The following is a 55,664-nucleotide window of genomic DNA, read 5'->3' as shown; positions in this document are numbered from 1 at the left end:
GATCAACCGGGCGATCATGGCCGGCGATGCCGAGACCGGCGTCGAGGTGATGCGCATGGAGGCCGGGCTCGACACCGGTCCGGTCTATATGGCCGAGAAGCTGGCGATCGGGCCGGAGATGACGGCCGGCGAGCTGCACGACCGCCTGTCGGTGCTCGGCGCCGACCTGATGGTGCGCGCGCTCGCCGCCCTGCCGCGCGGCGCCCTGGTGCCGACCCGCCAAGCGGAGGAGGGCGTCACCTATGCCCGCAAGATCGACAAGGCGGAGACCCGCATCGACTGGACCCGGTCGGCGCGCGAGGTGCACGACCATGTGCGCGGGCTCTCGCCCTTTCCCGGCGCCTGGTGCGAGATGGAGATCGCCGGTCGCAGCGAGCGGGTGAAGGTGCTGCGCAGTTCGCTGGAGGAAGGCGCCACCGGCGAACCGGGCACGCTGCTGGCAGCCGGCGACGAGCTGCTGGTCGCCTGCGGCAGCGGCGCGCTGCGGCTGGTGCAACTGCAGCGGGCCGGCAAGAAGCCGATGCCGGCGGCCGAGTTCCAGCGCGGCGCGCAGCTCGGCGCAGGTCTCCGGCTCGCCTGAAGCCGCCCCACGTCGCCAAGCGGCTTGCCGGCAGGCTATGATGCCGGCCAGCCACCCGGTACGCCGCTGTAGCCACACGCCGAACGGACGATCCAGACGATGACCCATCCCGCGCTTGAACCCGAGATCCGCCCTGCGACGCCCGCCGACGAGGCGGATATCGCCATGGTCATCGCCACCGCCTTCGGCCAGGAGGGCGAGGCGCGGCTGGTCGACGCGCTGCGCTCCTGCGGCGCGCTGGTGCTGGAGCGGGTGGCAGTCGACCGGGACGGGCGGATCGTCGGCCATGTCGCCTTCTCGCGGGTAACGGGCGCGGGCGCCGGCCACCGCCTTGCCATCACCTGCCTGGCGCCGGTGTCCGTCAGTCCCGACCGCCAGCGCGGCGGCATCGGCGCGGCGCTGATCCGCGCCGGGATCGACGCCTTGCGCGAGGCGGGCGAGGATCTGGTGCTGGTGCTGGGACCGCCGGCCTATTATCCGCGCTTCGGCTTCGACGCGGAGCTTGCGAAACAGGTCGCCGGCCCCTATGCGGGGGCGGCCTTCCAGGCGCTGGCGCTGAGCGAGGCGGCGGTTGCCGCCCTGCCCATCGAGGTCACTTTCGCCACGCCCTTCGAGGCCTTCGAATAACCGCGAGAACCGGCGAGCCGATCCCGTTCATGCCCCGCTACAAGCTGACAGTCGACTATGACGGCCGCCCCTTCGTGGGCTGGCAGCGGCAGGCCAACGGCCCCTCCGTGCAGGCGGTGATCGAGCGGGCGGTGACGGCGTTTTCCGGCGAGACGGTGACGATCGGCGGGGCGGGGCGCACCGATGCCGGCGTGCATGCGACCGGGCAGGTCGCCCATCTCGATCTGGAAAAGGACTGGCCGGCGGCGACCGTGCTCGGCGCGCTCAACTTCCATTGCCAGCCGGACCCGGTGGCGATCCTCGATTGCGAGAAGATGCATGAGGGATTCGACGCCCGCTTTTCGGCGATCCGCCGGCACTATCGCTACCGCATCGTCAACCGGCTGGCGCCGCTGACCCACGATCTGGGCCTTGCCTGGCACGTCAAGAAGCCGCTCGATGCCGAGGCGATGCACGGGGCGGCGCAGGTCTTTGTCGGCCATCACGACTTCACCACCTTCCGCCATTCGCGCTGCCAGGCGAAGAGCCCGTGGAAGACGCTGGAAGCCTTCAGCGTGCGCCGCGAGGGCGAGAGCCTGATCGCCGAGTGCTCCTCGCGCTCCTTCCTGCACAACCAGGTGCGCTCGATGGTCGGCACCTTGCGGCTGGTCGGCGAGGGGCGCTGGGGAGCGGAGGACGTCGCCAGGGCGCTGGCGGCGCGCGACCGCGAGGCCTGCGGCCCGGTGGCGCCGCCCGACGGGCTGTATCTGACGCGGGTCGACTACCGCCCGGCGGAGGAGGACGCGGCCTTGCTCGCCGCCTACAGGGCCGGGCTTTCGGGCGCCGATCCCGCGACGGCGGCCGGGGAGGCGGAGGGCGAAGAGGCCTCGGGCGACTGAGCGCCCGCCGGTTCCTCCAGCGGGGCGGGCGGCACCAGCTTGCGATAGAGATGCCAGGTGGTGTGGCCGAGCACCGGCAGGACGAAGATCAGCCCGGCGAACAGCGGCAGCATCGCCAGCAGCAGCGTCGCGGTGACCACCAGCGCCCAGCCGATCATCGGCTTCGGGCTGGTAACGACCGAGCGCACGCTGGTGATCATCGCGGTGATGAAGTCGACGTCCCGGTCGAGCAGCATCGGGAAGGAGACGACGGTGAGCGAGAACAGCACCACCGACAGCACCGCGCCGATGACATTGCCGATCAGCAGGAACATCAGCCCTTCCGGCGTCGTCACCACCACCTCGACAAAGGCGCCGAAGGAGGCGAAGGACTTGAAGCCGAGGAACAGGGCGAGCAGCAGCCGCACCTGATACATCCACATGATCTGGACGAACAGCACGACGAAGGCCATCCAGGCGAGCTCGCGCCGGCGCTGCGCCCAGATGACGCCGAGCACGCCCGGCCAGTCGAGCGGCGCGCCGGTCTCCAGCCGGCGGCTGACCTCATAGAGGCCGACGGCAATGAACGGGCCGATCAGGCCGAAGCCGATCGCCAGCGGATAGCTGAGATAGCTCATATGCAGGGCGGAGGCGGTGAGCAGCACCAATATGCCGCCGGCGGCATAGACGAAGCCGAAGAACAGGCCGAAGCGCGGCGCCGCCCGGAAGTCGCGCATGCCGGCACCGAGCGCATCGACGATGGCATCGAAGCCGATGGCGTTGACCCGGGTGGGATCGGGCCGCCGGGCCGGCATTCCCGAAGGCGCATTCCCCGAAGGCGCGTCCCCCGAAAGCGCGCTCTTGTCCTGCTCGACCGTCATTGCCTGCCTCCCTCGCAGCCGTGGACCCTTGTTTCCAGACACTGCAACAAGCAGGACCACTGAAACAGACCTGCGTCAATCCGTCACCTTCGCAAAGATACGTGCGGGGCGCGGGGAGAGACGAACCGATGCGGGTTGCAAGGCGGGGGGAGACGCCTGTCGGTCAGCCGGCGAAATAGCTGTCGAGGAAGCGGCGATAGATGGCGGCAAGCCCGTCGAGCTCGGCGAGCGGCACCCGCTCGTCGACCTGGTGCATGGTCTGGCCGACCAGGCCGAACTCGACCACCGGGCAGTAATTCTTGATGAAGCGGGCATCCGACGTGCCCCCGCCGGTCGACAGCTCCGGCCGGCGGCCGGTCTCCGCCTCGACCGCGTCGGCCAGCGCCTCGATCAGCTCGGCGTCATGGGTGAGGAAGCTGTCGCTGGAATCATTGGTGAATTCGAGCTGCCAGTCGCAGGAGAGGCCGTCGATGCCGGCAAGCGCATGGCGCAGATGCGCCTTCAGGCTCTCCACCGACCAGGTGTCGTTGAAGCGGACGTTGAACTGGGCGACCGCCTTGCGCGGGATGACGTTGAAGGCGGCATTGCCGACATCGACGGAGGTGATCTCCAAGTTCGATGGCTGGAAGCGCTCGTTGCCGGTGTCGAGCTCCAGGGCGTCGAGACGGGCGAGCAGCGCCAGCATGTCGGAGACCGGGTTCTTCGCCAGATGCGGATAGGCGACATGGCCCTGCACGCCGGTGACGGTGATAATGCCCGACAGCGAGCCGCGCCGGCCGACCTTGATCGCATCGCCGAGATGTTCGGGATTGGTCGGCTCGCCGACGATGCAGGCGTCGAACGTGTGGCCGCGCGCCGCCGCCCATTCGAGCAGCTTGACCGTGCCGTTGATCGCCGGGCCTTCCTCGTCGCCGGTGATCAGGAAGGAGATGCGCCCCGGCAGCGCCTCGCCCTTGTCCGCCACATAGGCGATGGCGGCGGCCGCGAAGGCGGCGATGCCGCCCTTCATGTCGACCGCGCCGCGCCCGTGCAGGATGCCGTCCTCGACCGTGCCGTCGAACGGGCCGTGCCGCCAGGCCCCCGCATCGCCCGCCGGCACCACATCGGTATGGCCGGCAAAGGCAAGGTTCGGACCCTTCGTGCCGATGGTGGCGAAGAGGTTCTCCACGTCCGGCGTGCCGCGGTCTGAGAACACCATGCGCTCGACGGTGAAGCCGGCCGCCGTCAGCCGCTCCTCCAGGAGGGCGAGCGCGCCGCCCTCGGCCGGCGTCACGGAGGGGCAGCGCAAGAGGTCGCGGGCAAGGGTTGCGGCAAGGGAAAGGCGGGTGTCGGCCATGGCGGTCTGCGGGGTGTCCTGAAATTGCGCTAGGTCGGTCTCGCCCAGCGGCTGTTGGGGCGCGGGCCGTAAGGATTCGGCCCCGGCTCGCCGGGCATCAGGCCGAGGCCGAGCACGAACAGCAGGTTGAGCGCCGGCACGAAGACCAGCACGGCGAGGAAGCCGGTGAGGTTGCGGTCCTGCAGCCGCTTGATGGCCAGCGCCAGCACCACCCAGTGGCTGGCGAACAGCATGTAGGGCAGCAGAGGATGCGAGTTGACGAAGTCCTCCATCGTCACCACCGTCGTCTGGTCGCCGGTGACGTCGAGGCCCTGCACCCACAGGCTGACCGGAATGGCGAACAGCGCCCACAGGAAGCCGAGCGCGAGCATATAGGGCTCGCGCGACACACGCCCGATCGGGCTGAAGAACAGCCAGAGCGGCCCCAGCGGGCCCGGATGCGCTTGCGGTTGCGACATGGAATGTCCTGGACAGGAGACGGTCTGTTGTCCCCGAAGTAGGCCGGGAGGCGCCGACAATCAAGGCGCTTTGCCCGATTGTCGTGCGCCTGCGCGGTTTTGCCCGGCGGCGCGGCGATGCGCGCAAGGCGGCCGGGCGCCCGGACTCAGTCGCGCAGCAGCTCGTTGATCGAGGTCTTGGAGCGGGTTCTCTCGTCGACGCGCTTGACGATCACCGCGCAGTAAAGGCTCGGCCCCGGCTCGCCGCCGGGCAGCGGCTTGCCCGGCAGGGTGCCGGCAACGACCACCGAATAGGCCGGCACCTCGCCGTAGAACACCTCGCCGGTGGCGCGGTCGACGATCTTGGTCGACTGGCCGATGAACACGCCCATGCCGAGCACCGCGCCCTCGCGGACGATGCAGCCCTCGACGACTTCCGAGCGGGCGCCGATGAAGCAATTGTCCTCGATGATCACCGGCCCGGCCTGCAGCGGCTCGAGCACGCCGCCGATGCCGACGCCGCCCGACAGATGCACGTTGCGGCCGATCTGGGCGCAGGAGCCGACGGTCGCCCAGGTGTCGACCATGGTGCCCTCGCCGACATGGGCGCCGAGATTGACGAAGGACGGCATCAGCACGACGTTGCGGCCGATATGCGCCGAGCGGCGGACGATGGCGCCCGGCACGGCGCGAAAGCCCGCGCCCTCGAAGTCGACGCCGCGCCAGCCATCGAACTTCGACGGCACCTTGTCCCACCACGCGGCATCGCCCGGCCCGCCCTTGATGATCGCCATCGGGTTGAGGCGGAAGGACAGCAGCACGGCCTTCTTGAGCCACTGGTTGACCACCCAGTCGCCGCTCTCGGCTTTCTCCGCCACCCGCGCGTGCCCGCGATCCATCAGGTCGAGCGCAGCATCGACCGCATCGCGCACCGCGCCGGTGGTCTGGGCGGTGATCGTGTCGCGGTCCTCGAAGGCGGCGTCGATGATGGCGGCGAGCTTCGCCTTGTCGGTAGGGGCCGTGGTCATGCGCGGGGGTCTCCGGAAGGTCCGTGGAAAGCGTCGGAAAGTCTCCGCGCGGACCTAACCGCCGCGCCCGCGCGAAGTCAAGGCCGGGCGGGCCGGCGCCGCGCCGACCTGCTCAGGCCTTCTTGACGAACTGGCAGAGGATGACGATCCGCTGGCCCTCGACGCGGCCTTCCAGATGGTTCGGATTGTCGGCGACGAGGGAGATCTTGCGCACCGCCGTGCCGCGCTTGGCGGTGAAGCCGGCGCCCTTGACCGGCAGGTCCTTGATCAATGTGACGGTGTCGCCGGAGGCCAGCACCGCGCCGTTGCAGTCGACATGGACGACGGCGTCCTCGCCGCTGCCGCCGCCGCCCGCGCCCTGTTCGGCCCAGGCCAGAACCTCAGGCTCCAGCCAGGCGGTGTCCAGCAGGTCCCGCGCCCAGGCCGCCTCCGGCAGGCCTTTCAGCAGCCGCCAGGCCAGCACCTGCACCGCCGGCTCGGGGCTCCAGATCGCCTCGTTGAGACAGCGCCAGTGGGGCTCGTCCCGCGGCCCCTCCTCGATGCCGGCCCGGCAGACGGCGCAGAGCGGCACGCTGTCCTCGCGCGGGGGCACAGTAAAGGCGGTGGCGCCTTCGGAATTGCAAAGGGCACAAGCGGTCATGGGATGTCCTGTCGGCAGGCGAAGCGGAAGGGATGCGGTGGCATACGCCACCGGTGCCGCCGCGTCCAGCCGCAAGACAGCGACATGTGATCGCCGGCGAGCCGCATCACACCTCGATGGCGCCGAGCACGGCGTTGAGGAAGCCGGCGAGATCGTCGGTGACGAAGTCGACATGCGGGGCATTCTGCCCTTCCAGCTCCCATTCCTCGCGGAAGACGGCGCGGGTGCCTTCCGGCACCAGGAGCACCGAGCGCATGCCGAGCTTGTGCGGCACCTGCAGATTGCGGGAGAGATCCTCGAACATCGCCGCGCGCGCCGGCGAGACGCCGGTCTTTTCCAGGAACCGGTTGTAGGTCTCCAGGTTCGGCTTGGGCAGCAGCCCGGCGGCGACGATGTCGAAGATGTCGTCGAACTGCTCGGAAATGCCGAGCCGGGCGGCGGTGCGCTCCGCATGCGGCCGGTCGCCATTGGTGAAGATGTACTTCTTGCCCGGCAGCCGGGCGATCGCCTGGCCGAGCCGCGGATTGGGCATGACCGGCGAATAGTCGATGTCGTGGACATATTCGAGGAAGGCGTCCGGCTCGATGCCATGCTCGACCATCAGCCCGCGCAAGGTGGTGCCGTAATCGCGGTAGAACGCCTTCTGCTTGAGCCGCGCCTCCTCCGGCGGCATGCCCAGATGGCGGGCGATATAGCCGGAAATCCGCGCGTCGATCTGCGAGAACAGGTCCGAACTCGGCGGGTAGAGCGTGTTGTCGAGGTCGAAGACCCAGGCCTCCACGCCGGTGAAGACCCGCAGGTCCTGCTCGTGGGCGTGGCGGCCTTCGCGTTCGCTGATGCTCATGGGCGCAGCAAGGTCCCGGCGCCCTGGTCGGTGAACAGTTCGAGAAGCACCGCGTGCGGCACCTTGCCGTTGAGGATGACGACGCCCTCGACGCCGCGCTCCAGCGCGTCGATGCAGGTCTCGACCTTCGGGATCATGCCGCCGGAAATGGTGCCGTCCTCGATCAGCGCCCGCGCCTGGGAGATGGTGAGCTCCTTGATCAGCTTGCCGCTCGCGTCGAGCACGCCGGGCACATCGGTGAGGAACAGCAGCCGCTTGGCGTCGAGCGCGCCGGCGATGGCGCCGGCGAAGGTGTCGGCATTGATGTTGTAGGTCTCGCCGTCGGCGCCGGGGGCGACGGGGGCGACCACCGGGATCAGCTCTTCCTTCATGACGAGGCGCAGCACCGTCGGATTGACCTCCGCCGGCTCGCCGACGAAGCCGAGGTCGAGGATCTGCTCGATCGCCGAATTGGGATCGCGCACCCGCCGCTGCAGCTTCTCGGCCGTCACCATGTTGCCGTCCTTGCCGCACAGGCCGATCGCCTTGCCGCCCTCGGCATTGATCAGGTGGACGATTTCCTTGTTGATCGAGCCGGCGAGCACCATTTCGACGATCTCGACGGTGGCCTTGTCGGTGACGCGAAGGCCGTTGCGGAACTCGCTCTTGATGCCGAGCCGGTCGAGCATCGTGCCGATCTGCGGCCCGCCGCCATGCACCACCACCGGCAGCACGCCGGCCAGCCGCAGCAGGGTGATGTCGCGGGCGAAGGCATTGCCGAGCGCCGGATCGCCCATGGCATGGCCGCCATATTTCACCACCACGACCTGGTCGTCATAGCGCAGCATGTGCGGCAGGGCGGTGGAGATGATCTTGGCGGGATTGATCGGGGCGGTTTCGCTCATGGACGGACGGACACCTCGGCTGGGACGGCAGGAAGGGCGGAGCGCGATCCGCGCGCCACCCGGTCTATAGCTGCTTTCGGAAAGGGGCTCAATTGCGGCCCGGCGGGGACCTGTGCGCGGAAACGGGAAAAGCCGGCGCTCAGGCGAAGCCCGCGTTGCGCTGGGCGGCGGTCTCCGCCTCCGCCGCGCGCGGCTGGGGCAGCCCCGACCATCCGGCCGCGCCGAGCAGCGCACCGATCCGCTCGGCGGCGATCGGCCGGGAAAAATGGAAGCCCTGCAGGTCGGTGCAGCCGAGATGCGCGAGAAACGCCTTCTGCTCCTCGGTCTCGATGCCCTCGGCCGTCACCTTCAGCCCCAGATCGGCGGCAAGGTTCACCACCGCGCGGGTCACCGTATCGTAGTCGACCTTCTCGCCGAGGCCGCGCACGAACTGGCGGTCGATCTTGATCCGGTCGATCGGGAACTGCAGCAGGTGGTTGAGCGAGCCGTAGCCGGTGCCGAAGTCGTCGAGCGCGATCGAGATGCCGAGCAGCTTGAGGTTCTGCAGCACCGCCTCCAGGTCGCTGCCCGGCGTCAGCAGGATGTTCTCGGTGATCTCCAGGTCGAGATTGCGCCCGTCGAAGCCGGTGCGCTCCAGGATCGAGCGGACCCGGTGGACGAGGCGCGGGTCGCGCAACTGGCCGGAGAACAGGTTGACCGACAGACGGAAGCCGTGGCTTGCGGCCTGCACCCAGGGCAGGGCGGTGCGGCAGGCCTCCTCCAGCACCCAGTAGCCGATATCGGCCGCATGCCGGCTGCCGTCGAGGACGGCGATGAAGGCAGCGGGCGGCAGAATGCCGCGCACCGGATGGTTCCAGCGCATCAAGGCCTCGGCCCCAATCACCGCTTCGTCGCCGATGCGCACCACCGGCTGGTAGAGGAGCTGGAACTGCTGCCGGTCGACCGCGTCGGCCAGCTCGCGCGCCAGCGTGTTGCGCCGGTCCGCCTCGCGCCGCATCGCCGCGTCGAACACCATGAAGCGGCCGCGTCCCCGCGTCTTGGCGGCATAGAGGGCAAGGTCGGCATTGCCCATCAACTGGCTGTAGGAACCGCCGTGATCGGGCAACACGGCGATGCCCATGCTGCAGCCGCAGGCGGCGCTCTCGCCGCTGTCGTCCGGCCCCGGCACGGCGATCGTCTGGGCAAGGCCGGCGGCATATTCGGCGATCGCCCCGTCGCGGGCGAGCGAGGGCTCGAGAATGGCGAACTCGTCGCCGCCGAGCCGGGCGACGGTCGCCTGCGGCCCCGCATGCGCGCGCATCCGCTGCGCCGTCTCGACCAGCAGCCGGTCGCCGCTGGAATGGCCGAACGTGTCGTTGACCAGCTTGAAATGGTCGAGGTCGAGCAGGAACAGCGTCGCCTCCTCGCCGGTCTCCTGCCAGCGGCGGAAAGCGTCGGCGACCCGCGTCTCGAACGTCGCCCGGTTGGCGAGCCCGGTCAGCGGATCGTGGCGGGCAAGATGGGCAAGCTCGCGGTTGACCAGCTCCATCTCGGTGATGTCGCGCGCCGTGCCGCGATAGCCGAGGAAGGTCCCGCCCGGGGCGAACACCGGATAGCCGCTGACCAGGTTGAAGCGCTCTCTGCCGTTGCAGAGCCAGCGGAACCGCAGGTCGCGAAACGGCTGGCGCGCCTCCAGCAGCGCGCGGTGCCGCTGCCAGAACTCGGAGCTCTCGCCCGAGCCGGTGGGGGCCTCCCAGCGGGTCTTGCCGACGAAGGCGGCGGGGTCGACCCCGTTGTCCTCGGCGCTGCAGGACAGATAGGTGAAGCGCAGCTCCGCGTCCTGCTCCCAGATCCAGTCGGAGGTGATGTCGAGATAGCTGGAGAAGCGGGCATCGCGCCGGCGCCCCTCGAGAATGCGCACGGTAAGCGCGGTGAGGTCGCGCAGGCTGGCGAACTCGTCTTCGCTAAGCCCGTGCGGGCGGACCTTGTCGTCGATGACGCAGAGCGTGCCGATGGGAAGGCCGGTGTCGAGGTGGATCGGAAAGCCGGCATAGAACCGGCTGCCGCCCTCGATCTCCACATAGGGAAAGTGGCGGAAACGCGGATCGGCGGTGAGGTCCGGAACGATCAGCGGCGCGCCGGCGCGATAGGCGACGCCGCAGACGGTCTGGGAGGCCGGCAGGCGGACCGTGTCGCTGCCGACACGGGCGAGCACGAACAGGTCGGCGTCGTGGATGAAGGTGACGAAGGATTTGCCGCAGTTGGCGATGCGGGCGGCGAGGCGGACGATCTCGTCCAGCGCGGGATCAAGCGAATGACCCACCAGATGCAGGCTGGCGATCTCCCTGTGCAGGTGATCGACCTGCTGCCGTCCTGCTTCTGTGCCGGACGCTTCGCCCGTGGCATTCCCGCGTTCGACGTGCATGCGGTTGTCCCCTCGATTCCGCAGGCATAGCCTATGTGACTTTACGCAGCGTTAAAAGCCGAGGGCGCGCCGTCCCGCCGAAAGATGCCCCCGCATCGGCGGTCAAGCATCCCCATTTTTGACGGGTCGGCAAGTGCGGGCTGCGGCATCCGGCCTCAGATGGTGGAAAGCTTATGGATTTCCGCGCGAATGTCGGCAAGGCCGGCCGATTTTTCCGAGGAGGTGACGATGATCCGCGGATGCGCGGCCGGACGCTTGCGGATCTTCTCCGCCGTCTCCTCCTCGACCCGCCGGGCCTGGCCGGGCTTGATCTTGTCGATCTTGGTCAGCACCACCTGGTAGCTGACCGCCGCCCGGTCGAGCAGGGTCATCACCTCCAGGTCGTTCGCCTTCAGCCCGTGGCGGCTGTCGATCAGCACGAAGACGCGGCGCAGCCTTGCCCGCCCCTGCAGATAGGTGAAGACCAGGCTGGTCCAGGCGTCGACCAGCGATTTCGGCGCCTCGGCATAGCCGTAGCCGGGCATGTCGACCAGCGTCACCGCGCTTTCGGGCGCGGTGAAGAAGTTGAGCATCTGGGTGCGGCCGGGGGTGTTGGAGGTGCGCGCCAGCCCGTTGACGCCGGTGATGGCGTTGATCAGGCTGGACTTGCCGACATTGGAGCGGCCGGCGAAGGCGATCTCGATGTCGCCTTCCGGCGGCAGTTGCTCGAGCTGCGCGACGCTGGTGACGAAGGCCCAGGGACGGCGGAACAGCAGGCGGCCGGCCTCGATGTCCTCCGGCGTGTGGGGACTGTCTGCGTCGGCGCGGTCGTCCGGCTGGCTCATGGCGGCGTTCGTCTCGGCTCTCTGGGGTCTGTCGTCGTGCGGATGCTCTAGACGGCCTGCTCCAGCTTGTCGAGGTCCGCGCCGCGGATCGCAGCGAGATTTCGGGCGATCTTCTCCGCCGGCCAGTCCCACCAGGCAAGCGCGAGCAGCCGCTCGATCACCTCCTCGGCAAAGCGCAGGCGGACGATGCGCCCCGGATTGCCGACGACGACCGCATAGGGCGGCACGTCGGAGGCGACGACGGCGCCGGCGCCGATCACCGCTCCGTCGCAGATCGTCACGCCGGGCAGGATCACCGCCTCGCGGCCGAGCCACACGTCGTTGCCGACCAGCGTGTCGCCGCGATGGCCGCGGCCGAGCTCGGCCATGTCGAAGCCCTCGTCCCAGCCTTCGCCGAAGATCGCGAAAGGATAGGTGGAGAAGCCGTGCATCGGATGGCTGGCGCCGTTCATGATGAAGCGGACGCCGGTGGCCAGCGCGCAGAAGCGGCCGATCACCAGCCGGTCGCCGATGAAGTCGAAATGATAGAGCACGTTGCGGGTCTCGAACTCCGCCGCGTGATCCTCGTCGTGGTAATAGGTGTAGTCGCCGACCTGGATGGTCGGGCGGGTGATCACCGTGTTGAGGAACACGGTATGCGGTTCCCCGCGAAGGGGATGGCGCGTGCGCGGGTCGGGACCCTGCATGGGATGTCTCCGGGATGAACTCAGGAAGCGCTTGAACCGGAACGCGCGGCCGGCCCGCCTGGGGGCCCGTGCCGCGTCCCGTCACTGTCCGGGCGCGGGGCAGCCGCCTTGCAGCCACCGCTCGCGCCATCTTCAGGCGATCCTGTTCATCGGCCCTCTCCCCGAATGGTTCTCTTTGCGAACTGATGCCGCTTTAATGGGGAGCCCCCGCCGCCCTTGCAACCCCCGGCCGGGCGGGAACAACGAAAATGGCCCCGGAGGGTTGCTCCGGGGCCACACTGTGAGTTTCGCAAGGTCTGCCGACGTCGGGCGCTTATTTCGCCTTCGGCTTGTCGGCCGGCTCGTCCTTCTTGCGGGCGAAGGTGCCGCGCAGATTGTCCCAGAGCTCCACCTTGACGCCCTGCCGGCTCATGATGACCCATTGCTGGGCGATCGACAGGGAGTTGTTCCAGGCCCAGTAGATCACCAGACCGGCCGGGAACGAGGCCAGCATGAAGGTGAACAGCACCGGCATCCAGGTGAAGATCATCTGCTGGGTCGGGTCCGGCGGGGCCGGGTTCATCTTCATCTGGACGAACATGGTGATGCCCATGATCAGCGGCCAGATGCCGAGCATCAGCAGTTGCGGCGGGTCCCAGGGGATCAGGCCGAACAGGTTGAACAGCGAGGTCGGATCGGGCGCCGACAGGTCCTGGATCCAGCCGAAGAACGGTGCGTGCCGCATCTCGATGGTGACGAACAGCACCTTGTAGAGCGCGAAGAAGACCGGGATCTGCACCAGCACCGGCAGACAGCCGGCGAGCGGGTTGATCTTCTCCTTCTTGTACAGCTCCATCAAGGCCTGCTGCTGCTTCTGCTTGTCGTCCTTGTAGCGGTCGCGGATCTCGACCATCTGCGGCTGCACGAGCTTCATCTTGCTCATGGAGACGTAGGACTTGTTGGCAAGCGGGAAGAAGATCAGCTTGATGATGACGGTCACCAGGAGGATCGCCACGCCGAAATTGCCGACCAGGTTGAACAGGTAGTCGATGACGTAGAACAGCGGCTTGGTGAGGAAGTAGAACCAGCCCCAGTCGATCAGCAGCTCGAACTGCTTGATCCCGAGGTTCTCCTCGTAGGCATCGAGCTTGGCAGTCTCCTTGGCGCCGGCGAACAGCCGGGTTGTGGCGCTCGCCGTCGCGCCCGGCTCGACGCGCAGCGCCTCGCCGAGGAAGTCGGCCTGGAAGTTGTCCGTCGCCCGCGTGTAGGAGAACTGCGGCTGGAAGGTGCCCTCGCCGGTGGGGACGAGCGCCGCCGCCCAATACTTGTCGGTGATGCCGAGCCAGCCCTGGTTGACCGCGGCCGGACGGATGCGGCCGCTGTCCTGCAGGTCGTCATAGTCGATCTCGGACAGGCCGGCATCGCCGAACACGCCGATCAGACCCTCATGCAGGATGTAGAAGCCTTCCGTATGCGGCGTGCCGTTGCGCACGATCATGCCGTAGGGATAGACCTGCACGGCCGCGCCGCTCTCGTTGCGCACCCGCTGCTCGACCGTGAACATGTAGTCCGGGTCGATCGAGACGACGCGCTCGAAGACGAGCCCCTCGCCATTGTCGAAGGTGAGGGTGACCGGGGTCTGCGGCGTCAGCCTTGCCCCCTCCGGCGCCTGCCACACCGTGGTGGCGTCGGGCAGGCGGATCGAGGCGCCCGGATCGGCGGTGACGCCGAAATCGGCGTAATAGGGTGCGGGTGCGCCCTTGGGCGAGAACAGCACGATCGTCGGGCTGTTCGGCTTCACCGTCTCGCGGTAGTCCTTCAGGCGGATGTCGTCGATGCGCGCGCCGACGAGATTGATCGAGCCGGCGACGCGCGGCGTGTCGATGACGACGCGCGAGGTGGCGGCCACCGCCTGTTCGCGGGTCATCGCCGCGGTCGCAGGGGCGGTGCTGCCCGGAACGCTGGCACCAACGCTGGCTCCAACGCCGGCACCGTCCTGTCCCGGCGTCGGGACGATGCCGGGCGCCTGCGGGGCCGGGGTTCCGTCGGCCGATACCTGTTCGCTCTGGGTGGCCTGCTGCTGCTGCGCCAGCTCCCGCTGGCGCTCGAGCTGCGGCTGGGCAATGAAATACTGCCAGCCGAGCAGGACGATCAGCGACAGGACGATAGCCAGGATCGTGTTACGGTTGTCGGCCATTGTCGGCGTTCACCCTTCGTTATTCGCTGGACGTTGTCTGTTACGGTCGCCGCCGCCCTTGCGGTGGCGCGGCCGCGATACGTCGCCGCCCGACAGCGGCGTGCGGGCAAGGCACTGCCCGATCTCCCGGACCAGCTCGTCGAACGGGGCGCACAAGGCTCCGCGCCGGCCGACCAGAACATAGTCGACCTGCTGGCGGGCCTGACCTGCGGCGGCACGCAAGGCGGCACGGAAACGCCGGCGGATGCGATTGCGCTCCACCGCGTTGCCGGTCTTCTTGGTGACCGTGTAGCCGATGCGCGGGCCGGCCTCGCTGGCGGCGGCCTGCATGACAAAAGCACGCCGAGAGGTCCGGCCGCCCTTTGCGACGGCCAGGAACTCGGCGCGCTTCTTCAGCGTCGGCACTGTTGAGCTCGGCGGGGGCTGGATCACCGAAACGACTCCTTCGCCCGCCCGTCCGGCCCGCGTTAAGCGCTCAGCCGCTTGCGGCCCTTGGCGCGGCGGCGGGCGAGAACCTGGCGGCCGTTCTTCGTGGCCATCCGGCTGCGGAAGCCGTGGCGGCGCTTGCGGACGAGGCGGCTCGGCTGATAGGTGCGCTTCATTGTCTTCTTTTCCGCGCGCTGAGGGGCGCGCGGCCCTGGTTGTCGAATTTTCTGGTGGTCGATCCCCGCCGGCCCGGGTCGTCAAGACCGGTCAGACAGGGATGTCGTGGGCGCCCGCATAAGTCAGCCGACCCGATTGCCGGGCTTATACGGGCCGGGGCGCGCGAAGTCAACGACAAGCGCGGTGTCGCGGCGGGGTGCGATCCACCACTTTCGCCGCGCTTTCGCCGGGCGGTGCGGCGGGGGGCGAGACCGGCCGGAAGGCGCGCTCACGCCGGGCTCACGCGGGCCGGCCGGCGTTTCACTTCCCGGTGAGAGGGACGATTCCCGCTTTCGTGCCCGCCGCTTGGCGCTAGGGTCGGAACGACCAGTGTGGTCAAATGCGGTCAACCCGGCAGGCCCGCCCCAGGGTCGGGGCGGGGACCCGCGCCGCCGAAGGGAGAGGCCCCATGCAGGGCGACGACAGTACGGCGAGGGCAGGGCAGGCGGCGCGCCGTCCGGGCCTGCGCCGCTTCCTGCCGCTGGCGGCGATCCTGGCGGCGATGGCGCTCGGTTATGCCTTCGGCCTGCACCAGCACCTGAACCTGTCCGAGCTGATCCGCCGCCGCGCGGAGCTTGCCGGCCTTGTCGAGCAGAACCTGTGGCTGGCGGTTGCCGGCTTCGCCGCCGTCTATGTGGCGGCGGTGGCGCTGTCCTTTCCCGGCGCCGCGCTGCTGACCGTGCTCGGCGGCTTCCTGTTCGGCTGGGCGCTCGCCGGCACCCTTGTCGCCTTCGCCGCGACGCTCGGCGCCGGGCTGATCTTCCTGGCCGCCCGCATGTCGCTGGGCGAGGCGCTGGCGGCGCGGGCCGGGCCGTTCCTGTCGCGGCTGGCGGAGGGCTTTCGCGAGGACGCCTTCCACTATCTGCTGTTCCTGCGCCTTGCCCCGGTGTTTCCGTTCTGGCTGGTCAATGTCGCGCCGGCGGTCTTCGGCATGCGGCTGCGGCCCTATCTGCTCGCGACCTTCGTCGGCATCCTGCCGGGCACCTATGCCTATGCCTTTATCGGCGCCGGTCTCGACAGCATGATCGCGGCGCAGGAAGCGGCCTCGCCCGGCTGCGCGGCTGCCGGCACCTGCCGCATCGAGCTTTCCGCGCTGGCGACGCCGAAGCTGATGCTGGCCTTCGCCGCGCTGGGTCTTGTCGCGCTCATTCCCGTCGTCCTGAAGAAATGGCGTGGCCGCAGGCCGCCCGCCGCCTGATGATCCTCCCGCCGACGTCCCGCCGGCGCCCGCGTTTCACAAGAGGTTTCGCATGTCCCGCATCCTCACTCCCGACATCTGCGTCATCGGCGCCGGCAGCGGCGGCCTCTCCGTCGCGGCGGCAGCGGCCGCCTTCGGCGTCGATACGGTGCTGATCGAACAGGGCGAGATGGGCGGCGACTGCCTGAACTACGGCTGCGTGCCGTCCAAGGCGCTGATCGCCGCCGGCAAGGCCGCCTACCACGCCGGGCACGGCGCGGGGTTCGGCGTCAGCGTGCCGCGCGTCGATGTCGACTTCGCCGCCGTCAACGACCATATCCGCGAGGTGATCGCCGGCATTGCCCCGCATGATTCGCAGGAGCGCTTCGAGGGGCTGGGCGTCACGGTGATCCGCGCGCCGGCGCGCTTCCAGGACCCCCGCACGGTGCTGGCCGGCGACGCGCAGGTCCGCGCCCGCCGCTTCGTCGTCGCCACCGGCTCCTCGCCCCTGGTGCCGCCGATCCCGGGCCTTGCCAGCGTGCCCTATCACACCAACGAGACGATCTTCACCCTGCGGACCTGCCCGGAGCATCTGCTGGTGATCGGCGGCGGGCCGATCGGCCTGGAACTGGCGCAGGCGCATCGCCGGCTCGGCGCGCGGGTCACCGTCATCGAGGCGGCGCGCGCCATGCCGCGCGAGGATCCCGAACTCGCCGCCATCGTGCTGGAGCGGCTGCGCGGCGAGGGGGTGGAGATCGTGGAAGGCGCCACCGTCACCGCGGTTTCCGGCGCGGCCGGCGCGATCCGCCTGACCATCGCAGAAGGCGGGGGAGACGGCGAGGCGGTGCGCGAGAGCGAGGGCACGCATCTGCTGCTGGCGGCCGGCCGCAAGGCCAATGTCGAGGGGCTGGGGCTGGAGGAGGCGGGCATCGCCTTCGACCGGCGCGGCATCACCGTGGGGGCGGATCTGCGCAGCTCCAACCGGCGGGTCTATGCCATCGGCGATGTCGCCGGCGGACCGCAATTCACCCATGTCGCCGGCTATCATGCCGGCATCGTCATCCGGGCGCTGCTGTTCCGCCTGCCGGCGAAGGAGGATCGCGACATCCTCCCGCGCGTCACCTTCACCGACCCGGAGATCGGCCATGTCGGCCTCAGCGCCGACGAGGCGCGCAGCCGCTTCGGCGCCAACCGGGTGCGGGTGCTGGAGGCGGCCTTTGCCGGCAACGACCGGGCGCGGGCGGAGCGGCGCGCCGACGGGCTGGTGCGGCTCGTCGCCGGGCGCGGCGGGCGCATCCTCGGGGCCAGCGTCGTCGGGGCGGGCGCGGGCGAGATGACCAACCTGCTGTCGCTCATCGTCGCCCGCAAGCTCACCGCGCGCGATCTTGCCGGTTTCGTCTCTCCTTATCCCTCCCTTGCGGAAGCGGTTCGCCGCGCGGCGATTTCCTATTATGCTGACAGCGCGCGCAACCCGTGGATTCGCCGCGCCGTCCGCGTCCTCGCCCGTTTCGGCTGAGGCGGGAGGCGGAACGGGCTCTGCGCCGGCAAACGGGGCAGAGCGTTCCGGACCGTTCGGCGGGCAGGCCGCGCGGCACAGCAGCGACAGGGTGGCCATTGAGCGCGCCGCATCATGACGAGACGTCCCGCAGGGACGCTGCGACAGAGGCTGCCGCCGCGCGGCCGGGGCGCCGCCGCAGCGGCCTGTCCGGCAAGCTGCTGATCCTCACCGTGATCTTCGTGATGATCAGCGAAGTGCTGATCTTCGTGCCGTCGATCGCCAATTTCCGCAATACCTGGCTCACCGACAAGCTGACCATCGCCGGCGTCGCCGCCAGCGTGCTGGTGGAGACCGACACGGTGTCGCCGGCGGTGCAGGCGGAGCTGCTGCGCGCCACCGGGGCGCTGGCCGTCGCGCTCGACGAGGGCGAGCGCCGCCGCCTGATCGCCATGGTCGAGACGCCCGGCGAGATCGGCCGCACGGTCGACATGGGCAAGGCCGATGCGATGACCTCGGTGATGGAGAGCTTCGCCATCCTGCTGTCCTCGGGCGAGGGGCGGATGCGCGTCATCGGGCCGACCCAGATGGGCATCGGCGGGCGGGTCGACATCGTCATGCCGGAGGCGCGGCTGCGCAACGCGATGCTGGCCTTCTCGGTGCGCATCCTGGCGCTGTCGCTGGTGATCTCGGCGATCACCGCGACGCTGGTCTACCTGTCGCTGCGCTGGCTCCTGGTGCGCCCGATCCGCCGGCTGACCAGCTCGATGCTGGAGTTTCAGGCCGCGCCCGACGATCCCGGCCGGATCATCGTTCCCTCGGGCCGGCAGGACGAGCTGGGCGATGCCGAGCGCTGCTTCGCGCAGATGCAGACGACCCTGCGCGCGACGCTGGAGCAGCGCCGGCAACTGGCGACCCTCGGCCTTGCCGTGTCGAAGATCAACCACGACCTGCGCAACCTGCTGGCCTCGGCGCAGCTCTTTTCCGAGCGCCTGGAGCAGGTCGCCGACCCGACGGTGCAGCGGCTGGCGCCGAAGATCATCGCCACGCTCGACCGCGCCGTCGACTACACCAGCTCGGTGCTGGCCTATGGCAGCGCCCGCGAGGCGCCGCTGCGCCGCCGCCTGGTGCGGCTCGACCTGGTGGTGCGCGATGTCGGCGAGGTGCTCGGCCTCACGGCCGACGGGCCGATCGCCTTCGAGAACCGGGTGGCGGAGGGAACCGAGATCGAGGCCGATCCCGAGCAGGTGTTCCGCGTGCTGATGAACCTGTGCCGCAACGCGGTGCAGGCGCTGCGGCAGGGCGGTTCGGACACGCTGGTGTGCCGGATCGTCGTCGAGGCGGAGCAGCGGGGGGCAGACCTCATGGTGCGGGTGCGCGACACCGGGCCGGGCGTGCCGCCGGCCCTGCGCGACAAGCTGTTCCGCCCGTTCCAGTCGGCGGCCGGGCGCGGCGGCTCCGGCCTTGGGCTGGCGATCGCCGCCGAGCTGGTCGGCGCCCATGGCGGCGAGATCCGCCTGCTGGAGCGGATGGGGCCCGGCGCGGTGTTCGAGATCCGCCTGCCGCGCGCCGCGCCGGCGGCCGGCGCTGGAATGGAAGAGGGGACAGGAGAAGGCGCGGGCGAGAGGGCCGGAGACGGGACAGGCGAGGGGGCGCAACAGGGGGCGCAACAGGGGGCGGGCGGGGCCGATCCGCGGACCCGTGCCGCCCCGGCCGAGCGGCGCGGCTGAGCCGGTTTCTGTTCCGGTTTCGGCAGCTTATCAACAGGTTGCGGGCCTTGGTGAAAAAGTGCGAGAAAATCGCGCGCCCTCGCTTGCAATCCAAGAAGGACCAGAGTAGAGGTAGCGCCCTGTCCGGAGGCGATGTCCCGGACGGACCGCCTCGCCTCGTGCCCGTTGGCCCTGCGCCTTGAGCATGACGGCATGATGGCCAAAGCACCGGTAGCTCAGCTGGATAGAGCACCAGACTACGAATCTGGGGGTCGGGAGTTCGAATCTTCCCCGGTGCGCCATTTTCCAAATACTCAGATCTCCCGTTTGTCCGGCGTCGGCGCTACCGCTGCGGGGTCGTGCGTGACGTGCCGCGTGTTGTTCGCCGCCCGGCAGCTCTCCTCTTGCCAACGGCATGCGACGATGCTCAGCCGGCGAAGGCGACCCAGCCGCGAAACGAGAAGGCGGCATAGAACAGCGCCGGTGTGCAGAAGCCGGCCTCCCGCAAAAGCGCTTCCTCTTCGGCCGGGGTGAGCAGCGGCAGGCGTTGGGCCATGGCGCGCGCCGAGGCAAGGCCCTGCGCCGGATCGCGGCCGCCCCGCCCGGCGAACGCGGCCGAGCGGGCCAGCCAGCGCTCCGCCTCGCCGTCCGGCGAGGCGTGATGCGCCGTGACGAGCGCGGCGCCCGGCGCCAGGCGGCGGCGGATTTCCCGCAAGCTGTGCAGCCGCTCGGCCCTGTCCAGGAAGTGCAGCACCAGCAGGCATGTCGCGCCGCCGAACGGACCGATAGGCGCGTCGTCGACGGTGCCCTCCAGAAGCGCGATCCGGCCGGCATGGGCGGCGGTCGTGCGCCGCGCGATGTCGAGCATCGCCGGGGAGGGATCGACGCCGGTGAACCGCCAGCCGGGCCGCGCCTCAGCCATCGCCTGCAGCTCCAGCCCGCCGCCGGCACCGACCACGAGGATGTCGGCGGCGCTTTGGGCGCGCTCGCCGAGAAGAACCGTCGTCATCCGGTGCAGGTCGGCCAGTCCCGGCACCTTGGCCGGGGTGTCCTGCGTGTAGGATGCCACGGCCGCCGGATCCTTGAACGGTGCGGGTGCGGTGCTCACGACGCGGCCCCGAAGACCAGAGAACGGTGCATCGCCAAGGCCGCCATGACGCCATCGGCGCAGGCGAAGGTGACATTGTGCGCCATGCGGGTGATGTCGCCGGCCGCGAACACGTTGGCCGCGCTGGTCATCCGCATCTCGTCCACCTTGATCGCCGGCCCGAGCGGTCCGGCCTCGATCGCGCAGCCGAGCTGTTCGGCCACGGCGCTGTTGAGGCGGTTGCGCGGGGCGATGAACAGCGCTTCGAGCGGACAGGCCCGCCCGTCGGCCAGATGGATATGCGACAGGTTCCGGCCTTCGCCGGTCAGGCGGACGACGGCGGCAGGCTCGATCCGGACGCCGCGCCGGGCAAGCGCGTCGCGGTGCTCCGTCTCCAGGTCGCCGCCGTCCAGATAGAGCGTGGTCGGCCCCCAGTCGCTGATCATCATCGCCTGATGATGCGAGAGCGGCGAGGTCTTCAGCACGCCGAGCGGCCGGCCGCTGAACTCGTAGCCGTGACAATAGGGGCAATGCAGGACGGATGTGCCCCAGCGCTCCGCCAGCCCCGGCGTTTCCGGCATCTCGTCGGAAATGCCGAAGGCCAGAAGCAGGCGCTTGCCGGTGACGAGCGCGCCGCTGCGCAGCGCGACCGAGAACACGCCATCGTCCCCGCGCGCTTCGACCGCCGTATCCGTGAGGAAACCGACGGTCGGATAGGCGGCGACCTGTCGGCGCATGGTCTGCAGCATGGCCTGCGGATCGCTGCCGTCCTGGGCGAAGAAGCCGTGGGAGGTGGCGGCGAAGCGGTTGCGCGGCGCGCCCGCATCCACGACGCATACGCTCCTGCGGGCGCGCGCCAGATAAAGGGCAGAGGACAGTCCGGCAAAGCTGCCGCCGATGATGAGAGCGTCACGATGCATGGGATGGATCTCGCTGGATCAGGCGTCCACCCATCCAGTTGTCGGGGAAGGGCGTCTGCGCTGGACATGGGGTGTTCTGGAACGTATCAGTTGGAGATACATAACAGCCGGCAGTTCACGTATCAACATTTGTTGCGTGAAATTCGCGAGCGGCCCGAGGGGCGCCCTGCTGCGCGCACTGGAGCGGAGGAAGACATGAACAAGGACACGCGGCTGTCGGACGTGCTGCATGTGCTGCTGCATATGGGCCAGTTCCACGGGCCAGTGACCTCCGATGTGCTGGCCAGAAGCATGGGCACGAACCCGGCGGTGTTTCGCAGGACGATGGCGGGCCTGCGGGACGCAGGCCACGTCACGTCGGGAAAGGGCCATGGCGGCGGATGGCAACTGGCACGGCCGCTCAGCGAAATCACCCTGCTCTCGGTCTATGAGGCGCTCGGGCGCCCGACGCTGTTCGCGATCGGCAATCGCAGCGACACTCCCGCTTGCCTGGTGCAGAAGAACGTCAACGCCGCGCTGGCGGAGACGATGGTGCAGGCCGAGGCGCTGTTCCTTGCGCGTTTCGGCGAGGTGACGCTGGACACCCTGATGCCCGAGGCGCCGGTGCCGCTGACGGTGCATGGGGCCGGGCCGGGCTGAGCCCGGACGGCGGCGGCCGCGAGGCGCTCAGGTTCAGTTCGTGCCCTATGCCGACATTCCATGCCGGACGGGCTTCGATCTGAGCGGCGGCACCACGCCGATCCGCTGGAGATCCCAGTGCAGCAGAAGGAGCGCCCCCAGCCCCAGCACAGAGACGACCAGAGCCGCGCAAACCGCCCAGGTCATGGAATACGCGGCGGCGGCCCAGGCAAACAGGAACGGAGCGGCCGCCCCGAGCACACTCCGGATTGCCGCCAGTCGCCCCAGTCGAAGCCCCAGCCCCGATGCGCCGAAAAGAGCGACGGGAACCGCCCCGCGCACGATGCTCGACAGCCCCGCGCCAGCTCCAAGAATGGCGGCAAAGGCGAAGGCGATAAGCGAGGCAGGGCCAGGCAGAAGCAACAAGAGGACGGCGGCGAGGATCGCGCCGGCAGACAGGATCGCGACGAACAGCGGATGTCTGTTCCGCCAGACCGTCGCATCCACGACGCGGACGACAACCTGGGCGGGACCCATCACCATCGCCGCAACATAGGCGGCCTCTCCGAGGGTGAGGGACCGCAGGATCTCGACCAGATGCACAGTGACGGCCGATATCGCCATGCCCGTCAGCGCGAACCCCATCGCCAGTAGCTGAAACGCGCGCCGGGCGACGGCTTTGCCCATGACCGGCGCCGCGGATGGCTGCTGCGGGGATGCGGCGACCGGCGATGTCGGGGCGACTGCCACGGGCAACGCCCTCGTCCAGAAGTGCAGGGCGGCACAGAGGATGTGAGTCGCCGCAAAGAACAGATGCGCCCCGCGCCAGCCGATTGCATCGACAAGAAAGCCGCTGAGCGGCCAGTAGATCGTCGAGGCAAAGCCGGCGATAAGGGTCAGCCGTGTGATGGACTTTCGCGTGTCGTCCGGGCGTTTCTGCGCCAGCATTGCAAAGGCTGCATCATAAAGGACGGCAAAGCTGAGAATCTCGATCAGGATCGTCAGACCGCCAAAGACGTAGATGTTCGGGGAGAACGCCAGGAGCGTCAGCAGCAGCGCCATGCTGATGCTCCCGGCTGTCATGACCTGTGCCGCGCCGATCCGGTCCAGCCACCCGCCCAGCACAGGGGCCGCAAACCCGCCCAGAAGCAGTCCGATCGAGAAAAGGCCGAACAGCAACGGCTCGCCCACCTGAAACTCTCGTGCGACGGCGGGGGCAAGGATCGGAAATGCGTAATAGATCGATCCGTAGCCGATGATCTGCGTGACCCCGAGTGCGGCGACAAGCGGAGCGTTGCGGGGCAAAGTCACGCGCATCGGCGATATGCCTTCTTGACGCCAGCCGGTGTCCTGCCGAACGGCGCCGGGGTGCGAAAGGCCAGGCGGCATTGCCGCCTCTGCCGCGATCCGGCCGTGTCGACCAAGCCCGCAAGGGCTGTGCAATAACCGCCATACATCCGGATGTGCCGTTTTGGAGAGAATTGAACGCCGCCGTTTCAGGCGGCATCCTCGGTAGGCTGGATGATCACCCCGCAACAGCATTCCGACGTCAGAAAGGCCAGCAGGCGCTCCATCGCCGGGTAATCGACGCGATTGAACACCTCACGTCCCTTTTTGTCCTGCACGACAAGCCCCGCATCGACCAGCGCCGACAAGTGATGCGCCAGTGTTGAAGGGGCGAGCCCGAGATGGTCGCCAATGTCGCTGACCCGCAGACCTGCCTCCCCCGCTTTCACCAAGAGGCGAAAGATCGAGAGGCGCGCATCGTGTCCAAGCGCGGCAAGTGCTCGAGCGTTGGGGCTGGTCAGTGTCATGGGCGAAACATAACTATAATACTAGTTTTGTCAATTCTTCTGACGAGAGTTGACGGCACGCCGCCCCGAGCGGGGACAAAACGGCGCCACATTGCTGACGACAATGGGCGGCTCTCGTTGCTCCTGGAGCCCGCTCGTCGAGACGGGCAGAAATGCAGGCCCGATCGAATGCCGCGCCAGATGACCTTCGCCAGGATCCGGGACGTGCTGCTCAGCCTGTCGCTGGTTCTGGCGGTCGCCCTTGCCTGGCCGTCGATGGGCAAGCTCCCGCCGCGCTCCGGGCCGGCCGGCCCGCACCCTCCGGCAAGCGTCGAGGCCGCCGCTGCCGAGGCGCCCGCCAGCAACGCCGCCGCCATCAGGTCTTCCCATGGGGCGCATGCTCACCACCGCATCTCGCCCGAGTCTGCCCCCAACTCTGCCTCCGACGCCGCTCCCGGCTCTCCGCCCGATTGCGCGCCCGACATGGGCTGCTGCGTCATGACCCAGTGCCATCCCGGCCTGGCGCTGGCCCTGCCCGAGATGCCGCGGACGGCCTCCTTGCGGGCGCATGAGCCGGGCCGCCCAACGGCCGCGGCCGGGATCGACCCGGCAATCCTGGTGCCGCCACCGCGCATCCTCCCTGTCTGATCGACCCTGAGACCAGTCAATCATTCAAGGAGACCTTGAGATGAACACATTGAAATTCGCGGTCGCTGCAATCTTCGCGGCGTCCCTGTCCACCCCGGCGCTCGCCCAGGACGAGGCAGCGTTCCAACTCCCCGAACAATGCACTTCGGGCAGCGCCATGGGCCATGCGGGCCATGGCGGCATGCATGGTGGCGGTCGGGAGACGGGCATGATGCGGATGGAGGGCATGGACATGGCCGGCATGACCGAGTTCCAGCGCCAGAACATGGAGAAGATGGCGGTCACCATGCCGGCGATGATGGACGGCATGATGCAGGGCGACCCGGATGTCGCCTTCGCCTGCGCCATGATCGCCCATCATCAGGGCGCCATCGACATGGCCCGGATCCAGCTCGAACACGGCAAGGACCCGTGGATCCGCGCCCTGTCCGAGCAGATCATCGAGGCGCAGGTCCGGGAAATCGCCGACATGACGCAGTGGCTGGCCGACAACGCCAGATAGCGCACCGCGAGGTCGCCGAAACAGGGGCCGCGCGGCGCGACTGCGTGGCCCCGCTCACAGCCACAGACCCACAAGGGCCGCAAGGCCCGTCATGCCCGAGGCCAGGGTCACCGGCAGTCCCAGCCGGAGGAAATCGGCGAAGCGATAGGCGCCGAGCCCCATGACGATCATGTTGCTGTGGTGGCCGAACGGGGTGAGGAAGTCGATCGAGACGCCGAGCGCGAGGGCCAGCAGGAAGGGCTCCGGCGGCAGGCCGGCCGCCTGGGCGATGCCGATCGCGATCGGGCCGAGCACGATGGCGGTCGAGGCGTTGTTGACGAACGGCGTCACGAGGACCGCAAGCAGCAGCACCGAGGCGATGAGAGGCAGGTCCGTCGAGGGCAGCGCCGACAGCAGCAGGTCCGCCAGCAGCCGGGCGGTTCCGGTGGTCTCGACCGCCTCGCCGAGCGGAATCATCGCGGCCAGCATGATCAGCACCGGCCAGGGCAGGTTGGCGAGCCCGTCGCGCAGGTTCAGCCAGCCGGCGAGCGCCAGCGCCAGGACGACGAGGCCGAAAGCGATCTGGGGTGCGACCGGGGCGAAGGCGGCAAGCGCCACGCCGCCGAGGAAGACGCAGAGCGGTCGCCAGTCGGGCGGGTCGGTCCGCACGCTTTCGGCAGCCTCCAGGGCGAGCATCTCGGTCTCCTCCAGCGCCTCGCGCAGCAGGTCGGGCTCCCCTTCCAGATAGAGCACGTCGCCGATCGAGAGCTGAAGATCGGCGAAGCCGCCTTCGATCCGGGGCGACTGCAGCGACGCGGCCCGCGTGACGATGCCTCTGGCGGCCAGCGCCTCGATGGTGGCGATGCGGGATCCGACCACGGTGCTCTCGGGCATCACCACCGCCTGCAACGAAATGCCGTCCGGCGGGCCCGCGCCGAGGTCGAGAGCGCCGTCGGCGCGAAGACGCGCCAGTCGGCTGTGGTCGATCCCGATCAGCAGCCTGTCGCCCGCCTCCAGCACCGCGACGCGCGGCAGGAACTGCCGCTTTCCGGCGCGGGTCACGGCATGGAGCTCGAACGGCAGACCGGCCGGCGAGGCCCCGACAAGCGGGGAACCGGCCGGGACCACGCCTTCGGCGACGACGCTGCGGGAGGGCAGCGAGGGCGGGGCGGGCGTCGCCGCGCCGCCGCCGGTCACGGGCAGGATGCGCGGGGCGAGGAGACACAGGACGGCGATCCCGGCAAGTGCCGCCGGCAGGCCGGCAACGGCATAGCTAAAGAACGAGAAGCCCGTGCCGGTGGCCAGTGCGAGCTGCTGACTGACGATCAGATTGGCGGGCGTGCCGACGATCGAGCACACGCCGCCGAGCAGCGAGGCGAAGGCGATCGGCATCAGCACGAATTTCGGATTGAGATCGCTGGCGCGGCAGACACCGAAGGCGACCGGGATCATCAGGGCCAGCGCGCCGATATTGTTCATCACCACCGACAGGGCCGCGGTAAGGGCGCACAGGGTCGCCAGCAGCCCGGTCGGGCCGAGCCGCAAGGCGACGATCCGGGCGGACAGGCGCTCCAGAAGGCCGCTTCTCGACAGCACTTTCACCACCAGCAGGATCTCGACGACGGTGATGAAGGCCGGGTTGGCGAAGCCGGCAAAGGCGTCGGCCGGCCCGACAAGGCCGAACAGGACGCCGAGCGCGAGGCCGGTCAGCGCCACCACCTCCATGCGGAAGCGGTCGACCAGGAAGACGACGAGCATGCCGCACAACAGGACGACGAGAAGGAGCTGTTCGAGCGCGAGGAGGGGGCCGCCGTCCATCACGCCGGCATCCTTTCTGGCGTCCTTGCCGGGGGGCTTGCCGGGGGTCTTGCTGGAGTCCTTGCCGGGGATTTTTCCGGGCGCGGCGCGCGGCGGTGCCGGAGCCCGGCGAGACCCGGCATCGCCTCAGACCGTCTCGGCGCATGCCTCCCGCCCGGCCTGTGCGTCGGCGAAGAGTTTCCAGCTTCTCGGGCGGAAGGCGATCCGGCTGCGCAGGGCGGCGGGATGATCGGCGGGAAGTTCGATTTCGACGATCCGGCGATCCCCGCCAACGGCCAGTTCCACCCGCCGCGTCGCCTCGACACGGCGGCTGGACACCACCACTCCGGCGATGCAGCCGCCGCAGCCCTCCACGAGTTCGACGTCGTGAGGCCGGAAGAACAGGTGCGCCGGACCGTCCGGAACGTCGCCGGCGGCAAGACCGAGGCTCCGGTCGTCGATCCAGACCCCGCCAGTGTCGACCCTGACCGGCAGACGGCTCGATTCGCCGATGAAGCCGTAGACGAAAGGGGTAAGGGGCCTGTCATAGACATCATCGGCCGATCCCACTTGCTCGATGGCCCCCTGGCTCATGACGACGACGTGGTCGGCAAGCTCCAGCGCCTCCTCCTGGTCGTGTGTGACGAAGACGGTGGTGTGGCCCGTGGTCTCGTGGATCTCGCGCAGCCAGCGCCGCAGATCGCGCCGCACCTGCGCATCAAGAGCACCGAACGGCTCGTCGAGCAAGAGCACCTTCGGTTCGATGGCGAGCGCCCTCGCCAGCGCCACCCGCTGGCGCTGGCCGCCGGACAACTGGCTGGGATAGCGGTTCTCCAGACCCGGAAGCCGGACAAGCTCGAGCAGTTCGCTCGCCCGCCGGCGGATCTGCGCCGCCGAGGGGCGCAGGCGGCGCGGCCGCACCTTGAGGCCGAAGCCGATGTTCTCGGCCACCGTCATGTGACGGAACAGCGCATAGTGCTGGAAGACGAAGCCGACATTGCGCTCCTGCACGGTCTTCTGCGAGGCGTCGTCCTCGCCGAAGAAGATCGCGCCGGAGGTGGGGAATTCGAGCCCGGCGATCAGGCGCAGAAGCGTCGTCTTGCCGGACCCGGACGGGCCGAGCAGGGCGATCAACTCGCCCGAGCGGATGTCGAGCGAGACGCCGTGCAGGGCGGGGAAACGGTCGAACTCCTTGCGGATGTTGCGGATGCTGAGTTCCATTGCGGTCTCCTCAATGCCCTCTGCCGGTGGCGGCGATCTGGTCGGCGTAGCGCCATTCCAGCCATGACTTGACGATGAGCGTGACCAGCGCCAGCCCGGCGAGCAGCGAGGCCAGCGAAAAGGCGGCGACCGAGGCATACTCGTTGTAGAACAGCTCGACCTGCAGCGGCATCGTCACGGTCTGGCCGCGCAGCTTGCCGGACAGCACTGCGACGGCGCCGAACTCTCCCATGGCGCGGGCATTGCACAGCAGCACGCCATAGAGCAGCGCCCACTTGACGTTGGGCAGGGTGACGAACAGGAAAGTCTGCCAGCCATTGGCGCCCAGCGACAGCGCCGCTTCCTCGTCGCCCGTCCCCTGATCCTCCATCAAGGGGATCAACTCGCGGGCGATGAAGGGAAAGGTGACGAGGATCGTCGCCAGCACGATGCCCGGCACCGCGAAGATGATGCGGATCCCGAAATTCTCCAGCAGAAAGCCGCCGATCAGGGAGTTGGAGCCGAGCAGCAGGATATAGACCAGGCCGGCGACGACCGGCGAGATGGAGAACGGCAGGTCGATCAGCGACACCAGCAGGGTGCGGCCGGGAAAGCGGTGTTTGGCGATGGCCCAGGCCGCCGCGATGCCGAAGATCAGGTTGCACGGCACCGCGATCGCCGCCACCAGCAGCGTCAGCCGGATCGCCGCCAGGGCTTCGGGATTGCGGAAGGTCGCGAGATAGTCGCCGAGGCCCAACCGCAGGGCCTGGGTGAAGACGGTCGCCAGCGGCACCAGCAGGAACAGCGACAGGATGGCCACGACAACGGCGATCAGCGCGTATTGCACGGCGCGCGTCTCGGTCGTCGGCGAGATGCGCGGCGACGGCGCCGCGGCGGAGCGCGTGGCGGGAAGGCGCCTGGCGGGGGGATGTTTGGCGGGGATGCGGGCGGCAGGGTCAGACACGGCCGAACCTCCGTCTGCTCCATGCCTGGATCAGGTTGATCAGCAGGAGAATGACAAACGAGGCCGTCATCATCACGGCGGCGATGGCGGCGGCGGCGGGGTAGTTGTACTCCTCGAGCCGGAACACGATCAGCAGGGGAAGGATCTCCGTCTGACGCGGCAGGTTGCCGGCGATGAAGATCACCGAGCCGTATTCCCCGACCGCCCGGGAGAAGGCCAGCGCGAACCCGGTCAGGATGGCCGGGACGAGGTTGGGAAGAAGCACCCTGACGATCGTCGTCAGCCGCGAGGCGCCGAGCGTTGCCGACGCCTCCTCGACCTCGCGATCGAAATCCTGCAGGACCGGCTGCACCGTGCGCACCACGAAAGGCAATCCGATGAAGATCAGCGCGATCAGGATGCCGAGGGGCGTATAGGCGATGCGGATGCCGAGCGGGGCGAACAGTTGGCCGATCAGGCCGGTCGGTGCGTAGATCGCCGTGAGGGAAATGCCGGCGACGGCCGTCGGCAGCGCGAACGGCAGGTCGACGATGGCATCGAGAACGCGGCGCCCGGGAAAGCTGTAGCGCGTCAGCACCCAGGCGACGAGCACCCCGATCACCACATTGACCAGCGCCGCAAGGGCGGATGTGCCGAAGCTGAGGCGCAGCGCCGCCTGGAACCTCGCCCCGGTGACGATGCGCTCGAAGGCGGCCCAGTCGAGCTGGAACGTGTGGATATAGATGCCGATCACCGGCACGATGACGATGATCGACAGGTAGAAGAGCGTGAAGCCGAACGTCAGCCCGAAGCCCGGAATGATGCTCGGCGCGCGAAAGTGTGTGACTGCCATCGGCCGCACGGTCCCTCGGGGTTGCCGGCAAGGACGGGGCGCGGATCCGCGCCCCCGCCGGTTACGGACTGTCTCAGTTGTCCTGGTAGATCTGGTCGAAGACGCCGCCGTCGCCGAAATGCTCCTGCTGGGCGACGGCCCAGCCTCCGAACACCTCGTCGATGGTGATCAGCTCGAGATCGGGGAAGCGGGCGACATCCTTGGGATCGGCGTGCTCCGGATATTGCGGACGATAGTAGTTGGCCGCGATGATGCGCTGGGCCTGCGGCGTGTAGAGATACTCCAGATAGGCCGTCGCCAGTTCGCGCGTGCCGCGCCGGTCGACATTGGCGTCGATGACGGCGACCGGCGGTTCGGCGAGGATCGACAGCGACGGCACGACGATGTCGAAGGAGCCCGGCCCCAGTTCCTCCAGCGCGAGGAAGGCCTCGTTCTCCCAGGCAAGCAGCACGTCGCCCAACCCGCGCTCCACGAAGGTGGTCGTGGCGCCCCGCGCGCCGCTGTCCAGCACCGGGACATTGGCATAGAGACGGCCGACGAAGTCGCGGGCGGCGGCATGGTCGCCGTCGGAGCGCTTAAGGGCGTAGCCATAGGCGGCGAGATAGTTCCAGCGCGCGCCGCCCGAGGTCTTGGGATTGGGGGTGATGACCTCGACGTCGTCGCGCACGAGATCGTCCCAGTCGAGGATGGTCTTCGGATTGCCGGCGCGGACCAGGAAGACGATGGTCGACAGATAGGGCGAGGAATTGAGCGGCAGTCTCGCCTGCCAGCCGGGCTCGATGAGACCGGCCTTCTCCACGGCGAGAATGTCGCCGGCCAGCGGCATGGTCAGCACATCCGCGGCAAGGCCGTCGATGACCGTGCGGGCCTGGGAGCCGGACCCGCCATGCGTGACGGTGATCTCGACCTTCTTGCCGGTCTTCTCCAGCCAATGGGCGGCGAAGGCGGCGTTGAACGCCCGATAGAGTTCGCGCGTCGGATCGTAGGATACGTTGACCAGCGTCTGCTGGGCAAAGGCGATGCCGCTGACATGGACAGCCGCCGCAAGGACCGCAGAGAACAGCAGGGAGCGTCGAGAATGGATCATATCCGCCTCCGTTTTGATAAGCTCCAAAACTCTATCGATATTATAGTGTATTGAAATGCGCTCCTTTGCCAAATGGTTCCTGCGCAAGGGAACAGATTTTCAGCGATCCGGCCCCGGTGGGCATTTGAATTCGGCGTGGCGGCCGGCGGCCGTCAGAGCGACCCGCCCGAGCGCGAAACGTTCTGAAGACCGGCGCCGTCGAGGGGCAGGTCGTCGCCCTCGGCACGGAGGCTGTCGGCAATGGTCGTGCGGTCGAGCACCTCGCGGGTGGCGATGGCCACGCGCGCGAAGACGCGCCGGATCTCGCAGCTCTGCTCGCTGCCGCAGTCCTGGCAGCGGCGATAGGCCATACGCGACAGGCAGGGCAGCGGCGCGATCGGGCCGTCGATGATCCGCAGAACCTCGCCGAAGGTGATGTGTTCGGCGGGACGCAGGAGCAGATAGCCCCCCGCCTTGCCGCGCCGGCTGGCGACGATGCCGTGATGCTTCAGGTCGAGAAGGATCTGTTCGAGGAACTTCTTGGGAATGTTCTGCTGCTCGGCAATCTCCGAGATCATCCGGGTTTCCTCGGGCGACTCGACCCTGGCCAGGGCGACCAGGGCCCTCAATGCGTATTTCGCCTTCTGGGAAATCATCGTCTCGGTCTTTTCCTTGCCCGTGCCGGGTGCCTGAACGCGGCGCTCTGCCGGTGGCTCCACCTTGGTCATGGCGACCTCGGCGGTCAATGTCGTTGCGGGATCTGCCTCGGATTCCAACTGAGCCCCCGCTTCGGCGGTCTTCGGTGCCGCTATCGAAAGATATCCCATTAACCCGACCTATGTGGTCGTGTAAATTCCCAACGCTCCTGACAGGCGTTTGGTGCGGCACCGTCCGCCTGCCTCCGCACCGCCTGCCTCCGCATCGCCGCAGCGGCCCTCCCGTCCCCCTCCCGCGGCCCTGCGCCGGCGAGATCGCCGTCCGGCGGCGACCTCGCGAAGATTTCCTATGGACGACACGGCGATCCCGCTTGCCTGGGCCCCGCTTGCCTGGCGATTGTCGAAGGCTGGGCCCGCGCCGCCGGAGTGGGTGATGCGCGGATGATGCGTGGGGCAGGACTGGGCAAGACGGGGGCAGGGCGGACGATGAACGAGACGGGGCTGAAACGGGACGACGGCACGCGCGCGCCCTTGCGCATCCGCGCGGCGGGCGAAGCGGACATGCCGGCGGTTGAGGCGATCTATGCCCATCACGTGCTGCATGGTCTGGCGACCTTCGAGGAAGTGCCGCCGACGGCGGACGAGATGAACGCGCGGCGCCAGGCGGTGATCGCCGCCGGCCTGCCCTATCTCGTCGCCGAAAGCGAGGGACGGATCCTCGGCTATTGCTATGCGACCGCCTACCGGCCGCGCCCGGCCTACCGCCACACGGTCGAGGACTCGGTCTATGTCGCCGAGGGCCATGGCGGCCGCGGCATCGGCGGCGCGCTGCTCGGTGCGTTGATCGCCCGCTGCGAGGAAGGACCCTGGCGGCAGATGCTGGCGGTGATCGGCAACAGCGGCAACGAGGGCTCGATCGGGCTGCATCGCCGCTTCGGCTTCGAGACGGTCGGCACGCTGCGTTCGGTCGGCTTCAAGCTTGGCCGCTGGGTCGACACGGTGCTGATGCAGCGGCCGCTGGGAGAGGCGGACCGGACCCTGCCGGGCGGCTGAGGCACGGGCCGGCAGCGGCGCTGTCACGCGGCTGTCGCAGGAGAGGCGGATTGTCCCCGGCTGAGCGATTTGCGGAGCTGGAGGCGCCGGGATGTCACCGACTTCTTCCGCCTGGGACCGGGTCTATGCCGACCTGAAGGCGCGGATCGAGACCGGCACCTTCGGCTCCGGCAGCCGGATCCCCTCCCAGACGGACCTTTCCCAGAGCTACGGGGTGCCGCGCCATGTGGTCCGGCGCGCGATCGAGCGGCTGAAGCAGGACGGGCTGATCGGCAGTTGGCAGGGGCGCGGCGCCTATGTGCCGGCCCGCAAGCAGGTCTACAGGATCGACAGGCGAACCCGATTCGGCACCAACATGCGGGAGAACGGCTGCGACGTGCGCATCGAGATCCTGGTGTTGCGGCAACGCGGCCGCGCCTCCGCCGAGGTGGCGAAGATGCTGGCGGTGTCGCAGCGCGAGACGGTGCTGGTCAGCGAGATCCTGCATGTCGTCGACGAGGTGCCCACCACCATCGGCCGGCATTATTTCGACCCCAAGCGCTTTCCGGACATGCTCGACCTGATGTCGGCCTCGGCCTCCTCGCCGGCCGCCTTCAAGCGGCTCGGCATCGACCACTACACCCGGTCGGAGACGACGGTGAACACCAGGCTGCCGACGCCGTCGGAAGCGGTGACGCTGGACATCGCTCCGTCGCAGCCGGTGTTCGAACTGGTCGGCTGCAATGTCGACGAGCAGGGCAGCCCGATCGAGGTGACGGAGGCCATCGTGCGCGGCGACCGCATCCGCCTGCTGATCTGAGCGGCCGGTCTCGCCAAGCCCGCCACTTGGCATGAAGCTTCGATGTCAGGCGCCGCCCCGGGCCGGTTGCGTCAACCGGCTGTCATGAACAGCCGCTTTGAGTGTCGCCGTCGCACGCACCGCCAGCCGCCAACGACCTCCCCATCCGTTGCGCCGGCCTGTCGGATGCGCCGTACCGTTTCACCCTCGACGGGAGCCCGAGATGCTCAAGCACATTGCAGTCGCCACCACGATCGCCCTGGCCATGGCCGGGGCCGCGGAAGCGAAGGTGACGATCACCTGCCTCACCACCGCCGGTCACCTGACCCGCCAGCACGAACCGCTGATGCAGCGCTTCAACGAGATGCAGAACGACATCGAAGTGGTCTACGCCGCGCCGGCCAAGGACTATTCCGACGTGCATCTGCGCCTGTTCCGCGGCTCCGCCACCAACACGCTGCCCGATTGCGCCTTCGAGGCGTTCAACCAGCTTCCCTCGCTCGCCCGGGCGCTCGACGCGCGCGGTCAGATCGCCGATCTCGGTGCGCTGATGGCCGGCGAGGCCGAAGGCTGGAAAGAGGCCAACTACACCGACAAGATGCTCGATCTCGGCCGCGTCGACGGCAAGCAGTACGGCATGCCGTTCAACGCCTCGGTCATCCAGTGGTACTACAATGCCGATCTGGTCCGTCAGGCCGGCGGCGATCCCGATGCCTTCCCCACCACCTGGGAAGGGGTGATCGAACTGGCCGGCAAGATCTCGGCCCTCGGCCCGGACATCGACGGCATGGCCTACTCCGTCGAGCAGTGGAGCGACGACTGGCCGTTCCAGGTGCTGATCCTGCAGCAGGGCGGCCGCATGCTCAACGAGGCCGGCGACACGGTCATGTTCAACCAGAACGACCATCACATCAACGCCATGAAGCTGGCGCGCAGCCTGGTCGAGGCCGGCGTCTACAATCCGGACGTCAACCAGGGCGACCAGTTGCGGCAGTTCACGGTGGGCAAGATGGGCATCTACGCCTCCTCGCCGGCCGGTGCCCGCACCACCGAGGAGCGGGTCGGCGGCGCGTTCGACCTGCGCAGCGCCGTCTTCACCCTGACCAACGAGGCGGAAGGGCTGCTGCCGTCCGGCGGCAACGCCGCCATCATCACCACGCAGGACCCGGAGAAGATCGCGGCGGCGTGGGAATACATCAAGTTCATCACCGGCCCGGAAGGCCAGGAGTTCGCCGCCAAGATCACCGGCTACCTGCCGACCAACCTCGGCGCGCTGGCTCCCGAGCGGCTGGGCGCCTATTACGAGGCCAATCCCTACTACGCGACGCCGTCCAACCAGTACCACCGCGCGGGCCCCTGGGCCGGCTATCCCGGCACCCAGTCCGAGAAGATCTGGCGTGACCAGAAGTCGGTGATCCGCGCCGTGATGCTGGGCGAGAAGACCCCGGAGGAGGGCGCCGCCGAACTGGTGTCGATCGCCGAGACCCTGATGAAGCGCTGACCGCGCCGCCCCTGGCGCAGGCGGCCCCCCGCCGCCTGCGCCATTCCGCCGTCGGTTCCAGGAGATCATCATGGCCAAGCTGAGCTTGAACGGGATTTGCAAGTCATTCGGGAAGACCGCCATCCTGAAGGACATTTCGCTCGACATCGAGGACGGCGAGTTCGTCTCGCTGGTCGGCCAGTCCGGTTGCGGCAAGTCGACCCTCTTGCGCGTCATCGCCGGGCTGGAGACGCCGGACAGCGGCGAGATCCGGATCGACGGCGCCCGCGTCAACGATGCGGCGCCCAAGCACCGCAACATCGCCATGGTGTTCCAGGACTACGCGCTCTACCCGCATATGAGCGTCGCCGAGAACATGGGCATGCCGCTGATCATGGCGCGCCTGCCGCTGCACGCACGCCTGCCGCTGCTGCGGCACCTGGCGCCCGCCCATGCGCGGGAGCGGCCCGGCATCCAGCGGGACGTTGCCGAAGTGGCGCGCAAGCTGCGCATCGAACACCTGCTCGACCGCCGGCCGGCCCAGCTTTCCGGCGGCCAGCGCCAGCGCGTGGCGCTGGGCCGGGCGCTGGTGCGCGATCCGAAGATCTTCCTGATGGACGAGCCGCTGTCGAACCTCGACGCCAAGCTGCGCGTCCAGGTGCGGCGCGAGATTTCGGAACTGCATGCCAGCTCCGGCCTGACCTTCGTCTATGTCACCCATGACCAGGTCGAGGCGATGACCATGTCGAGCCGCGTCGCGCTGATGCAGGGCGGCTCGATCCTGCAGATGGGCGCGCCGAACACGCTCTACGGCAACCCCGACACGGTGGATGTCGCCCGCTTCATCGGCAGCCCGGAAATCAACATCCTGCCCGGCACGCTGGAGGACGGCGTCGTCCGCTGCGGCGAGATCGTGCTGCCGATCGCCCCGGCCGCCGGCGGCGGTCTGCGCTCCGGCCCGGTGCAGGTCGGCGTGCGGCCCGAGCATATGGTGCTGGAGACGGTGCCGGAACTTGCCTATCCGGCGCGCGCCGGACGCGGCCTGTCCCTGACCTTCCGCAAGCAGACGATCGAGGATCTCGGCGGCGAGGTGCTGGTGCATGGGCGCCTCGACGGACATCCCGAGCACGACGTGCGCATCCGGGCGCAGAAGAGCGAGGCCTATGGCTGCGGCGGCAGCCTGTCGGAGGCGCGGGACTGGGAAGTGCGCGTCAACCCGGCCCACATCCTGCTGTTCGACGCCGGCGGCATGCGCCTGCGCGCCGAACCGGTGCTTGCGGACGACCATGCCGAGCCGGCCGCCCTGCAGGGCGGGCTGCGCAAGAAGCTGGATCTGGTGTGATGGCCACCGCAACGACCGCAAGTCCGCTTCAGCGCGCCCAGGCGCGGCTGGCCTATTGGCTGGTGGCCCCGGCGACGCTGCTGATCCTGCTGATCTACATCGTACCGATCGCCATGGTGATCGCGGCCAGCCTGACCGACTACACCTTGGTCAGCGACTATTTCGAGTTCGTCGGCCTCGACAATTACCGGCGGATGGCGACCGACGACCAGTTCGGCAATGCGCTGCACAACACCTTTGTCTTCGCGGTGATGTTCCTGCCGGCAGCCTTCGTCGTCAGCCTGGTGCTGGCGATCGCCATCCAGGAGCGCAAGCAGTTCCGCTCGATCCTGGAAGTGCTCTACTTCCTGCCGGTGACCTCGACCCTTGCCGCCATGGCGCTGGTCTGGGCGGCGCTGCTCGACAGCCGGCAGGGGGTGATCAACGGGGTCATCGCCGCGCTCGGCCTGCCGCCGCTGAACTTCCTCGGCAGCCAGGACCTGGTGCTGTTCTCGCTGGCGCTGATCTCGCTGTGGAGCACCATCGGCTTCAACATGGTGCTGTTCCTGGCGGGCCTGACGGCGATCCCGAAGAACCTCTACGAAGCCGCCGCGATCGATGGGGCCGACCACCCGCTCGACCGGTTCTTCAAGGTCACCTGGCCGATGCTCGGGCCGACGGCGATGTTCGTCGCCATCACCACCTCCATCACCGCCTTCAAGCTCTTCGACGTGGTCGCCATCGTCACCCGCGGCGGACCGGACAAGGCGAGCGAGGTCTATCTCTACCTCGCCTTCCTGGAAGGGTTCGAATATTTCAACATGGGCTATTCCGCCGCCCTGTCGCTGGTGTTCCTGCTTCTCATCCTCGTCTTCGCGATCATCCAGGCCGTCGTCGTCGACCGCCGGGTCCACTACTGAGGTATGCGCGTGACCCCCTTTCTCCAAGACGGGCCTTCCCGACCGCAACGCCTCGACCTGCCGGCGCTGTGGCGGGCGGTTCGCCCCCGCTCCCTTGGCGCCGTGATCGTCACCGCCCTGCTGTTGCTGGGTGCGTGGATCATGGTCTTCCCCTTCATCTGGATGGTGTCGTCCAGCCTGAAGCCGACCAGCGAGGTCTTCGCCCCGGTCTTCACGATCATCCCCAAGACCTTCGCCGGCCTCGGCAACTACTACAGCGTCCTGTTCGACCAGCCCTATCCGCGGTTCCTGCTGAACAGCCTGATCGTCTGCGTCGGCATCCTGGTGGTGCAACTTGTGACCGCGATCCCGGCGGCCTATGCCCTGGCGAAGCTGAAGTTCCGCGGCAGCACCATCCTGTTCGGCACGGTGGTCGCCTCGCTGACCATTCCCATCAACGTCACCTCGATCCCGATCTATATCGGCATCGTCAAGGTCGGGCTTCTCGACACCCATGTGGCGATGATGTTTCCCTTCTTCATCTCCGTCTTCGCCATCTTCCTGTTCCGCCAGTTCTTCCGCACCTTTCCCGACAGCATCATCCAGGCGGCGCGGATCGACGGGTTCAGCGAGATGGAGATCGTCCTGCGCCTGATCCTGCCGAGCGCCGTGCCGGCCATCGCCGCCTTCTCGGTGTTCTCCTTCGTGGCGCACTGGAACGATCTCTACTGGCCGCTGATCGTGGTGCAGAGCCAGGACAAGATGACCGCCACCTTGTCGATGATGCAGTACCAGCAGGAGTTCTACACCGACTACGGCAAGACCTTCGCCTCGGCCACCGTGGTCACCGCGCCGATGGTTATCGCCTTCCTGCTGGCGCGGCGCCACTTCATCCGCGGCATCACCATGACGGGCGTCAAGGGATGAGCGCCGCGCCGATCGCCGCCGTCGTCTTCGACATGGACGGCCTGCTGCTCGACACCGAGCGGCTGTCCCGCGCGGCCTATGTCGAGACCTGCCGGAGCTTCCGGCTGGACGTCGACGAGGAGCTGTTCCTGAGCCTGGTCGGCCTCAACCACGCCGCCGGATCGGCGCGGCTGGCCGAGGGCCTTGCCGGGATCGCCGATGCCGGCCTGTTCGACCGGCACTGGCAGCAGGCCTTCGCCGATCTGCTGAGCGCCGGCATTCCGGTCAAGCCCGGCGCCGACGATCTGCTGGAGGGCCTGGCCGGCGCCGGGATCCCCTTCGCCATCGCCACTTCGACGCGCACCGAGACGGCGCTGCGGCATCTGGCGGCGGCCGGCATCGGCCGGCATTTCGACATCGTCGTCGGCGGCGACCAAGTGCCTCGCGGCAAGCCCGCCCCCGACATCTATCTCGAAGCCGCCGCGCGTCTCGGCGCCCGGCCGGAGCGCTGCGCCGCCTTCGAGGATTCCGAAAACGGCGTGCGCGCCGCCATGGCGGCCGGCATGACCACCGTGCAGATCCCCGACCTGAAACACCCCACCCCCGACTTCCTGCGGCTGGGCCACCTCGTCGCACCGGACCTGATCGCCGGCGCGATGCTGATCTCCCTGCCGCTTGCCGGCCCGCTCGCGGCCCTTAGATAGAGGCAATTCCATGTTGAAATTCATCGTGCTCGCCGACATTCACATCGTTCCGGCGGGGCGCCTGTCGAACGGGCTGGAGACCACCAGCCGCCTGAACGCCGCCATCGACTTCGTCAACGAGACCCATGCCGACGCGGATTTCGTCGTCTTCGCCGGCGACCTTGCCGATCGCGGCGAGCCCGAGGCCTATGCCCGTTTCGAGGCGGCGGTCGAACGGCTGACGCTGCCGCGCTACCTGACGCTCGGCAACCACGACCACCGGCCGACCTTCCTGCAGCATTTCGGCGCCGATCATGCCAGCGAGACCGGCAATGTCGACCATGTCATCGACATCAAGGGCCACCGCGTCATCGTCCTGGATTCGTCCGACCCGGCGGCCGGCGGCAGCGGCCTGCTCGAACGCACGCAGCTCGACTGGCTGCAGGCCCGCCTCGACGAGGCCGGCGACCGGCCGGTGATCATCGTCCTGCATCACAACATCACCAGGTTCCATACCCAGAACGACTTCATCATCCTGCGGGACTGCGCCGAGTTCGCCGGGATCGTCGCCTCGCATCCGGACATCCGCCAGGTGATTTCCGGCCACGTTCACATGACGGTGGCCGGCACCTACAAGGGCGTCCCGTTCTGCACCCTGGCCGGCTGCCACTATTCGATCGAGCCGACGCTGGAAAGCCGGTCCGGCCCGCTGCCGGCCCCGGTCGCCCGGCGCGAGGGACCGGGCGAACTCGCCGTGGTGCTGAGCGACGCGGATGCGACGGTCGTTCACATGGAGAAGTTCCTCGACCGGCATGTGGTGATGCCGCAGGAGCATTTCGTGCGGGCCTGAGCAAGGCGCTGCCTGCAAACGCGCGGCCGGTGGGGCGCGGACCCTACCGGCCGGCGCGGGCCAGCCCCTGCGCCACCAGCCGGTCGATCAGCTCCGGATAGGTTATGCCGCTTGCGGCCATCACCTTGGAATACATGCTGATATCGGTGAAGCCGGGAATGGTGTTGAGCTCGTTGACGAGGATCCGCATGTCGGCGGTGACGAAGAAGTCGGCACGGGCCATGCCGTCGCAGCCGAGCGCGCGGAAGGCGCGCGCCGCCATCTCGCGCATCTCGGTCTCGACGGCGGCGGGAAGCTCCGCCGGCACCTTCAGGGCCGCGCCGTCCTCGTCGATATATTTGGCATCGTAGCTGTAGAAGCCGTGGCTCTGCGCCGGCACGATCTCGCCCGGCCGCGAGACGAACAACGTGCCGTCGGGCTGTTCCAGCACGGCGCATTCGATCTCGCGCCCGGCGATGAATTCCTCGGCGAGCAGCGTGCGGTCGTGGCGGAAGCCTTCGGCCAGCGCAGCGTCGTAATCGGCCTCGGTCGCGACCTTGCTGACGCCGACGGACGAGCCTTGGCGCGCCGGCTTGACGAAGACGGGAAGGCCGAGGGCCTCCACGACCTCCGCGAAGGCGGGAACGGCGCCAGGCTGGAGGGTGAGCGCGCGGGCGGCCGGCAGCCCGGCCTCGCGGAACAGCCGCTTGGCGATGTCCTTGTCGAGCGCGGTCGCCGAGCCGAGAATGCCGCAGCCGACCAGCGGCACGCCGGCGACCTCCGCAAACCCCTGCACCGAACCGTCCTCGCCGTGCAGCCCGTGCAGCACCGGGAACAGAATGTCGATGCGCGGGAGGTCGAAGGCGGTGCCATCCTCGGGCAGGGCCAGCATCCGCCCGCGCCCGCCGGGAACGAGGCTCGCCTGGGTGCCCCGCTCGGGCCGCGCCAGGGCGCCATTCTCGAAGCGGCTCAGCAGCCACAGCCCCTCGCGCGTGACGAAGATCGGCACCGGATCGTATCTTGCCGCGTCGAGCGCGCCCATGACGTTGGTGGCCGACAGGATCGACACGTCATGTTCCGCCGACCGTCCGCCGAAGAGCACGGCAATGCGCAGCTTGTCCGAAGAAGATCCCAATTGCGGCTCCAGGCGTTGAGGTGAGCGGGGCGCTAATCGCGCGGGCGGCGAGGGTGTCGGCCGATCGGGTCAATTGCAAGGCGGCAACGCGCCCCGGTTGCGATCCCGCTGCATCGGACGTTGCGGCGGGAATGTCAATGCCGCGCCCGAACGCGCCCGGTCGTGCCCGCCCGGCTCAGAAGCTGGCGGCGATGTGCCGCCAGGCGCCGGCGAGGCTCGGGGTGAGCCACCAGGCGCCGGCGAAGTCGCCGCCGCTCATGTAGAGGCTCGGGCAGGCGACGACCTTGAGGCCGGCGGCGCGCGCGGAGGCAAGGCCGACCGCGCTGTCCTCGAAGGCAAGGGCCGCTTCGCTGGCAATGCCGAGCCGCGCCAGCGCCAGCAGGTAGACATCGGGCGCAGGCTTCTTGGCGCCGACCTCGTCGCCGGCGGCGATCACGTCGAAGACCTCGCCCGCCGGCCGCTGCCACAGGGCCCGGCACAGGGCCTCGACATTGTCCGGGCTGGTGGTGGTGGCGACGGCGAGCCGGAGGCCGTGGCCGCGTGCCTCGGCGACCAGCGAGAGGACGCCGGGCCGGGCGCGCAGCGCGCCCTCCGCGACCATCCGGCCGTAGCGACGGGTCTTGTCGGCGTGAAGGCCGGCGATGTCGGTCTCGCGCGGCAGGGCGAAGGCGTGGCGGTCGCGATAGGCGCGGATGCGCTCCTTGCCGCCGGTGACGGCGAGGAGCGCGCCATAGGTCGCCCTGTCCCAGTGCCAGCCGAGCCCATGGGCGGCGAAGACGGCGTTGAAGGCGGCCCGGTGCAGCTCTTCGGTCTCCGCCAGCGTGCCGTCGACATCGAAGATCAGCGCCGCTGGACCCGGCCGGCCCCCACCCATGCCATCGCTCATCCTGCCGCCTCGGCAAGGGCTGCCGTCGCGGCGTCGCGGATGGCGCGGATATTGGCGCCATAGACCTCGGGCCGCTCGACCGAACCGCCCTTGAAGACGGCGGAGCCGGCGACCAGCACATCCGCGCCGGCGGCGGCGACGAGGGGAGCCGTCTGCCGGGTAACGCCGCCGTCGACCTCGATATGGATCGGGCGGTCGCCGATCAGGCGGCGCAGGCTGCGCACCTTCTCCACCTGGGAGTGGAGGAACTCCTGTCCGCCGAAGCCCGGATTGACCGTCATCACGCAGACGAGGTCGACCATGTCGAGCAGCGGCGCGGCCGCCTCCGCCGGCGTGCCGGGATTGAGCGCGAGCCCGGCCCGCACCCCATGGCCGCGGATCGCCTGCAGCGTCCGGTGGATATGGGGGCCGGCCTCGACATGGGCGGTGAGGATGTCGGCGCCGGCCTCGGCGAAGTCGGCCAGATAAGCATCGACCGGGGCGATCATCAGATGCACGTCGAGGGTGCCGCCGACATGCTGGCGCAGGGCCCGCACCGTGGCGGGGCCGAAGGTGATGTTGGGCACGAAATGCCCGTCCATCACGTCGACATGGACCCAGTCGCAGCCCTGCGCTTCGATGGCGCGGCACTCGGCGCCGAAATTGGCGAAGTCGGCGGAGAGGATCGACGGCGCGATCCTGATGCGGCGGTCGAAGCTCATGGTTGCGCTCCCTCGCCGGCCTGGCCCACTGGCGCGATGTCGAGGCCGCCCCGGAACACCCGGCTGGCGCGGATGTCGCTCTCCTCGATCAGGCTGAGCGTCTGCGCGTCGAGCGGCCCGTCGGCGCCGTCGAACAGCCGGTTGGCCTGGCGCAGCCGCGCCCGGTCGAAGGCGTTGCGGATGGAGCGGGCATTGGCGAAATGCGGCTGGGTCCGGCGCAGGCGGATATAGTCGGCGAGCGCCGCGTCCGCCGCCTCCGACAGCCGGTAATTCTGCTCGGCCATCATGTGCCGGGCGATGCGCTGCAGTTCCTCGTCGGTATAGTCGGGAAAGTCGATGTGGTGGGCGATGCGCGAGCGGAAGCCGGGATTGGAGCCGAAGAACCGGTCCATGCGGTCGGCATAGCCGGCGAGGATCACCACCAGGTCGTCGCGGTTGTTCTCCATCACCTGAAGCAGGATCTCGATCGCCTCCTGGCCGTAGTCGCGCTCGTTGTCGGGCCGGTAGAGGTAATAGGCCTCGTCGATGAACAGCACGCCGCCCATGGCCCGCTTCAGCACCTCGCGGGTCTTCGGCGCGGTATGGCCGATATACTGACCGACCAGATCGTCGCGGGTGACGCTGACGAGATGCCCCTTGCGGACATAGCCGAGCCGCTTCAGCAGGCCGGCCATCTTCAGCGCGACGGTGGTCTTGCCGGTGCCCGGATTGCCGGTGAAGGACATGTGCAGGGTCGGCGTCTCGTGGCTGAGCCCGAGCGAGCGGCGCGCCCGCTCGACCAGGAGGAGAGCGGCCGTCTCGCGAATGCGCTGCTTCACCGGCCGCAGGCCGATCATGTCGCGGTCGAGCTCGTCGAGCAGCTCCTTCACGCCGGAACTTTCGAACTCCCCGCGCAGGTCGACCGTCGCGGGCGGCGGGGCGGTGTCGGCATCCATCGGACAATTCCTCCTGGCTGAACCTTTTTGAAACGGGGCAGGGGGCGGCGGTGGGCCGTCCCCTGCCGGTCTTGCGCTTGGGAGGTCAGCGGATCACGTCATGGGTGTAGCGGATCGCGCGGCTGTCGGCCTCGGTCCGGCGCATGACGAAGGTCGGTTCCTCATCGGGCCGGTTGACGATGAAGCTCATGGTCACCGTCTCGAAACCGCGCGTGCTGTCGAAGGCATTGATGCGGATGTAGGTCTGCGGATGCGCCTTGCGGCACGCCTCAAGCTCCATCATCACGCCCTTGGCGTCGCGCAGGTCGAACATCGGGTTGCCCCACATGTTCCAGTAGGTGTTCCGGGGATGGGGATCGTCGGTGTATTCGAGCCCGATCGCCCAGCCGCGCGACAGGCAGTAGTCGACCTGTGCGGCGATCTGCTCGTCGGTCAGGTCGGGCAGGAAGGAAAAGCAGCCCTGGGTGATGCGCATGGTCTTGCTCCTCAGACGGCGACCGCGGGCGTCGGGACGAAGTCCGACGTGTCGGTCGAGGTGTAGTTGAAGGTGATGTTGCCCCAGGTATCGAGGGCGGCTTCCAGCGGCTTGCACCATTTCGCCGCCGCGCGCAGGATCTCGGGCCCCTCGACATCGATGTTGCGGCCCTCGTTGCGGGCGAGCACCATGGCCTCCAGCGCGACGCGGTTGGCGGTGGCGCCGGCCTGGATGCCCATCGGATGGCCGATGGTGCCGCCGCCGAACTGCAGCACCACGTCGTCGCCGAACAGCGAGAGAAGCTGGTGCATCTGGCCGGCATGGATGCCGCCCGAGGCCACCGGCATCACCTTCTTCAGATCCGCCCAGTCCTGCTCGAAGAACAGGCCGCGCGGCAGGTCGACCTCGTTACGGGTCTCGCGGCAGACATTGTAGTAGCCCTGCACCGTCATCGGGTCGCCCTCCAGCTTGCCGACGGCGGTGCCGGTGTGCAGGTGGTCGACACCGGCGAGCCGCAGCCACTTGGCGATGACGCGGAACGAGATGCCGTGGTTCTTCTGCCGCGTGTAGGTGCCGTGGCCGGCCCGGTGCATGTGCAGGATCATGTCGTTCTGCCGGCACCATTCCGAGATCGACTGGATCGCCGTCCAGCCGACGATCAGGTCGACCATGACGATGACGCTGCCGAGCTGCTTGGCGAACTCCGCCCGGCGGTACATTTCCTCCATCGTGCCGGCGGTGATGTTGAGATAGTGCCCCTTCACCTCGCCGGTCTCGGCGCTGGCCTTGTTGACCGCCTCCATCACATAGAGAAAGCGGTCGCGCCAATGCATGAAGGGCTGCGAGTTGATGTTCTCGTCGTCCTTCATGAAGTCGAGGCCGCCCTTCAGGCCCTCGTAGACGACCCGGCCGTAATTCTTGCCCGACAGCCCGAGCTTCGGCTTGGTGGTGGCGCCGAGCAGCGGCTTGCCGAACTTGTCGAGCCGCTCGCGCTCCACGACGATGCCGGTCGGCGGCCCGCGGAACGTCTTCACATAGGCGACGGGCAGCCGCATGTCCTCCAGCCGCGCCGCCTTCAGCGGCTTGAACGAGAACACGTTGCCGATGATCGAGGCCGTCAGGTTGGCGATCGAGCCTTCCTCGAACAGGATCAGGTCGTAGGCGACATAGCAGAAATACTGTCCGGGCGTGCCCGGCACCGGGTCGACCCTGTAGGCCTTGGCCCGGTACTGGTCGCAGGCCGTCAGCCGGTCGGTCCACACCACGGTCCAGGTGGCGGTGGAGCTTTCGCCGGCCACCGCCGCCGCCGCCTCGATCGGGTCGACGCCCTCCTGCGGGGTGATGCGGAACAGGGCGAGGAGGTCGGTTTCCTTCGGCTCGTAGTCGCCGTCCCAATAGCCCATCTGGGCGTATTTCAGGACGCCGGCCTTGTAGCGCTTCGAGGTGTCGGTAATCCGGGTCTTGCTGTCGTCGGCCATCATCTGCTCCTTCATGCTGCCTTGCTGGCGGAACGCCGTGGATCGAGCGCGCCGGAGGCGTAGCGCCGGGCCATGTCGTCCATGGGTACGACCTTGATGCTCGAGGCATGGCCGGCGGTGCCGAAGGCCTCGAAACGGGAACGGCACAGGTCGCGCATCGCGTCCATCGCCGGCTTGAGGAACTTGCGCGGGTCGAATTCGCGCGGGTTCGTCACCGCGACGCGGCGGAACTCGGCGGTCATCGCCATGCGGCAGTCGGTGTCGATATTGACCTTGCGCACCCCGTGGCGGATGCCGCGGACGATCTCCTCCACCGGCACGCCGAAGGTCTGGGGCATCTCGCCGCCATGGGCGTTGATGATGTCCTGGATCTCCTGCGGCACGGAGCTGGAGCCGTGCATGACGAGATGCGTGTCCGGCAGCAGCGCGTGGATCTTCTCGATCACGTCCATGGCGAGGATGTCGCCGTCGGGCTTGCGCGTGAACTTGTAGGCGCCATGCGAGGTGCCGCAGGCGATGGCGAGCGCGTCGACGCCGGTGCGGGCGACGAAATCGACCGCCTGGTCCGGGTCGGTCAGGAGCTGCGAATGGTCGAGCTTGCCCTCCGCGCCATGCCCGTCCTCCGCCTCGCTCTCGCCGGTCTCCAGGCTGCCGAGCACGCCGAGCTCGCCCTCCACGCTGGCGCCGACCGCATGCGCCATCGCCGCCACCCTGGCGGTGATGGCGAGGTTGTAGTCGTAGGACGCCGGCGTTTTGGCATCGGCCATCAGGCTGCCGTCCATCATCACCGAGGTGAAGCCGTGGCGGATCGCCGACAGGCAGGTTGCCTCGTCATTGCCGTGGTCCTGGTGCAGGCACAGGGGAATGTCGGGATAGAGCGCGGCGAGCGCCTCGACCATGCGGGCCAGCATGATGTCGCGGGCATAGCCGCGGGCGCCCCGGCTGGCCTGCAGGATCACCGGCGCGTCGACGGCCTGCGCCGCCTCCATGATCGCCAGCCCCTGCTCCATATTGTTGATGTTGAAGGCGGGCACGCCGTAGCCATGCTCTGCCGCATGGTCGAGGAGCTGCCTCAGGGTGATCAGTGCCATGTCGTCCTCCCGTCAAGCCGCCGCATCGGCGCGCAGCAAGGCCTGGACGCCCGGAAGCGGGCGCCCTTCCAGCCACTCCAGAAAGGCTCCGCCGGCGGCGGAGACATAGGTGAAGCTCTCCGCGACCCCGGCCGCGTTGAGCGCGGCGACCGTGTCGCCGCCGCCCGCCACGGTCACTGCCTGCCCGGCTTCGGTGAGGCCGGCGGCGAGGCGGGCGAGCGCCAGGGTCGCCCGGTCGAAGGGCTCGATCTCGAAGGCGCCGAGCGGGCCGTTCCACAAGATGGTGCGCGCGGTATCGAGCACCCGGCTGAAGGCGGCGAAGGCCTTGGGGCCGGCATCGAGGATCATCGCATCGGCGGGACAGGCGTCCGCCGGCACGGTCTCCGTCGGCGCATGGGCCCGGAACTCGCGCGCCACCACCAGATCCAGCGGCAGGTGGACGCGGCAGCCATGCGCCTCGGCGAGGGCGAGGATCTCCTCGACGGTGCCGGTCTGGTCGGGCTCGTGCAGCGACCGGCCCATCGGCATGCCGCCGGCGAACAGGAAGGTGTTGGCCATGCCGCCGCCGACGATCACATGGTCGAGGCGGGTGACGAGGTGTTTCAGCACCGCGATCTTGCTCGACACCTTCGCCCCGCCGACGATGGCGACAGAGGGACGCGCCGGCGCCTCGAGCGCGGCGGCGAGCGCGGCGAGCTCCTCCATCATCAGCGGCCCGGCGAAGGCCGGCAGCAGTCCGGCGATCGCCGCCGTGCTGGCATGGGCGCGGTGGGCGCAGGAAAAGGCGTCGTTGACATAAAGATCCCCGAGCGCGGCAAGACGCGCCGCCAGCACCGGATCGTTGCGCGCCTCGCCCTCCTCGAAGCGGATGTTCTCCACCAGCAGCGCCTCGCCCGGGCGCAGCCGGGCCGCGGCCTTGCCCGCCTCGTCGAGCGTCGTGAAGTCGACGGCGCATCCGAGCGCCGCCGCAAGATCGCCGGCAAGCGGAGCCAGCGACGCGCTCGCGTCGCGGCCCGTGGGCCGGCCGAGATGCGACAGCACGACCAGCGCCGCGCCACGAGCCAAGAGGGGCCGCATTCCGTCGGCGAAGCGGGTGAGGCGTGTCGCATCGCTGACCCGCCCGCCGGCCATCGGCACGTTGAGATCGGCCCGCACCACGAGCCGCCGGCCGGCCACATCGGCCTCGGTGATCGCGGCGATGGTCACGGCCGCCTCCCCGGCAGGCGCGGCCCGAAGGGCCGACATGCCGATCCGGCGCGGCCGAGCCCGGCGGTTGCAGTCCTTGCGCTCATCTCATCCCCTCCCAAGCTGCCGCGCGGCCGCGACGACGGACGGCACGGTGATGTTGAAATGCTCGTAGAGCCGGGCGGCCGGGGCCGAGGCGCCGAACCCGCTCATGCCGATAAAGGCGTCGCCCGGCCGCAGCATGGTTCCATCCCAGCTCTGGCGGAGCGCAGCCTCGATGCCGACGCGCGGCGCCTCGCCGAGCACCTCGGCGCGATAGGCGGGGTCCTGCGCGGCGAAGAGCTCGAAACAGGGGGCTGACACGACGGCGGCGGCGAGGCCCGCCGCGGCAAGCTGGTCCGCGGCGCCGACCGCGATCTCCACCTCCGAGCCGGTGGCGATCAGCGTCACGTCGCGCCGCACCGGCGCACGCAGCAGATAGGCGCCGCGCGCGCTGGCATTGACCGCCGCGCTGTCGCGCTGCAGCGGCAGCCCCTGGCGCGACAGCACCAGCAGGCTCGGCCGCCGCGTCTGGGCGAGCGCGATCTCCCAGGCCTCGGCGGTCTCCACCGCATCGCAGGGCCGCAGGACCAGAAGATCCGGAATGGCGCGAAGGCTCGCGAGATGCTCGACCGGCTGATGGGTCGGCCCGTCTTCGCCAAGGCCGATGGAGTCGTGCGTCATGACATGGATGACCGGCACGCCCATCAGCGCGGCGAGACGGATCGACGGCCGGGCATAGTCGGCAAAGGCAAGGAAGGTGCCGCCATAGGGACGCACCAAGCCGTGCAGCGCGAGACCGTTCATGGCGGCGGCCATGCCGTGCTCGCGGATGCCGTAATGGATGTAGCGGCCGGCATAGTCGCCGGGCCGGATGGCGGCCATGCCTTTCGGCCGGGTCAGGTTGGAGCCGGTCAGATCGGCCGAGCCGCCGACCGCAAAGGGCAGCGCGTCGACGACGACCTGAAGGGCCATCTCGCTGGCCTTGCGCGTCGCCACCGCCGGCCGCTCGTCGAGCAGCCGCTGCTTGTGCTCCCGCATCGCCGCCGCAAGGGCGCCGGTGTCCCGCGCAAGGGCTGCGGCGAAGGCGTCGCGGTTCGGCGAACCGGCCAGCCGGCCGCGCCAGTCGGCATGGGCATCGGCGCCCCGCGCCGCGATCCCGCCCCAGGCCGAGTAGACATGGGCGGGGATCTCGAAGGGCGCGTGCGGCCAGTCGAGCGCCTGGCGCGCCGCGGCGATCTCGTCCGGCCCGAGCGGGGCGCCGTGCACGTCGTGGCTGCCCTGCTTGTTGGGCGCGCCGTAGCCGATGACGGTCCGGCAGCAGACGAGGCTGGGGCGCGGGTCGGCGCGGGCCGCCTCGATGGCGCGCGCGATATCCTCCCGGTCGTGTCCGTCGCAGCGGACCACGTGCCAGCCGGCGGCGGCGAAGCGGGCGCCCTGGTCGGTGGAGGTGGAGAGGTCGGTGTCGCCGTCGATGGTGATGCGGTTGTCGTCCCACAGCACCACGAGCCGGCCGAGCCGCAGATGGCCGGCCATGTCGATCGCCTCGTGGCTGATCCCTTCCATCAGGCAGCCGTCGCCGGCGATCACATAGGTCCAGTGGTCGACGAGATCAGGAAAGCGGGCGGCACCCATCCGCTCGCCCAGGGCCATTCCGACGGCGGTGGCAAGCCCCTGGCCGAGCGGGCCGGTGGTGACCTCGACGCCGAGGGCATGGCCGTATTCCGGATGGCCGGCGGTGCGGCTTCCGAGCTGCCGGAAGGCGCGGATCTGGTCCATCCCCATGTCCGGATAGCCGAGCAGATGGTTGATCGCGTAGAGCAGCATCGACCCGTGCCCGGCCGACAGCACGAAGCGGTCGCGGTTCGGCCAGTCGGCGGCCGCCGGATCGAGGGTGATGAAGCGGTTGAAGAGCACCGTCGCGACATCCGCCATGCCCATCGGCATGCCGGGATGGCCGGAGCCGGCCGCCTGGACCGCGTCCATGGCAAGGGCGCGCAGGGCATTGGCCATGAGCCGTTCGTCGGCCCGCAGAAGCTGGGTCGTCATCGTCTGTCCTTTTCAAAAAAGGGCGCGGCAGCCGTCCGGCGGGTCAGGCCCGCTTGGCGTCGCGGATCAGCCGCTCGATCAGCGGCGTCAGGATCAACTGCATGGCGAGATCCATCTTGTTGCCCGGAATGACGATCGAGTTGGCCCGGCTCATCCAGGAGCCGTGGATCATCGTCGTCAGGTAGGGGAAGTCGATGCCGCGCGGATTCTTGAAGCGGATGACCACGAGGCTCTCGTCCGGCGTCGGGATCCAGCGGGCGATGAAGGGGTTCGAGGTGTCGACCACCGGCACGCGCTGGAAGTTGATGTCGGTCTGGGTGAACTGCGGGCAGATGCAGTGCACATAGGCATGCATGCGGCGCAGGATCGTGTCGGTCACCGCCTCGGTCGAGTAGCCCCGATGGGCGCGGTCGCGGTGGATCTTCTGGATCCATTCGAGGTTGATCACCGGCACGACGCCGATCTTCAGGTCGGCATGGCGGGCGATGTCGATATCCTCGGCGACGACGGCTCCGTGCAGCCCCTCGTAGAACAGCAGGTCGCTGTCGTCCTGGAACGGCGCCCAGGCGGTGAAGTTGCCCGGCGCGACGCCGGTCTTCGCGGCCTCGATCTCGTCATGGACATAGGTGCGGGTGCGCCCGCGCCCGGTCGCGCCATACTCGCGGAAGACGCTCTCCAGCTCCTTGAGCTCGTTGGCCTCGAACGAGAAGTGGGAGAAGGTGAAGTCGCCCGCCGCGACCCGGCGCTCCAGTTCCGCGCGCATGTCGGCGCGGTTGTAGCGGTGAAAGGCGTCGCCCTCGATCGACACCGCGGTGATGCCTTCCCGGCGGAAGATCTGGTCGAAGGTGGTCTTCACCGTCGAGGTGCCGGCGCCCGAGGAACCGGTGACCGAGATGATGGGATGCTTCTGGCTCATGGATGGTCAGCTCCGGAACAGGCCGCGCTTGCCGAACAGGGCGGCATCGCCCGCCTCGGCAAGGTCGTGATAGGCGGTGACGCGGGCGATCTTCTCCGCGCTGCCGAAAACGAAGGGGGTGCGGGCATGCAGGCCGGCGGCCGACTGCCGCATCAGGTCGTCGATGCCGTCGGTGGCGCTGCCGCCGGCCTGGGTGACCAGAAAGGCGATCGGCGCGCATTCGTAGAGGAAGCGCAGCCGGCCCTTCTCGTAGCCCTTGCGCCGGTCGGCCGGGTAGAGAAACACCCCGCCCCGGGTGAGGATGCGATGCGCCTCGGCCACCAGCGAGGCGACCCAGCGCATGTTGAAGCCCTGGCCGTTGCGGCTGAGGGCGCCGGTCACCATGTCGTCGATGAAGGCCCGGATCGGCGCGTCCCAGTGATGGTAGTTCGAGGCGTTGATGGCGTATTCGCTGGTCCGGGGCGGGATCGTCATCTTCGCGGCGGCCGGACGGAAGCAGCCCCGCTCCCGGTCGAGCGTGAACTTCAGCACGCCCTCGCCATGGGTGACGACCAGCAGGGTCTGCGGGCCGTAGATGATGTAGCCGGCGGCGATCTGCTCGTTTGCCGGGCGCAGGAAGCTCGCCTCGGCGCTGCCCTCGGCGGGATAGATCGAGAAGATCGTCCCGATCGAGACGTTGACGTCGATGTTCGACGAACCGTCCAGGGGGTCGATGGCGAGCGCCAGGCTGCCGCCGTCCGACATCTCCAGGATGTCCTCCTGCTCTTCCGAGGCGAGGTAGCGGATGGCGGAGCCGCGCAAGGCGTCGATGAAGGCCTCGTCGGCGATCACGTCGAGCAGCTTCTGCCGGTCGCCGCCGGCGTTCTCCTCGCCGGAATTCGAGCCGAGATCGCGGGCCGCGTCTCCGGCCGCGATGAGGCGGGACAGGGCCGCGCCGGTGCGGCAAAGACGCTCCAGCACGTCCTGCAAGGCCGCCGACACGGCGAGTGTCGGCAGGATCTGCTCCTCGGGCCGCATCGTTTCCTCCCAGATATGCTGCCTTGGTCGTGCAGTCTTGCCTTGCCGGGTCTTTCGTGAAAATTTAATAATTCTTATTTCGGAGAAGGATTTTTTGAATGTACCATCTGGACGCGGTGACGCTGAAGCAGTTGCGGGCGCTGGCTGCCGTCGATCGCCACGGCAGCATGGCGGCGGCCGGCGCCGCGCTCGGCCTGACCCCGCCGGCGGTGCACAGCCAGCTCAAGGCGCTGGAACAGGCCTTTGGCCTTGCCTTGCTGCAGCGCAGTTCAGACGCCGCCGGATCGAGCCTGACGGAAGAGGGGCGGGTGTTGCTGGAAGCCCATGTGCGGATCGATACGGCGCTGACGCAGGCGGCGCAGGAGATTCGCGCCCTGTCGGAGGGGCTGGCCGGGCGGGTGACGCTCGGGGTCGTCTCGACGGGCAAGTATTTCGCGCCGCGGCTGGTCAAGACCCTGCACACGCTGATCCCCAACATCGAGCTGGTGCTGCGCGTCGGCAACCGCGACCAGGTGATCCGCGACCTGGAGAACCGGGCGGTCGATCTCGCCATCATGGGGCGCCCGCCGCGCCAGCCGCTGGTCGAGGCGTCGGCGCTCGGCGAGCATCCGCATGGGTTGATCGCGCCGCCGGACCATCCGCTTGCCGGACGCCCGGCCCTGTCCGCCGCAGATCTCCTCGGCGAGACGCTGATCTCCCGCGAGCCGGGGTCGGGAACCCGCATCCTGATGACGCGCTATCTCGACCGGCTGGGCGACGGGCAGGTGTTCCGCCTGGTGGAGATGGGCTCCAACGAGACCATCAAGCAATCGGTGATGGCGGGGCTGGGGCTTGCGTTCCTGTCGCTGCACACCGTCACGGAGGAATTGCGCCACGGGCAACTGGTCATGCTGGCGGCGCCGCAACTGCCGATCCTGCGCCACTGGTTCCTGGTGCACCGGGCGGAATATCCGCTCCGGCCCGCAGCGAAATCCGTCGCCGAGGCCGTGCTCGGGCTGAAGGGCACCTATCTGCCGGCTGTCCACGGGCTTTCGGATGACGGCTGACGGGAGCGGCGCACGGTGCCCATTTCCACGACCGCGCCGGAGGGGTAAGGTGCCGCCTGGAGGAAACGATGGCCCAGCAGATATCACTTGATCCGGCGCAGCGCCCGAACGCGCTCAGCGACGAGGTCTGGATGGAGGTGCTGTCCGCCGTCGACCGGACCTATGCCGACCTTGTCGAGTATCAGGAACGGCTGGAGCGGCAGAACGCCGAGCTGGAGGCGATGCGCCGGTTCCTGGCCTCGATCCTCGCCTCCGTGTCCGACGTGCTGATCATCCTCGATCGCAACGGCGACATCGAGGAGACCTCGGCCTCCTTGTTGCGCCATCTCGGCGTCGAGCACGACCAGGTGACCGGGCGTCCGGTGGCCAGCCTCTTCGCGCGGGACGAACAGGCGGCGCTGGCCGGCGCGATGACGCGGGTGATGCAGACCCGCCAGCCGGAGACCATCGAGGCGCATCTGGTGGCTGAGGCCGGCGCGATGCCGCTGGAGCTGAACCTCGCTCCGCGTCTCGACGAGCGCGGCCGGCTCGCCGGTCTCGTCCTGTCCGGCCGCTCCGTCGGCGAGCTCCGGCAGGCCTATTCGGCGCTGGCCCGCAGCCATGACGAGCTGAAAGCCGCCCAGGCGCAACTGGTGCGCAACGAGAAGCTCGCCTCGCTCGGCCGCCTGCTCGCCGGCGTCGCCCACGAGCTCAACAATCCGATCAGTTTCGTCTATGCCAACGCCCATGCGCTGGAGCGCTACACCGGCAAGTTCGAGACCTATTTCCAGCGGGTCCAGGAAGGGGCGGGGCGCGAGGAACTCGTCGGCTTGCGCGAGCAATTGCGGCTCGACCGCGAGGTGCGCAACCTGCGCGAGGCGGTGCAGGGCGCGCGCGAGGGGGCCGAGCGGGTGCGCGACATCGTCGAGGACCTGCGGCGCCTGTCCGCCGACGGCGCGGGCGAGATGGTGCCGTTCGACCTGGTCGAGACGACGGCGGTCGCCGCGAACTGGGTGTTGCGCGGTGCCCGCCGGCCGGTCGCGGTGGCGGTCTCCGGCCGGGAACGGCTGATGGCCGTCGGCCGGCCGGGGCACATCCAGCAGGTGATCATGAACCTCGTCCAGAACGCGGTCGACGCGCTGGAGGGGCAGGCGGACGCGCGGATCGAGATCCGCCACGAACTGGTCGACGGCTACGCCAGGGTCAGCGTCAGCGACAACGGCGCGGGCGTGCCGGCGAGCCTGCAGCACGAGATCTTCGACCCGTTCTTCACCACCAAGCCGGTCGGCAGCGGCACCGGGCTCGGCCTGTCGATCAGCCACAAGATCGCCGAAGAGCATGGCGGTCGCCTGCGCCTGTGTCCGGCGAGCCGCGGCGCCTGTTTTCAACTCGATCTGACCCCGGCGGAGGAAGGCGGGCGATGAACCTCCTTTGGCTGCAAAGTGCGGGATGCGGCGGCTGCACCATGTCGCTGCTCTGCGCGGAAAATCCCAACGTCTTCGAGCTGCTGTCCGACGCGGGCCTGCGGGTGCTGTGGCATCCCGCGCTCAGCCTGGAGACGGGCGCCGAAGTGAGGTCGCTGCTCGGCGATATCGTCGAGGGGCGCCTGGCGCTCGACATCCTCTGCGTGGAAGGGGCCATCGCGCGCGGGCCGCGCGGCACCGGCCGCTACCAGATGCTCTCGGGCACGGGCGTCTCCATGCTCGACTGGGTGCGCCAGCTCGCCCCGCTTGCCGGTCACGTCGTCGCCGTCGGCTCCTGCGCGGCCTATGGCGGCATCACCTCTGCCGGCGGCAACCCCTCCGACGCGGCCGGCCTGCAATACGAGGGCGCCCATGCCGGCGGCATCCTGGCGCCGGATTTCCGGGGCCGGCTCGGCCTTCCGGTGATCAACGTCGCCGGCTGTCCGACCCATCCGGACTGGGTCAGCGAGACCTTGCTGCTGCTGAAGGCGGGCGTCTTCGGCGCCGGCGACATGGACTCGCTCGGCCGGCCGAGATTCTATGCCGACCATCTGGTTCATCACGGCTGCCCGAAGAACGAGTTCTACGAGTACAAGGCGAGCGCGCGGGAGCTGTCCGAGATCGGCTGCATGATGGAGCATCTGGGCTGCGTCGGTACCCAGGCGGTCGGCGACTGCAACATCCGGCCGTGGAACGGGGAGGGCTCCTGCACGCGCGGCGGCTATCCCTGCATCGCCTGCACCGCGCCGGAATTCGAGGAGCCGCGCCACCCCTTCACCGAGACGCCGAAGATCGCCGGCATCCCTGTCGGCCTGCCCTCCGACATGCCCAAGGCCTGGTTCATGGCGCTGGCCTCGCTGTCCAAGGCGGCAACGCCCCAGCGCATCGCCCGCAATGCGGTCGCCGACCGTGTCATGGTTCCTCCGACGATCCGCAAGCCGCGCAGATGAGCGAAGGACGCCTGATTGTCGGTCCCTTCAACCGGGTTGAGGGGGACCTTGAGGTGCATCTCGACCTGGCCGACGGGCACGTGCGCAGCGCCCGCGTCAACGCGCCGCTCTATCGCGGCTTCGAACGCATGCTCGAAGGCAAGGACCCGCGCGATGCGCTCACCATCACGCCGCGGATCTGCGGCATCTGTTCGATCAGCCAGTCGGCCGCCGCCGCCCGGGCGCTGGCGGACGCGATGGGCCTTGCCCCCTCGCCGCAGGGCCTGCTGGTGGCGCAACTGATCCATGCGGTGGAGAATGTCAGCGACCACCTGACCCATTTCAACCTGTTCTTCATGCCGGACTTCACCCGCCCGGCCTATGCGGCGCGGCCCTGGCACGGGCAGGCGGTCTCCCGCTTCACGGCGATGGAGGGCAGCGCCCAGCGGGCGGCGGTCGAGGCGCGGGCCGGGCTGATGCACATCCTCGGCATGCTGGCGGGCAAGTGGCCGCACACGCTGGCGATCCAGCCGGGCGGGGTCACCCGCGCGCCCGGCCCCCGCGACAAGGTGCGGCTGGCAACCCATCTGCGCGCCTTCCGCCGCTATCTGGAGACGGTGGTGTTCGGGGCTGATGTCGAGGCTTTCGCGGACCTTGCCTCCGCCGACGAGCTGATGCGCTGGGCGGGCGGCGATGCCGGCCTGTTCCTGGAGATCGCCGCCGACACGCAGCTTGCCGGGCTGGGGCGCGGTGCCGGCCGCTATCTCAGCTTCGGCGCCTATCCGCTGGCGGGCGGCTACGGGTTCCGCCCCGGCGTCTGGGAGGGCGGCTTGAGGCCGCTCGATACGAGCGCGGTGATCGAGGATGTCAGCCATGCCTGGATGCTGGGCGACGCCGCGCACCCCTTGGCCGGCGCGACCCTTCCCGACGAGGACATGCGCGAGGAGGCCTATAGCTGGTGCAAGGCGCCGCGCCTGTCGGGGCAGCCGATGGAGACGGGAGCGCTGGCGCGGCAGGTGATTGACGGCCATCCGCTGGCGCTCGATCTGGCGCACCAGGGGGGCGTTCTGGCGCGGGTGGCGGCGCGCCTGCTGGAGATTGC

General features: G+C 68.9%; 55 protein-coding genes and 1 tRNA gene (2 of these 56 running past the window's edge). 22 read left to right on the top strand and 34 right to left on the bottom strand.

The window, feature by feature from the left end; translation table 11 throughout:
- The 3 genes from fmt to truA all read left to right on the top strand — a co-directional run.
- Window positions 1–580 carry the 3' portion of a methionyl-tRNA formyltransferase gene (gene fmt, locus P2PM1_RS07420; RefSeq protein WP_186398688.1) on the top strand. It extends 356 nt beyond the left edge of the window, so only the last 580 of its 936 coding nucleotides appear in the window; its start codon lies off the left edge, out of view; the stop codon is at window positions 578–580.
- 99 nt (window positions 581–679) lie between these two features.
- Complete coding sequence (locus P2PM1_RS07415; protein ID WP_186398671.1) at window positions 680–1,207, top strand: GNAT family N-acetyltransferase; 528 nt, start codon at window positions 680–682, stop codon at window positions 1,205–1,207.
- Between the two features lie 29 nt (window positions 1,208–1,236).
- The gene (truA, locus tag P2PM1_RS07410) at window positions 1,237–2,085 is read left to right on the top strand and encodes a tRNA pseudouridine(38-40) synthase TruA (protein WP_186398670.1); all 849 of its coding nucleotides are present in this window, start codon (window positions 1,237–1,239) and stop codon (window positions 2,083–2,085) included.
- On the opposite strand, the gene P2PM1_RS07405 is transcribed toward truA, so the two are convergent.
- The 13 genes from P2PM1_RS07405 to rpmH all read right to left on the bottom strand — a co-directional run bounded on the left by P2PM1_RS07405 (window position 2,007) and on the right by rpmH (window position 14,806).
- A complete protein-coding gene (locus tag P2PM1_RS07405) occupies window positions 2,007–2,879 on the bottom strand; it encodes a DUF2189 domain-containing protein (protein ID WP_186398687.1) in 873 nt (290 codons plus the stop codon). The two genes, truA and P2PM1_RS07405, sit on opposite strands and share 79 nt — an antisense overlap.
- A 229-nt stretch (window positions 2,880–3,108) precedes the next feature.
- Complete coding sequence (gene dapE / locus P2PM1_RS07400; RefSeq protein ID WP_186398669.1) at window positions 3,109–4,281, bottom strand: succinyl-diaminopimelate desuccinylase; 1,173 nt, start codon at window positions 4,279–4,281, stop codon at window positions 3,109–3,111.
- 29 nt (window positions 4,282–4,310) lie between these two features.
- Entirely contained in the window at window positions 4,311–4,739 is a 429-nt protein-coding gene (locus tag P2PM1_RS07395) for a DUF805 domain-containing protein (protein ID WP_186387399.1), read from the bottom strand.
- A 146-nt stretch (window positions 4,740–4,885) separates the two neighbouring features.
- Window positions 4,886–5,746, bottom strand: coding sequence for a 2,3,4,5-tetrahydropyridine-2,6-dicarboxylate N-succinyltransferase (gene dapD, locus P2PM1_RS07390; RefSeq protein ID WP_186398668.1), 861 nt, complete (start codon window positions 5,744–5,746; stop codon window positions 4,886–4,888).
- A gap of 112 nt (window positions 5,747–5,858) precedes the next feature.
- On the bottom strand, window positions 5,859–6,386 hold the full coding sequence (locus P2PM1_RS07385) for an alkylphosphonate utilization protein (RefSeq protein ID WP_186398667.1): 528 nt from the start codon (window positions 6,384–6,386) through the stop codon (window positions 5,859–5,861).
- Between the two features lie 106 nt (window positions 6,387–6,492).
- On the bottom strand, window positions 6,493–7,230 hold the full coding sequence (locus P2PM1_RS07380; protein ID WP_186398666.1) for a pyrimidine 5'-nucleotidase: 738 nt from the start codon (window positions 7,228–7,230) through the stop codon (window positions 6,493–6,495).
- Entirely contained in the window at window positions 7,227–8,114 is an 888-nt protein-coding gene (gene argB / locus P2PM1_RS07375; protein WP_208984759.1) for an acetylglutamate kinase, read from the bottom strand. The genes P2PM1_RS07380 and argB overlap by 4 nt, the downstream gene beginning before the upstream one ends.
- 139 nt (window positions 8,115–8,253) lie before the next feature.
- A complete protein-coding gene (locus P2PM1_RS07370) occupies window positions 8,254–10,518 on the bottom strand; it encodes a bifunctional diguanylate cyclase/phosphodiesterase (protein WP_186398665.1) in 2,265 nt (754 codons plus the stop codon).
- 155 nt (window positions 10,519–10,673) lie between these two features.
- Window positions 10,674–11,342 carry a ribosome biogenesis GTP-binding protein YihA/YsxC gene (yihA, locus tag P2PM1_RS07365; RefSeq protein ID WP_186387404.1) on the bottom strand — a complete coding sequence of 223 codons (669 nt, stop codon included), beginning with the start codon at window positions 11,340–11,342 and terminating at the stop codon, window positions 10,674–10,676.
- A gap of 47 nt (window positions 11,343–11,389) precedes the next feature.
- Entirely contained in the window at window positions 11,390–12,028 is a 639-nt protein-coding gene (locus P2PM1_RS07360; protein WP_186398664.1) for a CatB-related O-acetyltransferase, read from the bottom strand.
- A gap of 313 nt (window positions 12,029–12,341) precedes the next feature.
- Window positions 12,342–14,204: a membrane protein insertase YidC gene (gene yidC / locus P2PM1_RS07355; protein WP_186398663.1), complete on the bottom strand. Its 1,863-nt coding sequence runs from the start codon at window positions 14,202–14,204 to the stop codon at window positions 12,342–12,344.
- A gap of 9 nt (window positions 14,205–14,213) precedes the next feature.
- Window positions 14,214–14,636, bottom strand: coding sequence for a ribonuclease P protein component (gene rnpA / locus P2PM1_RS07350; RefSeq protein ID WP_208984761.1), 423 nt, complete (start codon window positions 14,634–14,636; stop codon window positions 14,214–14,216).
- Between the two features lie 35 nt (window positions 14,637–14,671).
- Entirely contained in the window at window positions 14,672–14,806 is a 135-nt protein-coding gene (rpmH, locus tag P2PM1_RS07345) for a 50S ribosomal protein L34 (RefSeq protein ID WP_067220180.1), read from the bottom strand.
- A gap of 449 nt (window positions 14,807–15,255) precedes the next feature.
- Here rpmH and P2PM1_RS07340 point away from each other — a divergent pair, with 449 nt between their 5' ends.
- The 4 genes from P2PM1_RS07340 to P2PM1_RS07325 all read left to right on the top strand — a co-directional run bounded on the left by P2PM1_RS07340 (window position 15,256) and on the right by P2PM1_RS07325 (window position 19,529).
- Window positions 15,256–16,044 carry a TVP38/TMEM64 family protein gene (locus tag P2PM1_RS07340; RefSeq protein WP_186387407.1) on the top strand — a complete coding sequence of 263 codons (789 nt, stop codon included), beginning with the start codon at window positions 15,256–15,258 and terminating at the stop codon, window positions 16,042–16,044.
- A 52-nt stretch (window positions 16,045–16,096) separates the two neighbouring features.
- Window positions 16,097–17,539: an NAD(P)/FAD-dependent oxidoreductase gene (locus tag P2PM1_RS07335; protein ID WP_186398662.1), complete on the top strand. Its 1,443-nt coding sequence runs from the start codon at window positions 16,097–16,099 to the stop codon at window positions 17,537–17,539.
- A 98-nt stretch (window positions 17,540–17,637) separates the two neighbouring features.
- Window positions 17,638–19,248 carry a HAMP domain-containing sensor histidine kinase gene (locus P2PM1_RS07330; protein WP_208985209.1) on the top strand — a complete coding sequence of 537 codons (1,611 nt, stop codon included), beginning with the start codon at window positions 17,638–17,640 and terminating at the stop codon, window positions 19,246–19,248.
- Window positions 19,249–19,452: 204 nt separating this feature from the next.
- Window positions 19,453–19,529, top strand: a tRNA-Arg gene (locus P2PM1_RS07325).
- 125 nt (window positions 19,530–19,654) lie between these two features.
- On the opposite strand, the gene P2PM1_RS25390 is transcribed toward P2PM1_RS07325, so the two are convergent.
- Window positions 19,655–20,335 (bottom strand): class I SAM-dependent methyltransferase, encoded by a 681-nt coding sequence (locus P2PM1_RS25390; RefSeq protein ID WP_244301439.1) that lies wholly within the window; start codon window positions 20,333–20,335, stop codon window positions 19,655–19,657.
- Window positions 20,332–21,234 carry an NAD(P)/FAD-dependent oxidoreductase gene (locus P2PM1_RS25385; protein WP_186398661.1) on the bottom strand — a complete coding sequence of 301 codons (903 nt, stop codon included), beginning with the start codon at window positions 21,232–21,234 and terminating at the stop codon, window positions 20,332–20,334. The genes P2PM1_RS25390 and P2PM1_RS25385 overlap by 4 nt, the downstream gene beginning before the upstream one ends.
- 195 nt (window positions 21,235–21,429) lie before the next feature.
- Between P2PM1_RS25385 and P2PM1_RS07310 the strand changes: the two genes are divergently transcribed.
- Window positions 21,430–21,873 (top strand): Rrf2 family transcriptional regulator, encoded by a 444-nt coding sequence (locus P2PM1_RS07310; protein WP_186398660.1) that lies wholly within the window; start codon window positions 21,430–21,432, stop codon window positions 21,871–21,873.
- A 45-nt stretch (window positions 21,874–21,918) separates the two neighbouring features.
- Here the strand turns inward: P2PM1_RS07310 and P2PM1_RS07305 are convergent, their stop codons facing one another.
- Entirely contained in the window at window positions 21,919–23,169 is a 1,251-nt protein-coding gene (locus P2PM1_RS07305; protein ID WP_186398659.1) for an MFS transporter, read from the bottom strand.
- 179 nt (window positions 23,170–23,348) lie between these two features.
- On the bottom strand, window positions 23,349–23,666 hold the full coding sequence (locus tag P2PM1_RS07300; RefSeq protein ID WP_186396124.1) for a helix-turn-helix transcriptional regulator: 318 nt from the start codon (window positions 23,664–23,666) through the stop codon (window positions 23,349–23,351).
- Between the two features lie 180 nt (window positions 23,667–23,846).
- Here P2PM1_RS07300 and P2PM1_RS07295 point away from each other — a divergent pair, with 180 nt between their 5' ends.
- Both P2PM1_RS07295 and P2PM1_RS07290 read left to right on the top strand, forming a co-directional pair.
- Window positions 23,847–24,293 carry a hypothetical protein gene (locus P2PM1_RS07295; protein ID WP_186398658.1) on the top strand — a complete coding sequence of 149 codons (447 nt, stop codon included), beginning with the start codon at window positions 23,847–23,849 and terminating at the stop codon, window positions 24,291–24,293.
- Between the two features lie 40 nt (window positions 24,294–24,333).
- Window positions 24,334–24,795 (top strand): DUF305 domain-containing protein, encoded by a 462-nt coding sequence (locus P2PM1_RS07290; protein WP_186398657.1) that lies wholly within the window; start codon window positions 24,334–24,336, stop codon window positions 24,793–24,795.
- Window positions 24,796–24,849: 54 nt separating this feature from the next.
- On the opposite strand, the gene P2PM1_RS07285 is transcribed toward P2PM1_RS07290, so the two are convergent.
- The 6 genes from P2PM1_RS07285 to P2PM1_RS07260 all read right to left on the bottom strand — a co-directional run bounded on the left by P2PM1_RS07285 (window position 24,850) and on the right by P2PM1_RS07260 (window position 31,289).
- Entirely contained in the window at window positions 24,850–26,592 is a 1,743-nt protein-coding gene (locus tag P2PM1_RS07285) for an SLC13 family permease (RefSeq protein WP_186398656.1), read from the bottom strand.
- 126 nt (window positions 26,593–26,718) lie between these two features.
- Window positions 26,719–27,792, bottom strand: coding sequence for a sulfate/molybdate ABC transporter ATP-binding protein (locus P2PM1_RS07280; protein WP_186398655.1), 1,074 nt, complete (start codon window positions 27,790–27,792; stop codon window positions 26,719–26,721).
- 10 nt (window positions 27,793–27,802) lie between these two features.
- Entirely contained in the window at window positions 27,803–28,735 is a 933-nt protein-coding gene (cysW, locus tag P2PM1_RS07275) for a sulfate ABC transporter permease subunit CysW (RefSeq protein ID WP_371636484.1), read from the bottom strand.
- On the bottom strand, window positions 28,728–29,567 hold the full coding sequence (gene cysT / locus P2PM1_RS07270; RefSeq protein ID WP_186387422.1) for a sulfate ABC transporter permease subunit CysT: 840 nt from the start codon (window positions 29,565–29,567) through the stop codon (window positions 28,728–28,730). The genes cysW and cysT overlap by 8 nt, the downstream gene beginning before the upstream one ends.
- A 73-nt stretch (window positions 29,568–29,640) precedes the next feature.
- Window positions 29,641–30,654: a sulfate ABC transporter substrate-binding protein gene (locus P2PM1_RS07265; RefSeq protein WP_186387423.1), complete on the bottom strand. Its 1,014-nt coding sequence runs from the start codon at window positions 30,652–30,654 to the stop codon at window positions 29,641–29,643.
- A gap of 152 nt (window positions 30,655–30,806) precedes the next feature.
- Window positions 30,807–31,289, bottom strand: coding sequence for an Rrf2 family transcriptional regulator (locus P2PM1_RS07260; protein WP_186387500.1), 483 nt, complete (start codon window positions 31,287–31,289; stop codon window positions 30,807–30,809).
- A gap of 486 nt (window positions 31,290–31,775) precedes the next feature.
- Here P2PM1_RS07260 and P2PM1_RS07255 point away from each other — a divergent pair, with 486 nt between their 5' ends.
- From P2PM1_RS07255 to P2PM1_RS07220, 8 genes are all read left to right on the top strand, one after another.
- Complete coding sequence (locus P2PM1_RS07255; RefSeq protein ID WP_186387501.1) at window positions 31,776–32,342, top strand: GNAT family N-acetyltransferase; 567 nt, start codon at window positions 31,776–31,778, stop codon at window positions 32,340–32,342.
- Window positions 32,343–32,433: 91 nt separating this feature from the next.
- Window positions 32,434–33,141 carry a GntR family transcriptional regulator gene (locus P2PM1_RS07250; protein ID WP_186396130.1) on the top strand — a complete coding sequence of 236 codons (708 nt, stop codon included), beginning with the start codon at window positions 32,434–32,436 and terminating at the stop codon, window positions 33,139–33,141.
- Window positions 33,142–33,343: 202 nt separating this feature from the next.
- On the top strand, window positions 33,344–34,621 hold the full coding sequence (locus P2PM1_RS07245) for an ABC transporter substrate-binding protein (RefSeq protein ID WP_186387425.1): 1,278 nt from the start codon (window positions 33,344–33,346) through the stop codon (window positions 34,619–34,621).
- A 70-nt stretch (window positions 34,622–34,691) separates the two neighbouring features.
- Window positions 34,692–35,942 (top strand): ABC transporter ATP-binding protein, encoded by a 1,251-nt coding sequence (locus tag P2PM1_RS07240; protein WP_186387426.1) that lies wholly within the window; start codon window positions 34,692–34,694, stop codon window positions 35,940–35,942.
- Window positions 35,942–36,841 (top strand): carbohydrate ABC transporter permease, encoded by a 900-nt coding sequence (locus tag P2PM1_RS07235; protein ID WP_186387427.1) that lies wholly within the window; start codon window positions 35,942–35,944, stop codon window positions 36,839–36,841. Before P2PM1_RS07240 ends, P2PM1_RS07235 begins: the two co-directional genes overlap by 1 nt.
- A gap of 141 nt (window positions 36,842–36,982) precedes the next feature.
- Complete coding sequence (locus P2PM1_RS07230; RefSeq protein ID WP_244293048.1) at window positions 36,983–37,747, top strand: carbohydrate ABC transporter permease; 765 nt, start codon at window positions 36,983–36,985, stop codon at window positions 37,745–37,747.
- The gene (locus P2PM1_RS07225) at window positions 37,744–38,430 is read left to right on the top strand and encodes an HAD family phosphatase (protein WP_186387429.1); all 687 of its coding nucleotides are present in this window, start codon (window positions 37,744–37,746) and stop codon (window positions 38,428–38,430) included. The genes P2PM1_RS07230 and P2PM1_RS07225 overlap by 4 nt, the downstream gene beginning before the upstream one ends.
- A gap of 10 nt (window positions 38,431–38,440) precedes the next feature.
- Entirely contained in the window at window positions 38,441–39,259 is an 819-nt protein-coding gene (locus tag P2PM1_RS07220; protein WP_186398653.1) for a metallophosphoesterase, read from the top strand.
- A 43-nt stretch (window positions 39,260–39,302) separates the two neighbouring features.
- Here the strand turns inward: P2PM1_RS07220 and P2PM1_RS07215 are convergent, their stop codons facing one another.
- From P2PM1_RS07215 to P2PM1_RS07165, 11 genes are all read right to left on the bottom strand, one after another.
- Window positions 39,303–40,373, bottom strand: a complete 1,071-nt coding sequence (locus P2PM1_RS07215) for a D-alanine--D-alanine ligase family protein (protein WP_186398652.1) — start codon at window positions 40,371–40,373, stop codon at window positions 39,303–39,305.
- Window positions 40,374–40,548: 175 nt separating this feature from the next.
- Window positions 40,549–41,259, bottom strand: coding sequence for an HAD-IA family hydrolase (locus tag P2PM1_RS07210; RefSeq protein ID WP_244301438.1), 711 nt, complete (start codon window positions 41,257–41,259; stop codon window positions 40,549–40,551).
- Window positions 41,256–41,960, bottom strand: coding sequence for a ribulose-phosphate 3-epimerase (rpe, locus tag P2PM1_RS07205; protein ID WP_186398651.1), 705 nt, complete (start codon window positions 41,958–41,960; stop codon window positions 41,256–41,258). Before rpe ends, P2PM1_RS07210 begins: the two co-directional genes overlap by 4 nt.
- A complete protein-coding gene (cbbX, locus tag P2PM1_RS07200; RefSeq protein WP_186398650.1) occupies window positions 41,957–42,895 on the bottom strand; it encodes a CbbX protein in 939 nt (312 codons plus the stop codon). Before cbbX ends, rpe begins: the two co-directional genes overlap by 4 nt.
- 85 nt (window positions 42,896–42,980) lie before the next feature.
- The gene (locus tag P2PM1_RS07195) at window positions 42,981–43,370 is read right to left on the bottom strand and encodes a ribulose bisphosphate carboxylase small subunit (RefSeq protein ID WP_186398649.1); all 390 of its coding nucleotides are present in this window, start codon (window positions 43,368–43,370) and stop codon (window positions 42,981–42,983) included.
- 11 nt (window positions 43,371–43,381) lie between these two features.
- On the bottom strand, window positions 43,382–44,848 hold the full coding sequence (locus P2PM1_RS07190) for a form I ribulose bisphosphate carboxylase large subunit (RefSeq protein WP_186387503.1): 1,467 nt from the start codon (window positions 44,846–44,848) through the stop codon (window positions 43,382–43,384).
- A gap of 11 nt (window positions 44,849–44,859) precedes the next feature.
- Entirely contained in the window at window positions 44,860–45,939 is a 1,080-nt protein-coding gene (fba, locus tag P2PM1_RS07185; protein ID WP_186387435.1) for a class II fructose-bisphosphate aldolase, read from the bottom strand.
- Window positions 45,940–45,951: 12 nt separating this feature from the next.
- Complete coding sequence (gene pgk / locus P2PM1_RS07180; RefSeq protein WP_244301437.1) at window positions 45,952–47,145, bottom strand: phosphoglycerate kinase; 1,194 nt, start codon at window positions 47,143–47,145, stop codon at window positions 45,952–45,954.
- Window positions 47,146–47,232: 87 nt separating this feature from the next.
- Window positions 47,233–49,212: a transketolase gene (tkt, locus tag P2PM1_RS07175; protein ID WP_186398647.1), complete on the bottom strand. Its 1,980-nt coding sequence runs from the start codon at window positions 49,210–49,212 to the stop codon at window positions 47,233–47,235.
- Between the two features lie 43 nt (window positions 49,213–49,255).
- Entirely contained in the window at window positions 49,256–50,128 is an 873-nt protein-coding gene (locus P2PM1_RS07170) for a phosphoribulokinase (RefSeq protein WP_186398646.1), read from the bottom strand.
- 6 nt (window positions 50,129–50,134) lie between these two features.
- Complete coding sequence (locus tag P2PM1_RS07165; RefSeq protein WP_186387439.1) at window positions 50,135–51,145, bottom strand: class 1 fructose-bisphosphatase; 1,011 nt, start codon at window positions 51,143–51,145, stop codon at window positions 50,135–50,137.
- A gap of 98 nt (window positions 51,146–51,243) precedes the next feature.
- On the opposite strand from P2PM1_RS07165, the gene cbbR reads away from it, so the two are divergent.
- From cbbR to P2PM1_RS07145, 4 genes are all read left to right on the top strand, one after another.
- A complete protein-coding gene (gene cbbR, locus P2PM1_RS07160) occupies window positions 51,244–52,191 on the top strand; it encodes a LysR family regulator CbbR (RefSeq protein ID WP_186387440.1) in 948 nt (315 codons plus the stop codon).
- Window positions 52,192–52,259: 68 nt separating this feature from the next.
- The gene (locus P2PM1_RS07155) at window positions 52,260–53,594 is read left to right on the top strand and encodes a sensor histidine kinase (protein ID WP_186398645.1); all 1,335 of its coding nucleotides are present in this window, start codon (window positions 52,260–52,262) and stop codon (window positions 53,592–53,594) included.
- The gene (locus tag P2PM1_RS07150) at window positions 53,591–54,583 is read left to right on the top strand and encodes a HupU protein (protein WP_186396146.1); all 993 of its coding nucleotides are present in this window, start codon (window positions 53,591–53,593) and stop codon (window positions 54,581–54,583) included. Before P2PM1_RS07155 ends, P2PM1_RS07150 begins: the two co-directional genes overlap by 4 nt.
- Window positions 54,580–55,664: the 5' portion of a nickel-dependent hydrogenase large subunit gene (locus P2PM1_RS07145; RefSeq protein ID WP_186398644.1), read on the top strand. It continues 343 nt past the right edge of the window; only the first 1,085 of its 1,428 coding nucleotides appear in the window; its start codon is at window positions 54,580–54,582; its stop codon lies off the right edge, out of view. Before P2PM1_RS07150 ends, P2PM1_RS07145 begins: the two co-directional genes overlap by 4 nt.

Source organism: Stappia sp. P2PMeth1 (assembly GCF_900185735.1).
Lineage (GTDB): Bacteria > Pseudomonadota > Alphaproteobacteria > Rhizobiales > Stappiaceae > Stappia.
This window is presented reverse-complemented; position numbering and strand designations above follow the sequence as displayed.

Coding starts and splice junctions, on each gene's coding strand:
- P2PM1_RS07290 (WP_186398657.1), top strand. CDS start 24,334: ATGAACACATTGAAATTCGCGGTCGCTGCAATCTTCGCGGCGTCCCTG.
- P2PM1_RS07225 (WP_186387429.1), top strand. CDS start 37,744: ATGAGCGCCGCGCCGATCGCCGCCGTCGTCTTCGACATGGACGGCCTG.
- P2PM1_RS07335 (WP_186398662.1), top strand. CDS start 16,097: ATGTCCCGCATCCTCACTCCCGACATCTGCGTCATCGGCGCCGGCAGC.
- P2PM1_RS07415 (WP_186398671.1), top strand. CDS start 680: ATGACCCATCCCGCGCTTGAACCCGAGATCCGCCCTGCGACGCCCGCC.
- rpe (WP_186398651.1), bottom strand. CDS start 41,960: ATGAGCTTCGACCGCCGCATCAGGATCGCGCCGTCGATCCTCTCCGCC.
- tkt (WP_186398647.1), bottom strand. CDS start 49,212: ATGACGACCCAGCTTCTGCGGGCCGACGAACGGCTCATGGCCAATGCC.
- P2PM1_RS07220 (WP_186398653.1), top strand. CDS start 38,441: ATGTTGAAATTCATCGTGCTCGCCGACATTCACATCGTTCCGGCGGGG.
- P2PM1_RS07370 (WP_186398665.1), bottom strand. CDS start 10,518: ATGCACGTCGAACGCGGGAATGCCACGGGCGAAGCGTCCGGCACAGAA.
- P2PM1_RS07395 (WP_186387399.1), bottom strand. CDS start 4,739: ATGTCGCAACCGCAAGCGCATCCGGGCCCGCTGGGGCCGCTCTGGCTG.
- P2PM1_RS07285 (WP_186398656.1), bottom strand. CDS start 26,592: ATGGACGGCGGCCCCCTCCTCGCGCTCGAACAGCTCCTTCTCGTCGTC.
- P2PM1_RS07260 (WP_186387500.1), bottom strand. CDS start 31,289: ATGATTTCCCAGAAGGCGAAATACGCATTGAGGGCCCTGGTCGCCCTG.
- P2PM1_RS07250 (WP_186396130.1), top strand. CDS start 32,434: ATGTCACCGACTTCTTCCGCCTGGGACCGGGTCTATGCCGACCTGAAG.
- P2PM1_RS07190 (WP_186387503.1), bottom strand. CDS start 44,848: ATGGCCGACGACAGCAAGACCCGGATTACCGACACCTCGAAGCGCTAC.
- P2PM1_RS07195 (WP_186398649.1), bottom strand. CDS start 43,370: ATGCGCATCACCCAGGGCTGCTTTTCCTTCCTGCCCGACCTGACCGAC.
- P2PM1_RS25385 (WP_186398661.1), bottom strand. CDS start 21,234: ATGCATCGTGACGCTCTCATCATCGGCGGCAGCTTTGCCGGACTGTCC.
- dapD (WP_186398668.1), bottom strand. CDS start 5,746: ATGACCACGGCCCCTACCGACAAGGCGAAGCTCGCCGCCATCATCGAC.
- P2PM1_RS07300 (WP_186396124.1), bottom strand. CDS start 23,666: ATGACACTGACCAGCCCCAACGCTCGAGCACTTGCCGCGCTTGGACAC.
- cbbR (WP_186387440.1), top strand. CDS start 51,244: ATGTACCATCTGGACGCGGTGACGCTGAAGCAGTTGCGGGCGCTGGCT.
- P2PM1_RS07340 (WP_186387407.1), top strand. CDS start 15,256: ATGCAGGGCGACGACAGTACGGCGAGGGCAGGGCAGGCGGCGCGCCGT.
- P2PM1_RS07245 (WP_186387425.1), top strand. CDS start 33,344: ATGCTCAAGCACATTGCAGTCGCCACCACGATCGCCCTGGCCATGGCC.
- P2PM1_RS07305 (WP_186398659.1), bottom strand. CDS start 23,169: ATGCGCGTGACTTTGCCCCGCAACGCTCCGCTTGTCGCCGCACTCGGG.
- P2PM1_RS07240 (WP_186387426.1), top strand. CDS start 34,692: ATGGCCAAGCTGAGCTTGAACGGGATTTGCAAGTCATTCGGGAAGACC.
- P2PM1_RS07405 (WP_186398687.1), bottom strand. CDS start 2,879: ATGCCGGCCCGGCGGCCCGATCCCACCCGGGTCAACGCCATCGGCTTC.
- P2PM1_RS07255 (WP_186387501.1), top strand. CDS start 31,776: ATGAACGAGACGGGGCTGAAACGGGACGACGGCACGCGCGCGCCCTTG.
- yihA (WP_186387404.1), bottom strand. CDS start 11,342: ATGAGCCAGCCGGACGACCGCGCCGACGCAGACAGTCCCCACACGCCG.
- P2PM1_RS07230 (WP_244293048.1), top strand. CDS start 36,983: ATGGTCTTCCCCTTCATCTGGATGGTGTCGTCCAGCCTGAAGCCGACC.
- rpmH (WP_067220180.1), bottom strand. CDS start 14,806: ATGAAGCGCACCTATCAGCCGAGCCGCCTCGTCCGCAAGCGCCGCCAC.
- P2PM1_RS07310 (WP_186398660.1), top strand. CDS start 21,430: ATGAACAAGGACACGCGGCTGTCGGACGTGCTGCATGTGCTGCTGCAT.
- P2PM1_RS07280 (WP_186398655.1), bottom strand. CDS start 27,792: ATGGAACTCAGCATCCGCAACATCCGCAAGGAGTTCGACCGTTTCCCC.
- P2PM1_RS07170 (WP_186398646.1), bottom strand. CDS start 50,128: ATGAGCCAGAAGCATCCCATCATCTCGGTCACCGGTTCCTCGGGCGCC.
- P2PM1_RS07380 (WP_186398666.1), bottom strand. CDS start 7,230: ATGAGCATCAGCGAACGCGAAGGCCGCCACGCCCACGAGCAGGACCTG.
- cbbX (WP_186398650.1), bottom strand. CDS start 42,895: ATGGATGCCGACACCGCCCCGCCGCCCGCGACGGTCGACCTGCGCGGG.
- fba (WP_186387435.1), bottom strand. CDS start 45,939: ATGGCACTGATCACCCTGAGGCAGCTCCTCGACCATGCGGCAGAGCAT.
- P2PM1_RS07150 (WP_186396146.1), top strand. CDS start 53,591: ATGAACCTCCTTTGGCTGCAAAGTGCGGGATGCGGCGGCTGCACCATG.
- P2PM1_RS07155 (WP_186398645.1), top strand. CDS start 52,260: ATGGCCCAGCAGATATCACTTGATCCGGCGCAGCGCCCGAACGCGCTC.
- yidC (WP_186398663.1), bottom strand. CDS start 14,204: ATGGCCGACAACCGTAACACGATCCTGGCTATCGTCCTGTCGCTGATC.
- dapE (WP_186398669.1), bottom strand. CDS start 4,281: ATGGCCGACACCCGCCTTTCCCTTGCCGCAACCCTTGCCCGCGACCTC.
- cysT (WP_186387422.1), bottom strand. CDS start 29,567: ATGGCAGTCACACACTTTCGCGCGCCGAGCATCATTCCGGGCTTCGGG.
- P2PM1_RS07265 (WP_186387423.1), bottom strand. CDS start 30,654: ATGATCCATTCTCGACGCTCCCTGCTGTTCTCTGCGGTCCTTGCGGCG.
- P2PM1_RS07385 (WP_186398667.1), bottom strand. CDS start 6,386: ATGACCGCTTGTGCCCTTTGCAATTCCGAAGGCGCCACCGCCTTTACT.
- P2PM1_RS07360 (WP_186398664.1), bottom strand. CDS start 12,028: ATGCAGGGTCCCGACCCGCGCACGCGCCATCCCCTTCGCGGGGAACCG.
- P2PM1_RS07210 (WP_244301438.1), bottom strand. CDS start 41,259: ATGAGCGATGGCATGGGTGGGGGCCGGCCGGGTCCAGCGGCGCTGATC.
- P2PM1_RS07295 (WP_186398658.1), top strand. CDS start 23,847: ATGACCTTCGCCAGGATCCGGGACGTGCTGCTCAGCCTGTCGCTGGTT.
- P2PM1_RS07235 (WP_186387427.1), top strand. CDS start 35,942: ATGGCCACCGCAACGACCGCAAGTCCGCTTCAGCGCGCCCAGGCGCGG.
- truA (WP_186398670.1), top strand. CDS start 1,237: ATGCCCCGCTACAAGCTGACAGTCGACTATGACGGCCGCCCCTTCGTG.
- argB (WP_208984759.1), bottom strand. CDS start 8,114: ATGAGCGAAACCGCCCCGATCAATCCCGCCAAGATCATCTCCACCGCC.
- P2PM1_RS07165 (WP_186387439.1), bottom strand. CDS start 51,145: ATGCGGCCCGAGGAGCAGATCCTGCCGACACTCGCCGTGTCGGCGGCC.